Genomic DNA, 57,671 nt, shown 5'->3' on the forward strand with positions numbered 1-57,671 from the left:
CCGCCGGGACCCACCTCGACGACGACCTCGGGGTCCTCGGCGGACGGCTGCACAAGCCCCTCCGACAGGTCCCGCAGCTCGATCTCCGGCGGCGCGGAGTGCTCGTCCAGGATCCGGATCTCGGCGACCCGGTCCAGACGGAAGGTGCGGCGCGCCTCCGAGAGCCGGCACCACGCCTCCATGTACGTGTGCCCGACGGCGAACAGCCGGATCGGGTCCACCTCGCGCTCGGTCAGCTCGTCGCGGGCGGGCGAGTAGTACCGCACCCACAGCCGCCTGCGCTCCGAGATCGCGCGGTCCACCTCCGCGAAGACCCCGCCCTCGGACTCGAAGGTCACCGAGAGCCGCGCGCTCGCCCCGGCGACCTCGCCGGCCGCCGTCTCCAGCTTCGCGGTGGCCCGCAGCAGGGCCTCCCGGTCGCCCTCCCGCAGCCCGGGCAGAGTCGCCACGGCCCGCGCGGCGACCAGCAGGGCCGTCGCCTCGTCGGCGGCGAGCCGCAGCGGCTCCGCGACGTCGTCCGGGTTGTGCCACCAGATCCGGTCACCGTCGGTGTCGATGTCGAGCAGGTCGCCACCGCGGAAGCTCGTGCCGCACATCGGCAGCACGTCGAGGTCCGAGATCAGCTCGTCCTCGGTGATCCCGAAGGCGCGCGCCACGTCGGCGACGTGCGCCCCCGGACGCTCGCGGAGGTAGGTGACGAGGGAGAGCATCCGCCTCGTCTGGTCGATCGCGTTCGCAGCCATGCCGTACGTCTCCCCTTCAGCCCTTGGCCACGGCGCGCAGCCGGTCCACCACGTCGGCCCGCAGGTCCGCGGGCTCGATGACGACGACATCGGGACCGAACTCCACGAGCCAGGCGTCCAGGCCGTGCCCGTACGGAATCTCCAGCTCGTCCCAGCCGTCGGTACCCTCCCGCACGGACTGGGCGCGGGCCCGCAGCGGGTAGCCGCTGCCGGCGCGCAGCCGGATGCGGGCGGACCGGGTGGCGGTCTCCCCCGCCCAGCTCTCCACGGTCTCCCGGACGGTGACGACGTCGGGCACGGGCGCGGTGAAGGCGCCTGCCCGGGAGCGGACCTTGCCGGTGATGCGGGAGAGCCGGAAGACGCGCTCGGCGCCCCGGTCGCGGTCCCAGCCCGCGAGATACCAGTGACCGCGCCAGCACTCCAGGGTCCACGGCTCGACCTGCCGGGTCTCCGGGCGGGCCGCCGTCGCCTTGCGGTAGTCGAAGACGACCGGGCGGCGGTCGCGGCAGGCGAGCATCAGGGGCTCGAAGGCCGCCTCGTGCACGGGGATGCGCGGTTCGAGGGCGCTGTGCTGGGCGTCGTACGCGTCCTCGGCCTCGGGCATGCCGGCGGCGCGGAGCTTCTGCAGGGCACCGCTGGCGGCTCCGGCGAGCCTCGCCTGCTGCCAGACCTTGGCGGCCAGACCGAGCGCCGCGGCCTCCTCGGCGTCCAGGGTGATGGGCGGCAGACGGTTGGAGTCGCGGCGGGCCAGATAGCCGGTCTCGCCCTCCAGGTTCTCGACGGTCTCGATGACCAGGCCGAGTTCGCGCAGATCGTCCTTGTCCCGCTCGAACATCCGGTTGAAGGAGTCGTCCGTTCCGGCTTCCATGTAGGCCTCGATGGAGCCGCGCAGCTCGCGCTTGCTGAGCGGTCTGCGGGTCCCGAGCAGACAGAGGGCCAGATTCATCAGCCGCTCGGCCTTGGCAATCGCCATCGACGCCCTGCACCTCTTCTGCCGGATTGACTTCGGGGACATCCGACCGTACCGCCCCGGGGTGTCGTGGCAAAAGCCGAGGGCCCGCGCCTGGACAGGCACGGGCCCTCGTTCGAGCAGATCCGGTCAGCGCGTACGCCGAACCGATCGGATTCAGCGCTTCTTGACGCCGACCAGGTCGCAGACGAAGATCAGCGTCTCGCCGGGGGCGATCGCGCTGCCCGCGCCACGGTCGCCGTAGGCGAGGTGGGCGGGGATGACCAGCTGGCGGCGGCCGCCGACCTTCATGCCCTGCACACCCTGGTCCCAGCCCGCGATGACCTGGCCGACACCGAGCTGGAAGCCCAGCGCGCTGCCGCGGTTCCAGGAGGCGTCGAACTCCTCACCGGTGGAGAAGGCCACACCCACGTAGTGGACCTGGACGGCGTCGCCGGCCTCGGCCACCTCGCCGTCGCCCTCCCAGATGTCCTTGATCTCCAGGTCCTTCGGCGGCTCGCCGCCGGGGAAGTCGACCTCGGGCTTCTCGATGCTCACTGCAGTGTGCTCCTCAGAACTCAGCAACCGCGCAACGGTGAACTGCGCGACGGGGACAGTCTTACATCTTCGCCAGAATGTCGACGGCGAACACCAGCGTGGAGTTCTTCGGGATGCCCTGCTGTTCCTTGTCGCCGAACGCCTCGGACGGCGGAGCGACGATCAGGACGCGGCTGCCGACCTTCTTGCCGGTGAGACCGTCCTTGAGACCCTTCAGGGTCAGCTGGGCCAGCGGGAAGTTCGCCGGCTTGCCCGTCTGGTACGTCGAGTCGAAGACCTTGCCGTCCTTCCACAGCGCGGCGACGTAGTTCACCACGACCGTGTCGGTGGCGGCGACGGTCGCGCCCTTCGACTCCAGGATGTAGTTCGAGACCAGCTTGGTCGGCGGGTCGACCTTCGGCACGGTCAGCGAGGGGGCCTTGCCGTCGGTGTTCGTACCGACCTTGGGCAGGTCCTTGTTGTCCTGGGCGACCTCGGTGCCCTCGGCGGACTTCGGGATCGTCGTCGCCTTCAGGATGTCCACGACGAAGACGAGGGTGGCGTTCGGCTTGATGTCGCCCTGGCCCTGGTCGCCGTAACCGAGCTCCGGCGGAATGCCGATCTCGATGCGGCTGCCGACCTTCTGGCCCTCCAGGCCCTGGTCCCAGCCCTTGATGACCTGGCCGGCGCCGAGCGTCAGGTCGAAGGGCTGCCCGCGGTCGAAGCTGTTGTCGAACGGCGTGGTGGAGTCCCAGGCCTGGCCCAGGTAGTTCACCTGGATCGCGTCGCCCTTCTTCGTGACCGCGCCGTCGCCCTCACTGATCACATTGACCTTGAGTTCCTTCGGCGGTTCGCCCTCACCCTTGGCGAGGGTGGGCTTCTCCCCGAACTTCTCACCCGCGGTGATGGCGGGCAGTCCGTTCTTCATCGAGGCGTTATCGGAGCCCTTGTCGTCGCTGCCGCACGCCGCTGTCGACAGCAGCAGCAGTGGGACGACCAGTAGGCCGGCAAGTCGGCGCACGTGTTCCTCAGATCTCAGACGGCACAGTAGTTGCCCGACACTCTAGGGCCTTTCGTTTGGATCAGGCCGGATCAGGGAGCGGGCTCCGGTGCCGTGGATCGCAAGGCGGAGGAGGGAGTCAACGCGGAGCGTTGGGGACTGACGACAACGCGGCGAGGCGCGGCACCGGAGCCCGCGAGCCCGGCATGATCCGAACGAAAGGCCCTAGGGGACCGCCCGGGCAGGCCAAGGGCCCCGCACGTCATGCGCACGGGGCCCTGGCACTTCGTACAGCGTCGTCCTACATTCCGGCGATCAGCTTTTCGACCCGGTCGTCGACCGACCGGAACGGGTCCTTGCACAACACGGTGCGCTGCGCCTGATCGTTGAGCTTGAGGTGGACCCAGTCGACGGTGAAGTCCCGCCGCTGCTCCTGCGCGCGGCGGATGAAGTCGCCGCGCAACCGCGCCCGGGTGGTCTGCGGGGGCACCGACTTGCCCTCGAAGATCTTCAGGTCGTTGCAGATCCGGGCGGCCTGCCCCTTCCGCTCCAGGAGGTAGTACAGCCCCCGGCGGCGGTGGATGTCGTGGTACGCGAGGTCTATCTGCGCGACCCGGGGGTGCGACATGGTCATGTTGTTCTTCGCCCGGTACCGCTCGATGAGCTTGTACTTCATGACCCAGTCGATCTCGGTACCGATCCGGTCCAGGTCCTCGGCCTCGATCGCGTCGAGCGTACGGCCCCACAGCTCCAGGACCTGGGCGACCGTGCCCGTACGGATGCCGCGGCGGTCGACGAAGTCGGCGGCCTTCTCGTAGTACTCCCGCTGGACCTCTAGAGCGGAGGCCTCACGGCCGCTGGCGAGCCGGACCTTGCGCTGGCCGGTGATGTCGTGACTGACCTCGCGGATCGCCCGGATCGGGTTCTCCAGCGTCAGATCGCGCATCACCGTGCCCGCCTCGATCATGCGCAGCACGAGGTCGGTCGCCCCGACCTTCAGCAGCATCGTCGTCTCGGACATGTTCGAGTCGCCGACGATGACGTGCAGTCGGCGGTAGCGCTCGGCGTCCGCGTGCGGCTCGTCACGGGTGTTGATGATGGGTCGGGAACGGGTCGTCGCAGAGCTGACGCCCTCCCAGATGTGCTCGGCGCGCTGCGAGACGCAGTAGACGGCGCCCCGCGGCGTCTGGAGCACCTTTCCGGCGCCGCAGATCAGCTGCCGGGTGACCAGGAAGGGAATGAGGATGTCCGCGAGCCGCGAGAACTCCCCGTGCCTGGCCACCAGATAGTTCTCGTGGCAGCCGTAGGAGTTTCCGGCCGAGTCGGTGTTGTTCTTGAAGAGATAGACGTCGCCGGCGATTCCCTCCTCGTGCAGGCGGCGTTCGGCGTCGACGAGCAGACCTTCGAGAATGCGCTCGCCTGCCTTGTCGTGCGTGACCAGTTCGGTCACGTTGTCGCATTCGGGTGTTGCGTATTCCGGATGCGAACCCACGTCCAGGTACAGGCGGGCGCCGTTCCGCAGGAAGACATTGCTGCTGCGGCCCCATGACACGACACGGCGGAAGAGGTAGCGCGCCACTTCGTCAGGTGACAGTCGGCGCTGTCCCCTGAACGTGCACGTGACGCCGTACTCGTTCTCCAGCCCGAAAATGCGGCGGTCCATGTCTGAACATTACGCCTGACGGCCTGTGCTGAAACCGGGTTCGACAACCCCGTTTCGATCATTTTCCGATGAGTGCGCGTTCCTTTCGGCGTGTCCGGCGTCATCGGCGCCCGCGCCGGCGGCGTGTCGCACGGTGCGGCCCGGCACCCGCAGCACCCGGCCGGTCGCCAGGAGCACCAGGAGGGCCACCAGACCGCCGCCGCCCGCGACGGCGAAGCCCGCGGTCGTCCCGGCCAGTTCGACCGCCGGTCCCGCGACGGCGGAGCCGAGTGCGGCTCCCACGCCGAAGGTCGTGACGAGCCAGGAGAAGGCCTCGGTGACGGTACCGGTGGGCGCGTGCCGGTCGACCACGATGAAGCCGCAGGCGAGCGCCGGGGCGAGGAAGACGCCCGAGAGCGCGGTGAGGGCCGTCATCGGCAGCACACCGGGCGTGAGCATGAGGGGCAGATAGCCGAGGGCCAGCAGGCCGACGATGACCGTCAGCCGGCGCTCGGGAGCACCCGACCACTGGCGGGCGCCGTAGGCGACGCCACCGATCAGCGCGCCGAGGCCCAGCGCGGCCATCAGCCAGCCGTACGCCGCCGCATGACCGCGCTCGTCGGCGTAGGCGAGGGCCGAGACGGTGATCGAGCCGAGGGCGAGCCCGACGAAGAAGAACGAGCCCAGCAGCGCCAGCAGGCCCGGCGAGCGCAGCGCGCCCAGCCAGTGCGCCTCCCGGTGCGCCGACCGCCACGTGCGCGAGGGCTCGGACAGGACGACGGACAGGGCTCCGAGGACGCCCAGGACGTTGATGACCAGCAGCGCCGCGGCCGGCGACCACAGGGCCACGAACAGCGTCACCAGGAGCGGCCCGACGGTGAACATGACCTCCTGGGCCACCGCGTCCAGGGCGTACGCGCGGTGGACCCGGTCCTCACGGCCCAGGACGCTCGGCCACAGGGCGCGCAGCCCGCCTTCGAGGGGCGGGGTGAACAGGCCGGCGACGACGACCGCCGCGTAGGCGAGCACGAGGGGGCTGATTCCGGCCACGGCCAGGACGATCATGCCGAGGGCGGAGATCAGCGCGGCGGGCAGCTGGACCCGCGGCTGGCCCTTGAGGTCGACGGCCCGGCCGAGCAAGGGCTGGCCGATGGCGGTCGCGATGCCGTACGCGGCGGTGAGGCCGCCCGCCAGGCTGAAGCTGCCGCCCTCGGAACGGACGAAGAGCACGAGGGCGATGGGCCCGGTGCCGTTGGGGAGCCGGCCGACCAGGGTGCCGGTGAGCAGTCGCAGGGCGTGCGGTGCCCTGAGTATGTCGAGATAGCCGCCGCTCTCCTTGGCCTCCGTGGCCATGTCCGTCTCCTCTCCCCCGGTACCCACCCCCGAGGTTTTACGTATAACTGCAGGCGTCATACGTACCATGGCCGCAACCCGCGGGTCCACCCCCGCGAACGGCGACCACCTCTCACGGAGGCACCAGTGCAGACCCCAGACTCCCCCGGACCGGCCAGGCCCACCAGCCGGGACGTCGCGCGCACCGCCGGGGTGTCACAGGCCACCGTCTCCCTCGTGCTCGGCGACAAGTGGCGCGGCAGGGTCTCCGAGCGCACCGCCGACGCGGTGCGCGAGGCCGCACGCACGCTCGGGTACCGGCCGAATCTCGCCGCCCGGAACCTCCGCCTCGGGCACACGCGCACCGCGCTCCTCGTCGTGCCCGCCCTCACCAACGAGTTCTTCGCCCGCGTCTACACCGGCGCCGCCACCGTCGCCGCCCGCCACGGCTTCGGCGTCGTCCTCTACCCCTCCCCCGACGGCGTCGGCCCCGCCAGGGACCCCTTCGCCTCGGCCCGGGCCGCCCTGGACGGCATCATCGCCTCCTCCATGGCGACCGACGCCCTCAAGGCCTTCCACGGCACCGACCTGCCGCTCGTCATGCTCGACAGCGACCCGTCCGACGCCGGCGCCGCGGCCCACGTCAACCTCGACATCGCCGACGGCATGCGCCAGGTCACCGCCCACCTGCTCGGCCACGGCCACCACCGCTTCGTCCACCTCGCCTCGGCCGTGCCGTCCTGGACCTTCGACGTCCGCGCGGCGGCCCTCGCCGAAGCCCTCCGAGGCGTCGACGTGCGCACCGTCCGCGCGCCCCTCGACGTCGACGGCGCCCGCGCCGCCGCCGAGGGCGCCCTCACCGGCCCCGGCCCCCGCCCCACGGCCCTCATCTGCGACGACGACATCCTCGCCGCCGGTGCCTGCAAGGCCGCGCGCCGCCTCGGACTGCGGGTCCCCGAGGAAGTCTCCGTCACCGGGTTCGACGACCTCGCCCTCGCCACCGCCGTCGAACCGGAACTCAGCACCGTCCGGCTTCCGGCCGAGCAGATCGGCGAGCGCGGCATGGACGCGCTCCTCGCCGTCCTCGCCGGCCGCACCCCCGAACCCGGCGACCTGCCCGTCACGCTCATGCCCCGCGACTCCTCCGGCCCCGCCCCCGCCTGAGCGGGCACGACGAAGGCCCCGGTCCACCGCGATGGACCGGGGCCTTCATGAAGCGTTCGCGGCGGGACTACTCCTCCGAGTCCTCCGCGATCTCGTCCGACGGCTCGTCCGTCTTCGTGATCGCCGCGTTGTCCGCCTCGAGCAGACGCACCAGCTGACGGCCCACGATCCGCTTGAACTTGCGCTGCTGCGGACGCGTACGGTCCAGGACCGCCACCTCGAGCCGCTCCGCGGGAATCTCCCGCTCACTGCCGTTGGTGTCCCGCGACAGCGCCTGCACGGCCAGCTTCAGCGCCTCGGCGAGGGACATCCCGTCGCGGTGCCGCTGGTCCAGGAAGCCGCTGATCTGCTCGGCGTTGCCGCCGACCGCGACCGAGCCGTGCTCGTCCACGATCGACCCGTCGTGCGGCAGCCGGTAGATCTGGTCGCCCTCGGGCTCCGCGCCCACCTCGGCCACGACCAGCTCCACCTCGTACGGCTTCTCGCCCGCACTGGAGAAGATCGTGCCCAGCGTCTGCGCGTACACGTTCGCCAGGCCCCGGGCCGTCACGTCGTCCCGGTCGTAGGTGTAGCCCCGGAGGTCGGCGTAGCGCACGCCGCCGATCCGGAGGTTCTCGTACTCGTTGTACTTGCCGGCCGCCGCGAACCCGATCCGGTCATAGATCTCGCTGAACTTGTGCAGCGCCCGGGACGGGTTCTCGCCGACGAAGACGATGCCGTCGGTGTACTGCAGGACGACCAGACTGCGGCCGCGGGCGATGCCCTTGCGGGCGTACTCCGCCCGGTCGGCCATGGCCTGCTGGGGTGAGACATAGAACGGAGTCGACACCGGCTACCCGTCCCTTTCTTCTGGGGATCTACGGACGACGAGGGGTCAGAGCAGAGCCGCGCGCGGACCGTCGGGCTGCTCCAGGCGCCGATCGGTGACCGTGCGGGCCAGCGCCGAGGACTCGTCCTCGGTCAGCCTGCGGAAACCCTCGTCGGTGATGACGGTGACGATGGGATAGATGTGCCGGTACAGGTCGGGCCCGCCGGTCGCCGAGTCGTCGTCGGCGGCGTCGTAGAGAGCCTGCACGACGAGCGTCGTCGCCTGCTCCTCCGTCAGATCCGGTCGGTACAGCTTCTTCATGGAGCCCCGGGCGAAGACCGAACCGGAGCCCGTCGCGGCGAAGCCGTGCTCCTCGGAGCGGCCACCGGTCACGTCGTAGGAGAAGATCCGGCCCCTCTCCTTGCCCTCGTCCCAGCCGGCGAACAGCGGCACCACGGCCAGGCCCTGCATGGCCATGCCGAGATTCCCGCGGATCATCGTGGACAGGCGGTTCGCCTTGCCCTCCAGGGAGAGCGTCGCGCCCTCGACCTTCTCGAAGTGCTCCAGCTCCAGCTGGAACAGCTTGACCATCTCGACGGCGAGACCGGCCGTGCCCGCGATGCCCACCGCCGAGTACTCGTCGGCAGGGAACACCTTCTCGATGTCGCGCTGCGCGATCATGTTCCCCATGGTCGCTCGCCGGTCACCGGCGAGCACGACACCGTCCGGGAACGTGACCGCGACGATCGTCGTGCCGTGCGGCGCCTCCACGACACCCTCCGGCAGCTTCCGGTTCCCCGGGAGCAGCTCGGGCGAGTGGGCGGACAGGAAGTCCAGGAACGAGGACGACCCCGGCGTCAGGAAGGCCGCTGGTAGACGCCCGGTGCTACGAGTGTTGGCTTCCACGCGTGTCCCTCCAAGTATTGAGATGGCCCGACGCGGACCGCCGGGGTCGTCCCCCGGCAGCCCGATGGCCTTGGCCGCATTGCAGTTGAAGCACGGTACGTCACGGACCCTACCCGGCTCGTGACGGTGATCCACATCGGCTTCGGGGACAGCGGCCGGCCGTGCCGGCACCCGGAGTGACCCAGGAGACCGGACGGTGCGGACCACAGCGGTCCGCACCCGTCCAGTGACCTTTCAGCACCCGCCCCCACCTTCGATCTGAAGGTCAAGCGACCTTACTGGCCACCCTTTTGCACGAAGGACCGCACGAAGTCCTCGGCGTTCTCCTCAAGGACGTCGTCGATCTCGTCCAGGACGGAGTCCACGTCGTCGCTGAGCTTCTCCTGGCGTTCCTTGAGGTCAGAGCTCGCCTCCGCGGTCGTCTCCTCGACCTCCTCCGTGGAACGCGTCGCCTTCTGCTGTCCGCCGCCGGTGTCCTTGGTCGCCATATCCCTCACCCCGCTCGAATCGGCCCGCTCGGTTGGGTCTCTCAAGATCAGACCCTACAAGCCAGGTCTGACTTCGGCCCCGCAGTTTGGTACAACGTCCGGGCACTAGTCCCATGATTCCCAGTGCCCGGGCATTTCAGGCGCGCCTCAGCCGCCGGAAAGGACGCGGACCAGTTCCTCCGCGGTCCTGCAGCGGTCCAGGAGTTCCTTGACGTGGTTCCTGGTGCCGCGCAGGGGCTCCAGGGTGGGTACGCGCTGGAGGGAGTCGCGGCCCGGGAGGTCGAAGATGACCGAGTCCCAGGACGCGGCGGCCACGTCGTCGGCGTACTGCTCCAGGCAGCGCCCCCGGAAGTAGGCCCTGGTGTCCTCAGGGGGCTTCGTCTCGGCCCGCTCGACCTCGGGTTCGTCCAGGAGCCGCTTCATGCGTCCCCGGGCCACCAGGCGGTTGTACAGGCCCTTCTCGGGGCGTACGTCCGCGTACTGGAGGTCCACGAGGTGGAGGCGGGCGGCGTCCCAGTCGAGGCCGTCGCGGCGCCGGTAGCCCTCCATGAGTTCCCGCTTGGCGATCCAGTCCAGTTCGCCGGCGAGGCTCATCGGGTCGTTCTCGAGCCGGTTGAGGGTGTCCTCCCAGCGGATCAGGACGTCCTTGGTCTGCTCGTCGGCGTCCACGCCGTAGCGCTCCTCCACGTACTTCCTGGCCAGCTCGAAGTACTCCATCTGGAGCTGGACCGCGGTGAGTGTGCGGCCGCTGCGGAGCGTGACGAGGTGCTGGAGTCCGGGGTCGTGGGAGACCTGGTGGAGGGTGCGGACGGGCTGGTCGACGGCGAGGTCGACGTTGATGAAGGAGTCCTCGATCATCGACAGGACCAGGGCGGTCGTGCCCAGCTTGAGGTAGGTGGAGATCTCCGAGAGGTTGGCGTCGCCGATGATCACGTGCAGGCGGCGGTACTTCTCGGCGTCGGCGTGCGGCTCGTCGCGGGTGTTGATGATGGGCCGCTTGAGGGTGGTCTCCAGGCCGACCTCGACCTCGAAGTAGTCGGCGCGCTGGCTGATCTGGAAGCCGTGCTCACGGCCGTCCTGGCCGATGCCGACGCGCCCGGCGCCGGTGACGACCTGGCGGGAGACGAAGAACGGCGTGAGGTGGCGGACGATGTCCGAGAAGGGCGTCTCCCGCTTCATCAGGTAGTTCTCGTGCGTGCCGTAGGAGGCGCCCTTGTTGTCGGTGTTGTTCTTGTACAGGTGGATGGGCTGGGCGCCGGGGAGCTGGGCGGCCCGCTCGGCGGCCTCGGCCATGATCCGCTCGCCGGCCTTGTCCCAGAGCACGGCGTCGCGGGGGTTGGTGACCTCGGGAGCGCTGTACTCGGGGTGGGCGTGGTCGACGTAGAGCCTGGCTCCGTTGGTGAGGATCACGTTGGCCAGGCCGATGTCCTCGTCGGTGAGCTGGCTGGAGTCGGCGGCCTCACGGGCGAGGTCGAAGCCGCGGGCGTCCCGCAGCGGGTTCTCCTCCTCGAAGTCCCAGCGGGCGCGGCGCGCCCGGTGCATCGCCGCCGCGTAGGCGTTGACGATCTGGGACGAGGTGAGCATGGCATTGGCGTTGGGGTGGCCCGGAACGGAGATCCCGTACTCCGTCTCGATGCCCATTACTCGCCGTACGGTCATGCGGCCCTCCTTGCCCGGCGGCGCTCCCCATCGGGTGCGGCGCTGCGAGTACCGACGAGCCTAGAGCGACTCCGCGCCGGTGGGGAGATCGATTGCGTCATTCCCGCGGTGAGTCGCGGGGAAAAGCGGCCGGCTGCGGAGGTCCGAGGGTCCGGACCTCCGCAGCCGGTGTGCGACCTACAGGTACTGACCGGTGTTGGCCACCGTGTCGATGGAGCGTCCGGTGTCCGCGCCCTGCTTTCCGGTGACGAGGGTGCGGATGAAGACGATCCGCTCGCCCTTCTTGCCGGAGATCCGGGCCCAGTCGTCGGGGTTGGTGGTGTTGGGCAGGTCCTCGTTCTCCTTGAACTCGTCCACGCAGGCCTGGAGGAGGTGGGAGACGCGGATGCCCTTCTGGTTGTGGTCGAGGAAGGCCTTGATGGCCATCTTCTTGGCCCGGTCGACGATGTTCTGGATCATCGCTCCGGAGTTGAAGTCCTTGAAGTACAGGACTTCCTTGTCACCGTTGGCGTACGTGACCTCGAGGAAGCGGTTCTCCTCGGTTTCGGCGTACATCTGCTCGACCACGGACTGGATCATGCCGTGGGCCGCGGCCTCCTTGGAGCCCTGGTGCTCCGAGAGGTCGTCGGAGTGCAGCGGCAGGGTGGCGGTGAGGTACTTCGCGAAGATGTCCTTGGCGGCTTCCGCGTCCGGGCGCTCGATCTTGATCTTGACGTCGAGCCGGCCGGGCCGGAGGATCGCCGGGTCGATCATGTCCTCGCGGTTGGAGGCGCCGATGACGATGACGTTCTCCAGGCCTTCGACACCGTCGATCTCGGCGAGCAGCTGGGGGACGATCGTGTTCTCGACGTCCGAGCTGACTCCGGATCCGCGGGTGCGGAAGAGGGATTCCATCTCGTCGAAGAAGACGATGACGGGGGTGCCCTCGCTCGCCTTCTCCCGGGCACGCTGGAAGACGAGGCGGATGTGCCGCTCTGTCTCGCCGACGTACTTGTTGAGGAGTTCGGGGCCCTTGATGTTCAGGAAGTAGGACTTCCCTGCGGGCTGTCCGGTCACCTCGGCGACCTTCTTGGCAAGGGAGTTGGCGACGGCCTTCGCGATCAGCGTCTTGCCGCAGCCGGGCGGGCCGTAGAGCAGGATGCCCTTCGGCGGCCGCAGCTCGTGCTCCTTGAAGAGGTCGGGGTAGAGGTAGGGGAGCTCGACGGCGTCGCGGATCATCTCGATCTGGCCGCCGAGGCCACCGATCTTGTCGTAGTCGACGTCGGGGACCTCTTCGAGGACGAGCTCCTCGACCTCGCTCTTCGGCACGACCTCGTAGACGTAGCCGGAGCGGGGTTCGAGCAGGAGGGCGTCGCCGGGACGGATGGTGATGTCCAGGAGCGGCTCGGCGAGCCTGACCACCCGTTCCTCGTCGGTGTGCCCGACCACCAGGGCGCGCTCGCCGTCCTCGAGGATCTCCTTGAGGGTGACGATGTCCCCGGCACGCTCGAATTCCATGGCCTCGACCACGTTGAGCGCTTCGTTGAGCATGACTTCCTGGCCGCGCCGGAGCTCGTCGAGCTCGACGCTGGGACTGACGTTCACCCGGAGCTTGCGGCCCCCGGTGAAGATGTCGCAGGTGCCGTCCTCATTGGCCTGCAGGAAGACTCCGAAGCCGGCCGGCGGCTGGGCGAGCCGGTCGACTTCCTCCTTGAGGGCCACGATCTGGTCGCGGGCCTCACGGAGTGTGTTCGCGAGCCGCTCGTTCTGCGCGGACACGCCGGCCAGGTTTGTCTGCAGCTCGACGATCCGCTCTTCGAGAATCCTCGTGTGTCGCGGAGAGTCGGCGAGCTTGCGGCGCAGGACGGCGATTTCCTGCTCGAGATAGGCAACCTGGCCGGCAGGGTCTTCAGACCCCCGCCCCGGCCGGATGCCGCGGTTGATGTCGTCGTCGTGGGCTGCCACGGTCCTCACCTCCTCCAAGGGGAGCTGGACGCTTCCTGACCCTACCTGCGTGGGTGTCGATTGAAACCCCTAGATCACAAAGACTGTCGGGGTGTGTCCGATCTTCACCCTTGCGCTTCCCCTCACGCCAGGTGAATACCCACCCATCAACATCGGAAAGCGGGCGGTTGTATCGTCGTCAGTGGTCAACACCCGTCAGGCGTGACCGGACTTAGAAGAACGATCTTTTTTCGACGCTCAGGAACGGCAGGAGACATGACGGTGCAGAACGAGTCCCCGACGGACGGCGCCGGCGAGGCGCTGGAGGTCTGGATCGACCAGGATCTCTGCACCGGGGACGGGATCTGCGCGCAGTACGCTCCCGAGGTCTTCGAGCTGGACATCGACGGTCTCGCGTACGTGAAGAGCGCGGACGACGAGCTGCTGCAGGAGGAGGGGGCGACGACTCCGGTGCCGTTGCCGCTGCTGCAGGACGTGGTGGACTCCGCCAAGGAGTGTCCGGGCGACTGCATCCACGTGCGCCGGGTTTCGGACAGGGTCGAGGTCTACGGCCCTGACGCGGAGTGAGTGATCACACACTCCGCGCGTCGGCCTGGGCGGTGCGTACGAAGCTTCCGCTCTGCCAGCGCCAGCTCACGTCGTCCCGCTGGTCGGGACAGCAACTGGGTACGTCGGGGGACGAGTAGCCGAGCAGCGTGGCGGTGACCGCGCGGTCGCGCACGGCGAGACCGGTGACGTTCTTCTGCTGGGTGGCTTCGACGAGTGTGGCGACCACGCGCGCGTGGTCGCCCTTCTTGTCGTGGGTGAGGACATAGACGGCGTGCGGGGGTGTGCCGGAGCCGGCTTCGCAGTGTACGACTGCGACGGTTTCGGGGTTCCCGTCGCCGTCGAGGTCGCCCGAGGCGCGCTGGGCGACCTTGGTGGGGGCCCCTCCGCAGTCCAGGGGGTAGTCGGCCGTGGCGGCGTCGGGCGCGGGGCGCGTGGCGGCCGGTTCGCCGCCGGGGGCGGCGGAGGTGGCGGTGGCCGCGCCGGGTTGCAGCAGGCCTGCGGCGGCGATGACGGCGGCCATGGCGGTCGCGGTGGCCAGCCAGTGCACCGGCCGGGCGTGGGTGTGCGCGAGGTCCGGGACGGCGGGGTGCTGCACGCGGGATGTCTCCTGTGAGGGTGGCGCGGAAGGAGTTGCGGGCATCGTGCCACACGTCACAGGCGGGTGGAACAGGTGGGGGTGGGGGCACGGCGCAAAGATGCCGAACGTGAAGGTGCCGCCGTCGAGTTCCCTGCCCTGAGGGCGGAACTCGACGGCGGCACACGTTCGTTGTCGGGGCGTCAGCCCGGGGTGGCGTCAGCCCTTGTTGGGGCCTTCGTAGTCCTCGCCGTAGGCGCCCTTGGCGGGGCGGCGGCGGCGCATCGGGGGCTCGACGCCGTCGGCGAGGCGCCGGGCGGTGACGAGGAAGCCGGTGTGCCCGATCATGCGGTGGTCGGGGCGGACCGCGAGGCCTTCGACGTGCCAGTTGCGGATCATGGATTCCCAGGGCTGCGGCTCGGCGTAGCAGCCGAACTCGCGGATGGATTCCACGGTGCGCGCGAGCTGGGTGGTGGTGGCCACGTAGCAGCAGAGGATGCCGCCGGGGACGAGGGCCTTGGAGACGGCCTCCAGGCACTCCCAGGGCGCGAGCATGTCGAGGATGACGCGGTCGACGTCGGTGTCGGACAGGTTGTCCTGGAGGTCGCCGACGGTCAGCTGCCAGGCGGGGTGCGGACCGCCGAAGTAGCGCTCGACGTTGCCCTTGGCGATCTCGGCGAAGTCCTCACGGCGCTCGTAGGAGTGCAGCATGCCGCTGTCTCCGATGGCGCGCAGGAGGAAGCTGCTGAGAGAGCCCGATCCGACGCCGGCTTCCACGACGCGGGCGCCGGGGAAGATGTCGGCGAAGGCCAGGATCTGCCCCGCGTCCTTGGGGTAGACCACGGCGGCGCCGCGGGGCATGGACAGGACGTAGTCGGGGAGCAGGGGGCGCAGCGCGAGGTAGGCGACGTTTCCCGTGGTACGGACAACACTGCCCTCGGGAGCACCGATCAGCTCGTCGTGGGGGAAGGAACCCTTGTGGGTGTGGAAGTTCTTCCCGGCCTCGAGCGTGAACGTGTAGTGGCGTCCCTTGGGGTCGGTGAGCTGGACCTGGTCCCCGACCTTGAAGGGCCCGCGACGGCGGGCGGCACCGGTCGGTTCGGACATGTGACCAGAGTACCGGGGTTATGCGGAGGGTCTTGCCATGGCCTTGACGAAGGCGCGTTCCACGTCGGCGGTGGAGAGCACTCCGTAGATCTCGCCGGTGTCCTCGACGACGAGGTACTCGGTGGCGGGGCTGGCGCGGAGGTGGTCGAGGAGGGGCTGGCCCGCGAGGTCGGCGGGGACCCTCATGCCGTCGGTGAGGTCCTGGGCGAGGGTGCTGATGGCGACCCAGGGGCGGCGGTGCTGGGGTACGCCGGCGATGGCGGTCTCCCGGACGAGGCCGGTGGGGTTGCCCTGGCCGTCGACGACGACGAGGGCGCGGGCCCCGGCCTCGTTGGCGCGGCGCAGGGCCTCGGAGAGGGGCGTGGCGGGCTCGACCGGGATGGCACGCCGAGTGAGCGCGCGGGCGCGCAGTTCGGGGAGGTGCTCGCGGAGGCGGGCCATGCGGAGGCTGTTGCCGGCGCCGGTCCAGATGATGGCGGCCAGGATCGCGGCGAGCAGGGCGTCGGTGACGGTGTCCATGCCGCTGATCTCGTCGGTCGAGTTGCCGAGGAGGCCCGTACGGGTCAGCAGCGGGAGCCCGATGAGGACGGCGACGGCGAGGGCGCGGCCGACCCAGGCGGCGGCCACGGTGCCGGCCATGGGCTTGCCGGTGATCTTCCACACCACGGCGCGCAGCATCCGGCCGCCGTCGAGCGGGAGACCGGGCAGCAGGTTGAAGATCGCGACGATGAGGTTGGAGATCATCAGGCCGGCGAGGAGGACACCGGGGACCGTGCCGGGTTCGACGGCGAACATCGTGAGGTAGAAGACGCCGGCGAGGACGAGCGAGAGCAGGGGGCCGACGAAGGCGAGGACGAACTCGCGGCCTGGGGTCTCGGTCTCCTTCTCGATCTCGGAGACGCCGCCGAAGAACTGGAGCTGGATGCGGCGCACCGGGAGTTTGAAGCGGAGCGCGGCGATCGTGTGGGCCAGTTCGTGGACCAGGACGGAGGCGTAGAAGGCGATGGCGAAGAAGAGGGAGACGAGATAGCGGGCGGCGCCGAGGTCGGGCAGGACGCGCTGGATCTGGTCGCCGAAGACCCAGGTGATGAGGGCGGCGACGAGGAACCAGCTGGGGGCGACGTAGACGGGCACGCCGAAGGGGCGGCCCATGAGGATGCCTCCGCCGGGTTCCTCGCCGCGCCGGGCGCGCGGGTCGGCGCCGGTCGGCGCTTCCGGGTCGCCGGACCGCGGCCGCTGGTTCTCGCCGCGCTCGTCGTCCTGGTTCACGGGTTCCTCTCGTCGCCTTCCGCTCGACCCCTGTCGTGCGTCACTCTTCGATCATGCAGCGTGACGGGGTCCGGCGTCGATGGTATTCGGCTCGCTGTCGGTGGCGGGTCGTAGGGTCTGTGTCATGAGTACGAGCGAGCAGCCGCCGGTGGGGCCCAGGGCGCCCATGTCGTTGTCGCCCTCGCGGGCTAGCGACTTCATGCAGTGTCCCCTGCTGTACCGGTTCCGGGTGATCGACAGGCTGCCCGAGAAGCCGAGCGAGGCCGCGACCCGGGGCACGCTGGTGCACGCGGTGCTCGAGCGGCTCTTCGACGCTCCGGCGGTGGAGCGGACGGCCCCGCGGGCGAAGTCGTTGATCCCGGGGCAGTGGGACCGACTCCTCGAGTCGAAGCCGGAGCTGGCCGAACTGTTCGCGGAGGACGCGGACGGGGAGCGGCTGGCGGGCTGGCTGGTCCAGGCCGAGCAGCTGGTGGAGCGCTGGTTCACGCTGGAGGATCCGACGCGTCTGGAGCCGGCCGAGCGCGAGCTGTTCGTGGAGACGGAGCTGGAGTCGGGGCTGCGGCTGCGCGGGGTGATCGACCGGGTGGACGTGGCGCCGACGGGCGAGGTGCGGATCGTCGACTACAAGACGGGCAAGGCGCCGCGGCCGGAGTACAGCGAGGGCGCGCTGTTCCAGATGAAGTTCTACGCCCTGGTGGTGTGGCGGCTGAAGCAGGTCGTGCCGCGGCGGCTGCAGCTGGTCTATCTGGGCAGTGGCGACGTGCTGACGTACGACCCGGTGGAGGCGGACCTGCTGCGGGTGGAGCGGAAGCTGCTCGCGCTGTGGGAGGCGATCCGGCAGGCGACGGAGACGGGCGACTGGCGCCCGCGTCCGACGAAGCTGTGCGGCTGGTGCGATCACCAGGCGGTGTGCCCGGAGTTCGGTGGGACTCCCCCGGTGTATCCGCTGGAGATCCGGCCGGAGCTCCGTGCGGAGATCGTTTCCGCGCGCCCGCCGGAGTCGGGCGATTCGGGGCAGGGCAGAATGGGGCCGGTCCAGCCCGCGCCGTGAAGGAGTTCTCCGTGGCTATCCGCGTCCTACTGGTCGACGACCAGCCGCTGCTGCGCACCGGTTTCCGGATGATCCTGGAGGCGGAGCAGGACATCGCGGTCGTCGGCGAGGCCGGGGACGGCCTGCAGGCTCTGGACCAGGTGCGGGCGCTGCAGCCCGACGTGGTGCTGATGGACATCCGGATGCCCCGGATGGACGGGGTCGAGGCGACGCGGCAGATCACGGGTCCGGGACGGGACGGTCCGGCGAAGGTCCTGGTGCTGACGACGTTCGATCTGGACGAGTACGTGGTGGAGGCGCTGCGGGCGGGGGCCAGCGGCTTCCTCCTGAAGGACGCGCCGGCGAACGAGCTGGTGCAGGCGATCCGCGTGGTGGCGGCAGGTGAGGCGATGCTGGCGCCGTCGATCACGCGCCGTCTGCTGGACAAGTACTCGGCGCATCTGCCGTCGGGCGACGAGCAGGTGCCGGACACCCTGAACACCTTGACCGAGCGTGAGGTCGAGGTGCTGAAGCTGGTGGCGCGCGGTCTGTCGAACGCGGAGATCGCGGCGGATCTGTTCGTCAGCGAGACGACGGTGAAGACGCATGTGGGGCATGTGCTGACGAAGCTGGGGCTGCGGGACCGTGTGCAGGCGGCGGTGTACGCCTACGAGAGCGGCCTGGTGCGCCCCGGCGCGCAGTGAGCCGCGGGTACCCGGCGGCCTGTTGCGCCCCGGCGCGCAGTGGCCCGCGGGTACCGGCCTCCGAGCAGCCCGAAGGGGCCCGGCGCGCGTGTCGCGTGCCGGGCCCCTTCGTCGTGTGCCGGTCCCCGTGGGGGGCGGCCCGTCAGCTCTTCTTGAGCTCCCAGAAGCGGAAGACGGTCGAGGCGTCGAGGGTCCATTCGAGGCCGGTGACACCGTCGTGGGCGACGGCGTACTGCTTGCCCTGCCAGAGCGGCAGGAGCGGCAGTTCCTCGGCGACCAGGTCCTGGAGCTTGCCGAAGTCCTGGTCGGTGCCGGTGCGGTCGGCGGCGGCCGAGGTCTTGGGCAGGAGGGTGCCGGTGATGGTGGCGTTGGTGTAGTTGTTGCCGAGGACGTTGCCCTCGCCGAAGAAGGGGGCGGTGAAGTTGTCGGCGTCCGGGTAGTCGGGCACCCAGCCCTTAACGTACACGCCGTACTTGCCGGCCGCGATGTCCTTCTCGTACTGCTCGAACTCGACGGACTTCACGTCGGCGTCGAACAGGCCGCTGGTGTTGAGCTGCTCGGCTATCGCCTTGAGCTCCTGGTCCGTGGAGGGGCCGTAACGGCTGGGGGTGGACCAGAGGGTGAGCTTCACCTTGTCGGTGATGCCGGCCTTGCGGAGCGCCTTCTTGGCCTTGGCGGCGTCCGGGCGGTCGCCGTAAGTGTCGACGAAGGCCGTGTTGTGGCCGGCGATGCCCGCGGGGACGATCGAGTACAGCGGCGTGGCGGTCGACTTGTAGATGTCCTGGACGAGCGCCTCGCGGTCCACGAGATGGGCGATGGCCTGGCGGACACCGAGCTTGCCGACGACGGGGTCCTTGACGTTGAAGACGAGGTGCTGGACCTCGGCGCTGGTGCCCTGGATGACGTCGACGCCCTTGTCGTCGGTGGTCGCGGCGGCTTCGAGGGCGGCTATGTCGTCGGCGGCGAGGCCTCGGTAGGCGATGTCGACGTCACCGGCGGCGAAGGCCTTGGAGAGGGCGGCGCGGTCGCCGCCGTACAGCTTGAGGGTGACGCCGCCGTTCTGCGGCTTGGCGCCGCCGGTGTAGCCGCCGTTGACGGAGAAGACGGCCTCGGTCTCACTGAGGGACTCGAGCTTGTACGGGCCGGAGCCGACGGCCTTGCCGTCGGTGCGCAGCGCGTCCTCGGAGTACTCGCGGTGGTCGACGATGGAGCCGGCACCGGAGGCGATCTTGCTGGGGAAGGTGGCGTCGGGGGTCTTCAGCCGGAAGACGACGGTCTTGTCGTCGGGGGTCTCGATGGACTGGATCGAGGACAGCAGCGGCGCCGGGCCGGCCGGGTCGGCGATCTTCAGCGCGCGGTCGAAGGAGAACTTGACGTCCTTGGAGGTCAGCGGGTTCCCGTTGGAGAACTTCAGACCGTCGCGCAGGGTGCACCGGTAGACCCTGCTGCCGCCTTCGAAGTCGCACTTCTCGGCGGCTTCGGGCTGGGGTTCGGTGCCCCCCTTGGGGAAGGCGAGCAGGGACTGGAAGACGTTGTTGAACAGCAGCCAGGAGCCGGGGTCGTAGCCGGCGGCCGGGTCGGTCGCCAGGACCTCGTCGGACATGCCGACGACGACGTTGTCGCCGGAGCCGGCGTCGCCACCCTGCTGGGTGCCGCAGCCGCTGAGCAGGGCGGCGGACAGGCCCGCGGCGAGGGGTGCCGTCAGCCACTTGTTGTGCTTCACAGAACGTGCCTCTTGATCTCTTGCCGGACCGTCGCGCGCGGTGCGCGGCCGGTGGAGCCGAACTGGTGGAGGGGTCAGGCGTTCCTGCGGGCCAGCTCCCACAGGAGCAGGTCGGAGGAGGTGTTCAGCGCCCATTCGACGCCGGTCACGTCGTCGCGGGCGGCGACGTACTGCTTGCCCTGCCAGAGCGGCAGGACGGGAACGTCCTGGGCGACGATCTTCTGGATCTGCCCGAAGACGGGGCCGGCGGCGGTGCGGTCGGCCGACTGGCGCGAGCGCGGGATCAACTGGTCCCGTACGGAGGTGTTGACGTAGGGGGTGTTGAGGAAGTTGTCGGCGTCGAGGAAGGGGGCGACGTAGTTGTCCGGGTCGGGGAAGTCGGGGAACCAGCCGAGGCCGTAGACGGGGAAGTCGCCGCGCTTCTGCGCGGGCCGGAAGGAGGACCACTCGCTGCCCTCGACGGTGACCTTGAAGAGTCCGGTGGCGTTGAGCTGGTCGCGCAGCGCCTCGAACTCCTGCTTGGTGCCGGAGCCGTAGTGGTCGGTGGTGTAGTGCAGGGTGAGCGCGACGGGCGCGGTGATGTCGGCCTTGCGCAGGATGTCGGCGGCCCGGGTCTTGCTGGGCTCGCCGTAGGCGTCGAAGAAGGCCGTGGAGTGGCCGGTGACGCTGGAGGGGATCAGCGAGTAGAGCGGCTGCGCGGTGGGGCCGTACACGGCGTTGACGATCGCGCCGCGGTCGACGACGGCGGCGATGGCCTGCCGGACGGCCTTGTCCTTGACGGACGGGGCGTCGGTGTCGAAGGCGAGGTAGCGGATCTCCAGGCCGGGGACCTCGGTGAGGTCGATGCCGTCCTTGGGCTTCTCGGTGAGCGTCTTGACCTGCTCGAGCGACATGGCGCGGGTCATCATGTCGATGTCGCTCTTCTCCAGGGCCTGGCCCATGGAGTCGGCGTCGGCGAAGGAGCGCAGCTCGACCTTGTCGTTGCGGAGCTTGATGTCGCCCTTGTACGCGGGGTTCTTGGTGAAGACGGCCTTGACGAAGCGGTCGCCGTCGCGCTCGGTCTTCATCGTGTAGGGGCCGGAGCCGTCGACGTCGAAGCCGTCACGGAGCTTCTTGCCGTCGTACTTGTCCTTGCTGAGGATGCCGGCGACGGGGGTGGAGAGCTTGTACGGGAAGGTCGCGTCGGGCGTCCTGAGGTGGAAGACGATGTCGCGCTCGCCGGTGGTCTCGACGGTGTCGATGTTGGCGAGGAGCGCGGAGGTTCCGTTGTCGGACTTGATCGCGAGGACCCGCTCGACGGAGAACTTGACGTCGGCGGCGGTCAGCGGCGTGCCGTCGGCGAAGGTGAGTCCCTCGCGGAGGGTGCAGCGGTAGCTCTCGCTGACCCGGTCGCTGAAGGAGCAGCTCTCGGCGGCCTCGGGGACGGGCTCGCCGCCGCCGCGCGGTACGTGCATCAGGGTCTGCACGGTCTGCCGGAGGATGTTCCAGCTGCCGGTGTCGTAGGCGAAGGCCGGGTCGAGGGGCGCGGGGGCGTCGCTGGTGGCGACGAACTGGTCCGTGGTGCCGACGACGATGGCTCTCGACTCGTCCGCGCCGCCGCAGGCGGTCAGCAGGGGGGCGAGCAGGCCGGCTATGGCCGGCAGGGCCAGGGTCTTGCGGCGCATCAGGGACTTTCTCCTCATCCGGCACGGGGATACGGCGGTGTGCGGACACTCCGCCGCTGCCGCCCGTTCGGGGCGGGCGATCGGGCCGGGATGGTGGGCGATCGGTCCTGCGTTCGCGGCGTCGTGGATGGGCGCCGTTGCACGCGGAAAGCGCGGCGAAGTCCTCGCGAAAGATTAGTGCGAGACGCCGTGGCGGCTGACCGCCGAGCAGCCGCCCCGGATGCGGATAGTGATCATGAATACGGGGGGCTCGATAGTCATGCGCGGGTATGAATGAGCAAGGAAGGCGCGAAACGGGACAGACGTCGATCCGCATTCCCGGCCTTACGGACATCGGGTGCGAGGCGGCCGCCCGAGGTCCGGCACGCTGCGTGACGAAGCTCACGCGCGTGGACCGTTCCAGGGGCGGCCGTCTGTCTGGTCGGGGCCCGGTGATCAGCGGGTCAGGGGCCGATGATCAGCGTGCGCAGGAAGGGCACGTCCACGTCCTCGAGGGAGCGGACCACGACCCGGCCCGGGGAGGGGGCGATCGGGGCCACCGAGGGCACGGCGACGACCCGGCAGCCGGCTGCCTCGGCCGACGCGACGCCCGTCGCGGTGTCCTCGATGACTGCGCACAGGGCCGGGTCGGCGCCGACGCCGCTCGCCGCGGTCAGGTACGGCTCGGGGTGCGGCTTGGTGCGTTGCACCTCGTCGCCGGCCACCGTGAGCGCGAAGCGGTCGCGGCCCAGGGAGGCGAGGATCCGGTCGATGATGCGGCGGTGCGAGGCGGAGACCAGGGCGGTCGGGATGTTGTGCCGGGCCAGCTCGGCCAGCAGCCGCTCGGCGCCGGGCATCAGCGGGACGCCACGGCCGATGCGGTGCTCGAACTTCTCGTTGAGCAGGACGGTCAGCTCGGCGAGGGTGACGTCGGCGCCGGTGGCCTCGATCAGATAGCCCGCGCTGCGGGTCATGGGGCCGCCGACGACGATGTCGCGCCAGGACTCGTCCAGCCGGTGCCCGAGGTCGGCGAAGACCTCCACCTCCGCGTCCCACCAGAAGCCCTCGGTGTCGACCAGGGTGCCGTCCATGTCGAGGAAGACCGCTTGCAGCGCGGAGCTTCCGTTGGCGCGGACAAAGGACGCGGGGACCGTACTGGTCATCCGGCACACCTCCATGGAGGGACGAGAAGGCCGGTCGCCCACCCCGGTACGGGGGTGAGCGACCGGCCTGCACTGGACCGACCAGTGTACGTCCGGATGACGCGAGATGCGCGGATTTACTCCCGTGGCGGGTGCCGACGGGGGTGACTACCGTGCGTTGAAGTACTTCGCCTCGGGGTGGTGGATGACGATGGCGTCCGTGGACTGCTCGGGGTGGAGCTGGTACTCCTCCGAGAGGTGGACGCCGATCCGCTCCGGCTGGAGCAGGTCGGCGATCTTCGCCCGGTCCTCCAGGTCGGGGCAGGCGCCGTAGCCGAGGGAGAAACGCGCGCCGCGGTACTTGAGGGCGAACATGTCCTCGACGTCGGACGGGTCCTCGCCCGCGAAGCCGAGTTCGGCGCGGACGCGGGCGTGCCAGTACTCGGCCATGGCCTCGGCCAGCTGCACGGAGAGACCGTGGAGCTCCAGGTACTCGCGGTACGAGTCGGAGGCGAACAGCTTGGCGGTCGCCTCGCCGATCTTCGAGCCGACGGTGACGACCTGGAGGCCGACGACATCGGTCTCGCCGGACTCCTCGGGGCGGAAGAAGTCCGCGAGGCAGAGGCGGCGGCCGCGCCGCTGGCGCGGGAAGGTGAAGCGGGTCCGCTCGTTGCCGGCGTCGTCGAGGATGATCAGGTCGTCGCCCTTGGACACGCACGGGAAGTAGCCGTAGACCACGGCGGCTTCCAGCAGGTTCTCGGTGTGCAGCTTGTCCAGGAGGCCGCGCAGCCGGGGCCGGCCCTCGGTCTCGACGAGCTCCTCGTACGTCGGGCCGCCCGCGCGGGCCTGCTTCAGCCCCCACTGGCCCTTGAACAGGGCGCCCTCGTCGAGCCAGGAGGCGTAGTCCTTGAGCGGGATGCCCTTGACGACGCGGGTGCCCCAGAACGGCGGGGTGGGGACCGGGTTGTCGACGGCGACGTCGGAGCGGCCGCCCGGCTCCGGCTCCTCCACCTGGAGGACCGGTGTGTCCCGCTTGGCGACCCGGCGCTGCTTGAGCTCGGGCAGTTCGGCACCGGGGACGCCGCGCTTGACGGCGATGAGCGCGTCCATCAGCCGCAGGCCCTCGAAGGCGTCGCGGGCGTAGCGGACCTCGCCCTGGTAGATCTCGTGCAGGTCCTGCTCGACGTAGGCGCGGGTGAGCGCGGCGCCGCCGAGGATCACGGGGTACTTGGCGGCCAGCTCGCGCTGGTTGAGCTCCTCCAGGTTCTCCTTCATGATCACCGTGGACTTCACCAGGAGACCGGACATGCCGATGACGTCGGCGGAGTGCTCCTCGGCGGCCTCCAGGATCGCGGAGACCGGCTGCTTGATGCCGAGGTTGACGACGTTGTAGCCGTTGTTGGACAGGATGATGTCGACGAGGTTCTTGCCGATGTCGTGGACGTCGCCGCGCACGGTGGCGAGGACGATGGTGCCCTTGCCCTCGGCGTCGGACTTCTCCATGTGCGGCTCGAGGTAGGCGACGGCCGTCTTCATGACCTCGGCGGACTGGAGGACGAACGGCAGCTGCATCTGGCCGGAGCCGAAAAGCTCGCCGACGACCTTCATGCCGTCGAGGAGGGTCTCGTTGACGATGTCCAGGGCGGGGCGCTCCTGGAGGGCCTCGGCGAGGTCGGCCTCCAGACCGTTCTTCTCGCCGTCGATGATCCGGCGCTTGAGGCGCTCGTCCAGCGGCAGCGCGAGGAGCTCCTCGGCCTTGCCGGCCTTCAGCGACTTGGCGGTGGCGCCCTCGAAGAGCGCCATCAGCTTCTGGAGGGGGTCGTAGCCCTCGGAGCGCCGGTCGTAGATCAGGTCGAGGGCGGTGGTGACCTGCTCCTCGTCGAACCGGGCGATCGGCAGGATCTTCGAGGCGTGCACGATCGCCGAGTCGAGGCCCGCCTTGACGCACTCGTCCAGGAAGACGGAGTTCAGCAGGATGCGGGCGGCCGGGTTGAGGCCGAAGGAGATGTTGGACAGGCCGAGCGTGGTCTGGACGTCCGGGCGGCGGCGCTTGAGCTCGCGGATCGCCTCGATCGTGGCGATGCCGTCCTTGCGGGACTCCTCCTGCCCGGTGCAGATGGTGAAGGTGAGGGTGTCGATGAGGATGTCCGACTCGTGGATGCCCCAGTTGCCGGTCAGGTCCTCGATGATCCGCTCGGCGATGGCGACCTTGTTCTCGACGGTGCGGGCCTGGCCCTCCTCGTCGATGGTGAGCGCGATGAGCGCGGCGCCGTGCTCCTGGGCCAGCCGGGTGACCTTCGCGAAGCGCGACTCGGGCCCGTCGCCGTCCTCGTAGTTGACGGAGTTGATGACGGCGCGGCCGCCGAGCTTCTCCAGGCCCGCCCGGATGACGTCGACCTCGGTCGAGTCGAGCACGATCGGCAGGGTGGAGGCGGTGGCGAACCGGCCGGCGAGCTCCTCCATGTCGGCGACACCGTCGCGGCCGACGTAGTCGACGCAGAGGTCGAGCATGTGCGCGCCCTCGCGGATCTGGTCGCGGGCCATCTCGACGCAGTCGTCCCAGCGGGCGTCCAGCATGGCCTCGCGGAACTTCTTGGAGCCGTTGGCGTTGGTGCGCTCGCCGATCGCCATGTAGGAGGTGTCCTGGCGGAACGGGACGGTCTGGTAGAGCGAGGCGGCGCCGGGCTCGGGGCGCGGGTCGCGGACGGTGGGCGTGAGGTCGCGGACCCGTTCGACGACCTGGCGCAGGTGCTCCGGGGTCGTGCCGCAGCAGCCGCCGATGAGGGAGAGTCCGTACTCGCGGACGAAGGTCTCCTGGGCGTCGGCGAGCTCGGTGGCGGTGAGCGGGTAGTGCGCGCCGTTCTTGCCGAGGACGGGCAGGCCGGCGTTGGGCATGCAGGACAGCGGGATGCGGGAGTGGCGGGCGAGGTAGCGCAGGTGCTCGCTCATCTCGGCCGGTCCGGTGGCGCAGTTCAGGCCGATCATGTCGATGCCGAGCGGCTCCAGCGCGGTGAGCGCGGCGCCGATCTCGGAGCCGAGGAGCATGGTGCCGGTGGTCTCGACGGTGACGGAGACGATGAGGGGCACGTCGACGCCGAGGGAGTCCAGGGCGCGGCGGGCGCCGATGACGGACGCCTTGGTCTGCAGGAGGTCCTGGGTGGTCTCCACGAGCAGCGCGTCGGCGCCGCCGGCGAGCATGCCCTCGGCGTTCTGCTGGTAGGCGTCGCGCAGCAGGGTGTACGGGGCGTGGCCGAGGGTCGGCAGCTTGGTGCCGGGGCCGATGGAGCCGAGGACCCAGCGCTGCTGTCCGGTGGAGGCGGTGAACTCGTCGGCGACCTCGCGGGCGATCCGGGCGCCGGCCTCGGAGAGCTCGTACACCCGCTCGGGGATGTCGTACTCCCCCAGGGCCGCGTGGTTCGCGCCGAAGGTGTTGGTCTCGACGCAGTCGACGCCGGCGGCGAAGTACTCCTGGTGCACCGACCGGACGATGTCGGGCCGCGTGATGTTGAGGATCTCGTTGCAGCCTTCGAGGTTCTGGAAGTCCTCGAGGCTGGGGTCCTGTGCCTGGAGCATGGTGCCCATGGCTCCGTCGGCCACGACGACCCGGGTCGCGAGTGCCTCGCGGAGGGCTGCGGCGCGGGTCCGGCTGTCAACGGAAGGGGTCGGCGACGAGGCCATGGATGAGCTCCCTGGGATGCGACGGCTGTCGGCTTTGCACGCTCGGTGGAGGGTGCACGGGGCCAGCGTAACCGCGTGGACGCCGGGGTGGACATCGCGTTCCACAGGGCGGACGGCATCCTGTCTCCCGGGGACTCCCGGTCGGACCCGTTCATGACCGACACTGTGTAGGTAACGCGCGGTCGACATCGACCGATAGTGTTCAGCATTGTCGAACACCATGATCCACGCGATCCTGTCCTTCAGGATCCACGGGGAGACCCCCGGGGTCATGGACACATGGACAGGGAGAAAGGCCGGGCGATGGCGAAGAACATCCAGTCGCTTGAACGGGCGGCGGCGATGCTGCGACTGCTCGCGGGCGGCGAGCGCCGGCTCGGCCTCTCCGACATCGCCTCCTCCCTGGGCCTGGCCAAGGGCACGGCCCACGGCATCCTGCGCACCCTGCAGGCCGAGGGTTTCGTGGAGCAGGAGGCCGCCTCGGGCCGCTACCAGCTGGGCGCGGAGCTGCTACGCCTGGGCAACAGCTATCTGGACGTGCACGAACTGCGCGCGCGGGCGCTGGTGTGGACGGACGACCTGGCGCGCTCCAGCGGCGAGAGCGTCCATCTGGGCGTCCTGCACCAGCAGGGCGTCCTGATCGTGCACCACGTCTTCCGCCCGGACGACAGCCGGCAGGTCCTGGAGGTGGGGGCCATGCAGCCGCTGCACTCCACGGCCCTCGGCAAGATCCTTTCGGCGTACGACCCGGTGGCGCACAGCGAGGTTCTGGAGGTGCCGCGCGAGGGCTTCACGCCGCGTACGGTCACGGACCTGACGGAGTTCGAGGCGCTGCTCGACCTGACGCGGGCCAAGGGCTGGGCGTCGGACGTGGAGGAGACCTGGGAGGGCGTGGCCTCGGTGGCGGCCCCGATCCACGACCGGCGCCGGATGCCGGTGGGCGCGGTGGCGATCACGGGAGCGGTGGAGCGTGTCTGCGGCGACAGCGGCGAGCTGCGCTCCGAACTCGTCGCGGCCGTACGGGACTGCGCCCGCGCCGTCTCCCGCGATCTGGGCGCGGGGCGCTTCTGAGCCGCTGAGCCGGGACATCCGCCCAGGCGGGAGTGCCTGATCAACCCGTCGGTAACGATCCCGTTATCGGCGGGTTTTTCGTTCCCCGAGCCCTTGACGCGCTGTTAACCAGGGGGCAAAACTTCCGTGCATCGGTCGGCATTGCCGAACACCTACCGGCAATACGCGCTAGAGTGTGGCAGTGCCAAGGGCCGGCAACGCCCTCATAGGAGGGCGCGGACCACCGGAGGGACCCGGGGTTCGCCTTCCCCTGGACGAAGGACAAAGGAGTCGCGGGTGTCCAGCTCCGACATCTTCATCGGCGAGATCATTGGTACCGCCGTACTCATTCTGCTCGGCGGCGGCGTCGTCGCCGCCGTGGTGCTCAAGCGCTCGAAGGCTCAGAACGCCGGATGGCTCGCCATCACGTTCGGCTGGGGCTTCGCGGTCATGACCGCCGTGTACATGACGGGTACCCTCTCGGGCGCCCACCTGAACCCGGCCGTCACCGTCGGCATCGCCCTCAAGGACGGGGACTGGAGCAACGTTCCGGTCTACTTCGCGGGCCAGATGCTCGGCGCCATGCTCGGCGCGGTCCTGGTCTGGATCGCCTACTACGGACAGTTCCAGGCCCACCTCACGGACCAGGAGATCATCTCCTCGCCTCCGCACGAGGAGGGCATGGTCGACCAGAAGGCCGCGCCGAACGCCGGTCCGGTGCTCGGTGTCTTCTCCACCGGGCCCGAGGTCCGAGTGGTCTGGCAGAACCTGGCCACCGAGATCATCGGCACGGTCGTGCTGGTCCTCGCGGTGCTCACCCAGGGCCTCAACGACAGCGGCAAGGGCCTCGGCGTCATCGGCGCCCTGATCACCGCGTTCGTCGTGGTCGGCATCGGCCTCTCGCTCGGTGGCCCGACCGGTTACGCCATCAACCCGGCCCGTGACCTGGGCCCGCGCATCGTGCACGCCCTGCTGCCGCTGCCGAACAAGGGCGGCTCCGACTGGGGCTACGCATGGATCCCGGTCGTCGGCCCCCTGGTGGGTGGCGCGATCGCCGCGGGTATCTACAACATCGCGTTCGCCTGAGTCGTCCTTCCACCCAGACCTCCTTGGAGCACACCGTGACCGACGCACACACCGCCGGCCCGTTCATCGCCGCCATCGACCAGGGCACCACCTCCAGCCGCTGCATCGTCTTCGACACCGACGGCCGGATCGTCGCCGTCGACCAGAAGGAGCACGAGCAGATCTTCCCGAAGCCGGGCTGGGTCGAGCACGACGCCGCCGAGATCTGGGCCAACGTCCAGGAAGTGGTGGCCGGGGCCATCAGCAAGGCCGGCATCACCGCCGCCGACGTCAAGGCCGTCGGCATCACCAACCAGCGTGAGACCACGCTGCTCTGGGACAAGAACACCGGCGAGCCCGTCCACAACGCCCTCGTCTGGCAGGACACCCGCACCGACGCGCTCTGCAAGGAGCTCGGCCGCAACGTCGGCCAGGACCGCTTCCGCCGCGAGACCGGTCTCCCCCTCGCCTCGTACTTCTCCGGCCCGAAGGTCCGCTGGCTGCTCGACAACGTCGAAGGCCTGCGCGAGCGCGCCGAGCGCGGCGACATCCTCTTCGGCACGATGGACTCCTGGGTCATCTGGAACCTCACCGGCGGCGTCGACGGCGGCCACCACGTCACCGACGTCACCAACGCCTCGCGCACCATGCTGATGAACCTGCACACCATGGCCTGGGACGACAAGATCCTGCAGTCCATGGAGATCCCGGACGCCGTGCTGCCGGAGATCCGCTCCTCCGCCGAGGTGTACGGCACCGTCAAGGGCGGCGTCCTCGACGGCATCCCGGTCGCCTCCGCGCTCGGCGACCAGCAGGCCGCCCTCTTCGGCCAGACGTGTTTCGCCGAGGGCGAGGCCAAGTCCACGTACGGCACCGGCACGTTCATGCTGATGAACACCGGCGACAAGATCATCAACTCCTACAGCGGCCTGCTGACCACCGTCGGCTACCAGATCGGCGACGCGAAGCCGGTCTACGCCCTGGAGGGCTCGATCGCCGTCACCGGTTCGCTGGTGCAGTGGATGCGCGACCAGATGGGCCTGATCAAGTCCGCCGCCGAGATCGAGACCCTCGCGTCCTCGGTCGAGGACAACGGCGGCGCCTACTTCGTGCCCGCCTTCTCCGGCCTGTTCGCCCCGTACTGGCGCTCCGACGCCCGCGGTGTGATCGCCGGCCTCACCCGGTACGTCACCAAGGCGCACATCGCGCGCGCCGTCCTGGAGGCCACCGCCTGGCAGACCCGCGAGATCACCGACGCCATGACGAAGGACTCCGGCGTCGAGCTGACCGCGCTCAAGGTCGACGGCGGCATGACCTCCAACAACCTGCTGATGCAGACCCTCTCGGACTTCCTCGACGCGCCGGTCGTGCGCCCGATGGTCGCCGAGACCACCTGCCTCGGTGCCGCCTACGCCGCCGGCCTGGCCGTCGGCTTCTGGCCGGACACCGACGCCCTGCGCGCCAACTGGCGCCGCGCGGCGGAATGGACCCCTCGCATGGACGCCGACAAGCGTGAGAGCGAGTACAAGAGCTGGCTCAAGGCCGTCGAGCGGACCATGGGCTGGATCGAGGACGAGGAGTAGATCGACATGACCACCCTGCAGAGCGTCCCCGCCCTGGGGACGCGACCGGCTGCCGGTTCCCTGCCGAGCCGCGCCGAGACTCGGGAGCAGCTCTCCAAGGCGACGTACGACCTCCTGGTGATCGGCGGCGGCATCCTGGGCATCTCCACCGCCTGGCACGCCGCGCAGTCGGGCCTGCGGGTGGCCCTGGTGGACGCCGGCGACTTCGCCGGCGCCACCTCCTCCGCCTCCTCCAAGCTGCTCCACGGCGGTCTGCGCTACCTGCAGACCGGCGCGGTCAAGCTGGTCGCGGAGAACCACTTCGAGCGTCGTGCGGTCTCCCGCCAGGTCGCGCCTCACCTCGCCAACCCGCTCACCTTCTACCTGCCCGTCTACAAGGGCGGCCCGCACGGCGCCGCCAAGCTGGGTGCCGGTGTCTTCGCGTACTCCGCGCTCTCCGCCTTCGGTGACGGGGTCGGGCACCTGCTCAGCCCCGCCAAGGCCGCGCAGGACGTGCCGGAGCTGCGGACGGACAACCTGAAGGCCGTGGCCGTCTACGGTGACGACCAGATGAACGACGCCCGCATGGCGCTGATGACGGTCCGCGCCGCGGTCGACGCCGGCGCCGTCGTCCTCAACCACGCCGAGGTCACCGGGCTTCGCTTCACCCGCGGCCGGGTCACGGGCGCCGAGCTGAAGGACCGCACGAGCGGTGAGGAGTTCGGCGTCACCGCCCGCCTGGTCCTGAACGCGACCGGCCCGTGGGTCGATCACCTGCGGAAGATGGAGGACCCGAACGCGGCGCCCTCCATCCGGCTCTCCAAGGGCGCGCACCTGGTCCTGAAGCGGACCTCGCCGTGGAAGGCCGCGCTCGCGACCCCGATCGACAAGTACCGCATCACCTTCGCCCTCCCCTGGGAGGACATGCTGCTGCTCGGCACGACCGACGAGGCGTACGAGGGTGACCCGGGCCAGGTCGAGGTGACCGAGAAGGACACCGCGCAGATCCTCGACGAGGCCGCGTTCTCCATCCGCGACCAGCAGCTCTCCCGCGATCTGATCACCTACGCCTTCGCGGGTCTGCGGGTGCTGCCGGGCGGTCCGGGCGACACCTCCAAGGCCAAGCGCGAGACGGTCGTCACCGAGGGCCGCGGCGGCATGCTGTCGGTGGCGGGCGGCAAGTGGACGACCTTCCGCCACATCGGCCGTACGGTGATGAGGAAGCTGGAGTCCCTGCCGGGGCACCCGCTGGGCGAGGACTACGAGTCGGTGACGACCCTGCCGAAGCGGCTCCCGCTGCCCGGCATAGCCAACCCGAACGCGGTCGCGCACCGGCTGCTCGTCGACGGACCCGCGCCCGGTCCGCGGATGGCCGCCGACACCGCCAAGCACCTGGCGACCCACTACGGTTCGCTCGCCTTCGACATCGCGCGGATGGCGAACGAGAACCCCGAGCTCGCCCGGCGCGTCCACCCGGACGCGCCGGAGATCTGGGCGCAGGTCGCCTACGCCCGGGACCACGAGTGGGCGGAGACCGCCGACGACGTGCTGCGCCGCCGTACGACGCTCACGATCCGGGGCCTGGCCACGGACGAGATCCGCGGCGAGGTCGACGCGATGCTGCGCAAGTGACCTGCTGATCTGTTGAGGTAAGGGGCGGTCTCCCTGGAGACCGCCCCTTACCCGTTCGTGTGCCGAGGGGAGTTCCTGGGTAGTCGATCAAGGCCGCGCGTGGCCTTCGGTGGTGCGCGAGGGCTGCGGACGGGCCCCCGGAAAGCCGTAAGGTTGGTCCGTACGACGAGGAACGACAGGTACGGCAGGAACGTCGAAAAGGAGGCGCTGGGTGATCGAGCTCGAGGGGGTTCCCGAGCTGATCGACCCGGTCATGGTGGCCGCGTTCGAGGGCTGGAACGACGCCGGCGACGCCGCCTCCACCGCGGTCGCCCATCTGGACCGGGAATGGAAGGGCGAGGTGTTCGCGGCGCTCGACGCCGAGGACTACTACGACTTCCAGGTCAACCGGCCGACGGTCTGGCTGGACAACGGCACCCGGAAGATCACCTGGCCGACGACCAGGCTCTCCGTGGTCCGGGTCGGCGGCGACAAGCCGCGCGACCTGGTGCTGGTGCGCGGGATCGAGCCGTCGATGCGCTGGCGCTCGTTCTGCAACGAGATCCTGGGCTTCGCCCATGAGCTGGGCGTGGAGATGGTGGTGATCCTGGGCGCGCTGCTCGGCGACACCCCGCACACCCGGCCCGTGCCCGTCAGCGGGGTCACCTCCGACCCGGACCTGGCGCGGACGATGGACCTGGAGGAGACCCGGTACGAAGGGCCGACGGGCATCGTCGGGATCCTCCAGGAGGCCTGCACGCACGCGGGCGTGCCCGCGGTCAGCCTCTGGGCGGCCGTGCCACACTACGTCTCGCAGCCGCCGAACCCGAAGGCGACCCTGGCGCTCCTGAACCGCCTGGAGGACCTGATCGACCTGCGCATTCCGCTGGGCGAGCTGCCCGAGGACGCGCGGGCCTGGCAGCTGGGCGTGGACCAACTCGCCTCCGAGGACAGCGAGGTGGCGGAGTACGTCCAGACGCTGGAGGAGGCGCGGGACACGGCGGAGCTGCCGGAGGCCTCGGGCGAGGCCATCGCCCGCGAGTTCGAGCGCTATCTGCGGCGGCGTGACGGCGGCCCCGGGCACGGCCCGGGCCAGGGCGGCCCGGGGGTCGCCACGGAGGGCGGGGACACCTCGTACCTGCGGGACACCGGCGGGGGCAGGACCCGTCCGCCGAAGCCGGAGCAGCCGGGACCGGAGGCGCCGCCCGAGGCCGGCGAGGCCCCGGAGGCGCAGGACGCTCCGGACTCCCCGCCCGACGCCCGGGACGAGGGCGACGCCGACAGCTCCGGCGAGGACTGAGCCGTACGGGAACGGGGGCCGCACCGGTGACGGTGCGACCCCCTTCTCGTACCCGGTGGGCTGTCAGGCGCAGGCGAAGCGGGCGGCCGCCCAGTCCCCGTGGTCACCGCTCTTGGAGCCGTTGGTGTCGGTGATCCGCAGCCGGACGTGCCGGGCGCCGGTCACGTCCACCTGGACGGGGAGCGTCGCGGAGGCGCCGGTCAGCTTCGGGGAGGTCCACAGGACCTTGCCGTCGGCCTCGACCGAGAAGGCCACCTCTCCGTAGCCGTTGATCTCGTCGTCGATGCCGACGTCGGCGGTGAACGAGGCGCAGCGGCCGCCGAGGTAGACCTCGATGTCGGAGTCGGCGTGGGCGCCGATGCCCTTCTCGTAGGTGGTCCCCGCGAGGGTCAGGGTCCTGCCGTCGCTCGCGCCCGACTCGCCGTTGGAACGGTCGCGTTCGGGCGGCCCCCAGCCGTTGGCGGACTTCAGCCAGGTCAGGTCGCTCGCCCAGACGTCGGTCGACGGCGGCTCGGGCATCACCCCGACGGCGAAGCGCTGGACCGCGGTCCGGTCCTGGTTCGCGGCGCGGTGGCGGACGGTCGCGGTGAGCGTGGCCTCGCCCGGCTTCGCGTCCTTCGCCGGGGTGACCGAGACCTCGACCCGCCGGGTGGTGCCCGCCGGGATGCGCGCGACCGGGGCGGCCGGGTTGACCTGCCAGCCGGCCGGGGCGGTGAGCGACACCTCGACGCCGGTGGCGTCCCTGGTGCCCGCCGTCACGTCGACGGCGACCGTGCCGGGCGCGCCCGCGCCCAGTTCCTGGCCGGCCGGGACGGCGGCGGTGGCCGCGGCGCCCGGGACGGCTCCGCCGACGGCGCTGGTGTCCTCCAGTTCGAGGGTGAAGGCGCGGTCGGTGCGCTGGGCGGCGGTCTTGACCTTCACCACTCCCCCGCGGTCGTCCCGGTCGTACCACCAGCCCTGGCCCGCGGCCTCGTAGGCGGCCTTGGAGGTGAGGCGCGGCAGTTCGCGCCCGCCCAGCGAGACCTCGCTCGGGGCGTCACCCGTGTGGACGGTGAACTGGTAGGGCCTGGCGGTGGACTTGCCCGCGAAGGAGCCCTTGCTCGCGCCGATCCGTACCGTCACGTCGCCCGCGCCGCGCTGCGGCGCGTGGACCTCGGCGGTCTGGGTGGCGTACTGGCCGGTGCGGTGGGCGCGGGTGACGCCGTCGTCCTCGTACAGCTCGAAGGACGAGGTGCCCTGCGGGTAGATGTCCCAGGCGAGCGCGGAACCGGGGGCGCGCTCGGTGTACGAGCGGATCCCGCCGGGCCACATCGGGACGGCGGCGCCGGCCCGGACGAAGAGCGGCAGGGTGTCGAGCGGGGCGCTGTAGTCGTCGACGGTGACCGGACCCTGGTAGGTGCGGCCGCTCCAGTAGTCGATCCAGGTGCCCTCGGGGAGGTAGATGCCGTCCCGCTCGACGGCGTCCTGGTAGACGGGGGCGACGAGGAAGTCCTCGCCGCTGAGGAACTCGTACTTGGCCGTGTCGGAGGCGGCCTTGGGGTCGTTCGGGTACTCCAGGACGAGCGGCCGGGCGAGGCCGACACCGGTCTTGGTGGCGCGGTGCGCGTGCGAGTAGATGTACGGCAGCAGCGACTCGTGGAGCTTCAGGTAGTCGCGGTTGATGGAGGTGTACGGCTCGCCGTAGCGGAAGGGCTGCTTGTCGTTGGCGGCCCAGCCGTCCATCGTCATGGTGACCGGCAGGAACATCTTCCACTGGAGGTCACGGGTGTACGTCTTGGCGCTGCCGCCGAAGATGCCGTCGACGTCGCCGGTGGTGTACGCGAGTCCGGACATCGAGGCGCCCGCGTAGGTGGGGATCTGCCAGCGGATGTACTCCCAGGTGCCGGACTGGTCGCCGGACCACTGGACGCCGCAGCGCTGCGCGCCGGACCAGCTCTCGGGGGCCCAGGTGAAGCCGCGGGCATCGGAGTGGGCCTCGATGCCGGCGTAGGCGTCCTTGCAGCCGTCGAGGGCGAACTTGTAGCCGGGGCCGACCCAGGCGACGTCGAGCTTGGCGACCCGCTGCCCGGCCTTGACCTGCTCGCCGAGCTTGTCGAGGCCGTCCTCGGTCCACAGGCCGAGCTGCATGCCGCGGTCCTTGAGGCCGTTCGCGGTCTCGGCGAGGTTCTCGTAGCCGCAGCCGTAGCCGTCGTTGACGAGCATCCAGCCGTTGGGCATGTCGTTCTGGACGTAGCCGTCGGCGACCTTCAGCGCGTCGAGGGTGTGGCGCTCGCCCCGGTTGGCGTTGTGGAGGTAGCAGTCGGCGTCGCCGATCTCCAGGCCGTAGACGGGCGGCAGGAACGGTTTGCCGGTCAGGTTCGTGTACTGGCCGATGACGTCCTTGAGCGCGTCGGAGCCGGAGCCGGTGAAGTAGTAGGCGTCGAAGCGCTGTTCCTTCGCGCTCGTGGTGACGGGCTCGCCGAAGACGTAGGTGTTGGGGGCGTAGGTGTTGCGGTAGACGCCGTAGCCGGCCGAGGAGAGGTAGAACGGCACTGAGTTGGGGTGGCCGCCGTCGTTCCAGTTGTAGTCGACGCCGACCTCGACGGTCTTGCCGCGGTGCGAGGTGTTGCCGCGGCCGTTCTGCATGCCGGCGCCGTAGAACTGCTCGTCGGCGCCCCGGGCCAGGGACTGGGTGGTGCGCTCCGGGGTCCAGCTGAGGCCGGTGGTCTCGGACCAGAGCGGGGTGCCGTCGGCGCGGTACGCGGCGAAGCGCAGCGGCGCCTTGTAGGCCCGCAGGGTGACCCGGCCGGTGGTGAGTTCGTAGCGGTCGCCGCGGTCGCTCCAGCGGGTGCGGGGCGGGGCGCCCTGCGGCTGGACGATGTCCTGCCCGGTGGGGTCGGTGAACGTGCCGTCGGGGGCCAGTTCGATGCGGAAGGTCTCGTCGGTGACGAAGCTGACGCGGGCCTGGGCGGTGCCGGCGGTCAGCCGGTAGACGGCGCCGTCGGCCTGGAAGCCGGTGACGTCCCCGACGGTGGTCGGCGCGGGCTCGTCGGCGGGGGGCTCTGCGGACTGGGCGCTGCCGGGGCCCGCGAACACCGCGAGGAGCCCGAGCACAGCGCCGGCCAATGCAGCCTTCATGCGCAATGTTGATTGCATGGTGGGTATTTAGCGCAGAAACGAGCACCAGGGCCAGGACAAAACGGAACCGCCCTCGGACTTCGTGAGAAGTCCAAGGGCGGTTCCTTTGAAGGGAGTTGTACGGGAGTGGGCTACAGGGCCACCCCGAGCAGGGCGTCCACGGCGCGGGAGACGAGGCCGGGCGCGGACTCGTCCGTACCGCCCTCGGCGTGCTGCCGCTCGGCCCACCGGTCGACCGCGGCGAGCGCGGCCGGCGCGTCCAGGTCGTCGGCGAGCGCCTCGCGGATCTCCTCCACCAGGGCGTCGGCGGAGGGGCCGTCGGGGCGGGAGACGGCGGCGCGCCAGCGGTCCAGGCGCGCCACAGCGTCCTGGAGGACCTGGTCGGTCCACTCCCAGTCGGCGCGGTAGTGGTGCGAGAGGAGCGAGAGCCGGACGGCGGCCGGGTCGACGCCCTGGCGGCGGAGCGCCGAGACGAAGACCAGGTTGCCCTTGGACTTGGACATCTTCTCGCCGTCCAGGGCGACCATGCCGGCGTGCACGTACGCCTTGGCCATGGGGAACTCGCCGGTGAGCGCCTGGGCGTGGGAGGCGCCCATCTCGTGGTGCGGGAAGATCAGGTCGGAGCCGCCGCCCTGGACGTCGAAGCCCATGCCGAGGTGGTCGAGGGCGATGGCGACGCACTCGATGTGCCAGCCGGGGCGGCCGGGGCCGAGGCTGCCGCCGTCCCAGCTCGGCTCGCCCTCGCGGGCGGCCATCCAGAGCATCGGGTCGAGCGGGTTCTTCTTGCCCGGGCGGTCCGGGTCGCCGCCGCGCTCTGCGGAGAGGTGGCGCATCAGCTCGGTGTCGTAGTTCGACACCTGGCCGAAGTGCGGGTCGGCCTCGACGGAGAAGTAGATGTCGCCGTCGAGCTCGTAGGCAGCGCCGGAGTCCCGCAGCCGCTCGACGAGCGGCACGATGCCGGGTATGGCCTCGACCGCGCCGATGTAGTGCTGCGGGGGCAGCATCCGCAGGGCGGTCATGTCCTCGCGGAAGAGGGCGGTCTCGCGCTCGGCGAGGCCGACCCAGTCGACGCCGTCCCGGATCGCGCGCTCCAGGAGCGGATCGTCGACGTCGGTGACGTTCTGGACGTAGTGGACCTGCCGCTTGGTGTCGAGCCACACGCGCTGAACGAGGTCGAACGCGTTGTAGGTCGCCGCGTGACCCATGTGGGTCGCGTCGTACGGCGTGATGCCGCAGACGTAGATACGGGCGACGGGGCCGGGGGCGAGGGTCACTCGTCCGCCGGTCGCGGTGTCGTGGATCCGGAGGTCGCGGCCCTTGCCGGGCAGGGCGGGGACCTCAGAAGCGGGCCAGGCATGCATGACCTGAGCGTAACCGGACACGCGTTCCGGATACGAACCGGATGCGGGATCTTGGCCGAGGAGGCGCTCTTGCAGCTCGGGGCGGTTCGTGCATACCCCCAGGGGGGTGGGGCGACCGCGGGGCGTTGGCCGAATCCCGACGGTCCGGTCAGACCAGGGGCCAGGGGATCGCCGGCCACTGCCCGGAGGGCTCGGGGTGGCGTCCGGTGGTGCGCAGGGCGGTGACGCGGCGGCGCAGGGCGTCCACCTCGGCCGCGGTGAGCAACTCGGCCAGTCGGGTGGCGAGCGGGGTCCCCGGGGCGAGGGAGCCGTCGAGCCGCTCCAGGACGGCGGCGGCCTCGGCGGGCAGCTCCTCGCCCGCCCAGCCCCACAGCAGCGTGCGCAGCTTGTCATCCACGTGGAAGGTCACGCCGTGGTCGATGCCGTAGAGACGCCCGTCCGGCGCGGGCAGCAGATGCCCGCCCTTGCGGTCGCCGTTGTTGATGACCGCGTCAAGGACGGCGAGCCGGCGCAGTTCGGGGCGGTCGGCGTGGACGAGCAGGGCCGTGCGGTCCTCGCCGACCTGGGCGGGCCCGACGGCCTTCCAGCCTCCCCCTAGCTCCGCTGGGGGGACCCCCACCCCCGCCTCCCAGCCCTCTACGAGGGCGAGCAGGCTCGCCCCGGGGTCGGCGTCGATCCACAACTGGACCATGCCCTCGCCGTACGGGCCGTCCCGCAGCACGGTGGGCGGTACGAGGCCCCAGCCGGTGGCCTCGGAGAGCTCGTAGGCCGCGACCTCGCGCTGGGCGAGGGTGCCGTCGGGGAAGTCCCAGAGGGGCCGCTCGCCGGCAACGGGCTTGTAGACGCAGTCGGCCTCGGCGCCGTCCAGGGAGACGGCGCAGACGAGCACCGCGTTGGAGGCCTCGCGGACCTGGCCGCGCACGGTCAGCTCGCCCTTGGTGAGCAGGTCGACGACCGCCCGGTTGTCGAGGCCGCTCATGCTCCGCGCCGGTATCCGTTCTGGCGGGGGCACACATGGCCCTCGGGGTCGAGCGGCAGGCTGCACAGCGGGCACGGCGGGCGGCCGGCGTTCACCACGTCGAGGGCGCGCTTGGCGAAGGCCCTGGCCTGCGCTCCGGTGAGCCGCACGCGCAGCATCGGCGGCCCGTTCTCCTCGTCCTGGAGCAGCCGTTCCTCGGCGGCGGCGAGGTCCTCCTCGGACTCGGCGTCGAGTTCGACGAGCGCCTGCGCCTCGACGATCATGCGCTGCTCCTCGCCGTCCCAGGCGAGCGCCATCGTGCCGACCCGGAACTCCTCCTCGACGGGCACGTCGAGGGGCGCGGTGTCCGCGATGTCGGCCGGGGCGACGGCCGGGACCGGAGCGTTGCCGCCGGTGCGCCGGACGACCTCGTCGAGGAGTTCGTCGATGCGTTCGGCGAGCGCGGCGACCTGGGTCTTCTCCAGGGCCACGCTGGTGACCCGGCCGGCCGCGGACGCCTGAAGGAAGAACGTACGGCGGCCAGGCAGCCCGACCGTGCCGGCCACGAAACGCTCCGGTGGGTCGTAGAGGAACACCTGACGGGACACGTCCCTGACTCCCTTGGGTCTCGGCAGTGGTGGAGGCTCGCGCTACAGCGGCCCGTCCACCCTACTGCGCGGATGGATCACGGTGCGCCCGCGCCGCCCCCGACCTCGGCGGACCCACTGGGATCGGGGCTCGCCTTGGGGGCGAGCGCGGCGAAGTCGCCGGTGTCGCCGAGGCGTACGAGGAAGGGGCGCAGCCGGGTGTAGCGGATGACGGTGACCGAGCAGGGGTCGACGTGGATGCGCTGGAAGAGGTCGAGGTGCATGCCGAGGGCGTCGGCGACGATCGACTTGATGATGTCGCCGTGGGAGCACATGGCGTAGACGGCGTCCTCGCCATGTTCGGCCTCCACGCGCGCGTTCCAGTCCCGGACGGCGTCGACGGCCCGCGCCTGCATGGCGCGCATCGACTCGCCGCCGGGGAAGGCGGCGGCGGAGGCGTGGGCCTGGACGACCTCCATGAGGGGCTCGTCGGCCAGTTCGGCGAGCTTGCGGCCCGACCAGTCGCCGTAGTCGCACTCGCTGATCCGCTCCTCGGTGTGCAGCGGCAGACCGGGCCGATCGTCGAGAAGCGGCCGTACGGTCTCCTGGCAGCGCTGGAGCGGGCTGGTCACGACGGCGGCGAGCGGCACCCCGGCCAGCCGCCCGGGCAGCGCGGCGGCCTGGGCGAGCCCCCGCTCGTCGAGGGCGACCCCGGGCAGCCGCCCGGCGAGGACACCGGAGGTGTTGGCGGTGGAACGTCCGTGCCGGACGAGAATCAGCGTGGCCATGGCGGCAAGGGTAGGGCCCCCACGCGCGCGTGGGGGTGTCGCAGGGGTGCGGGCGGGCGGTGGAGGCGGGAGAATGCGGCGCGTGATCGTGGACTCCGCCATCTACCGGAACGGGCACCGCACCGAGGGGCCCGCCGATCTGTCCGACGCGCTGGCTCAGGCGCGGGCGAGCGGGAACGCCTTCCTCTGGGTCGGGCTCTACGAGCCGACGGAGGCCGAGTTCGGTCATGTCTCCGACGAGTTCGCACTGCACCCGCTGGCCGTCGAGGACGCCCTGAAGGCCCATCAGCGCCCCAAGCTGGAGATCTACGACGACTCGCTCTTCGTCGTCCTCAAGCCGGTCGTGTACGAGCCGGAGAGCGACCGGGTCTCCTCGGACGAGCTGATGCTCTTCGTGGGCGACTCCTTCGTGGTCACCGTCCGGCACGGGGAGGGGGCGCCGCTGGCGGCCGTGCGGCGCCGTCTGGAGGCCGAGCCGGAGGTCCTGAGGCACGGCCCGACGGCCGTGCTGTACGCGGTGAGCGACGCGGTCGTGGACCACTACATCGACGTGGCAGGTGAGCTCCAGGTCGACCTGGAGGAGCTGGAGACGGACGTGTTCGCCCCGGTGGGCGTCGGCGCGTCGAACACGGCCGAGCGGATCTACACGGCCAAGCGGCAGGTGCTCGAGTTCCGCCGGGCGGCCGGGCCGCTCGCCGGACCGGTGGCCCGGCTGGCCGCGGGTGACGTGCCGTTCGTGCACGAGGGCTCGCAGCCCTTCTTCCGGGACGTCGGCGACCACTTGATCCGTGCCAACGAGCAGGTGGAGGGGCTCGACCGGCTCCTGTCGGACGTGCTGTCGGCGCATCTGGCGCAGATGGGGGTGCGGCAGAACGACGACGTGCGGAAGATCTCGGCGTGGGCGGCGATGGCCGCGGTGCCCACGATGGTCGCGGGGATCTACGGAATGAACTTCGAGCACATGCCGGAGCTGACCTGGACCTGGTCGTACCCGGTCCTGATCCTGCTGCTCGTCGCCGTCGAGCTGGGCCTGTACCGGCTGTTCAAGCGCCGGGGCTGGCTGTAGCCCCGGCGCGCGTCGGCTCCGGTGGCGGGCCCCGTCGGGTCAGAACGCGGGCGCCGGGGTCGCGGGTCCGCCCAGCGCGTCGCGGCGCTCGGGCATCCTGAGGTCGACCATCTTGTGCCAGCCGGCGAGGCGTTCGTACCCGTACATGCCGTGGATCCCGGCGGCGAGCGCGCCCGCCTTGGCCTTCGGCCACTTCAGGATGCGGCCCATGTGGACCATCACGGCGAGGCTGACGTCGCGGTAGACCTTGATCTCGGCGAGCGCCGACTCGCGCAGGGTGCGCTGGATGAGCCGGCCGTGCCCGGCGTACGCGAGGCGCAGCAGCTCTTCGTGGCAGTACGCGAGGTGGTTCGCCTCGTCGTTGTCGATCATGTGGATGGCCTTGCCCAGCTCGGGGTGGTCCCCGAAGTAGGTGACCAGCATGTCCATCTGGTCGGCGGCCCGCTGCTCGGTGACCCGGCTGTGCGCGAGGTAGACGATGATGTCCTCCTCGCTGAGCGGCTCGTCGCGGCGGAGCTTGTCGTGGGCGAGGCCGATCCCGCCCTGCTCCAGGAGCATCGTGTAGTCGGTGTCGGGTGGCACCGGCACGGGTTCGAGGCCGCGCTTCTTCAGCAGGGCGTTGAAGATCCGGCCGTGTTTGTCCTCGTCGGCGCCGTGCCGGGTGATCTTGGGGGCCAGGTCCCGCATGCCGGGGGCGACCAGGGCCGCGATCCGCGCGTTCTCCCAGCCGCCCTGGGACTCGCCGCTGGCGGCGATGGAGCAGAAGAGCTGGAAGGACTCGTCGTTGTCGATGATTTCCTGGAACAGGCTCTTGGCCGTGAGCATTGCTGCCACCTCCATGCGGGCGTCCGCACGCCGCACGTCCGCAGAGAACGAGTCAAATGCGGTACGGCCGGGTGGGCAACAGGAGGGGCGGGCCGTTCGGCTGAAAGAAGGAGCGTTCCGCCAGTAACCGCGCCCCCGTCGAGCGTTGTGCTGCGTGACGGCCGTGGCGGGGAAGACCCCCCGAGCCCCCACCACGGCCGCAGACTTCTCTAGGCGAGGCCCGCGTGCTCCAGGGCCTCCGTGCCCGCCCGCAGCGCCGCCAGCCGCTCGTCGAGCGTGAAGCCGGCCGGGGCGAGAGTCAGGGTGGTGACGCCGGCCTCGGCGTAGGCCTTCATCCGGTCGGCGATCCGCTCGACGGAGCCGAGCAGTGTGGTCTGGTCGATCAGCTGGCGCGGGACGGCGGCCGCGGCCCCCGCCTTGTCGCCGGACAGGTACTTGTCCTGGATCTCGACGGCCTGCTTCTCGTAGCCCATGCGCTGGGCGAGCTGGTTGTAGAAGTTCTGCTTCCGGCTGCCCATGCCGCCGACGTACAGGGCGGTGTACGGGCGGAAGATGTCGGCGAGGGCGTCGATGTCGTCGCCGAGGGCGATCGGCAGCGTGGGGTGGACGTCGAAGCCGTCCATCGTGAGACCGGCCTTCTCTCGGCCCGCGCGCAGCGGGCGCAGCGCGGTCTCCTCCAGGTGCTCGGCGGAGGGGAAGATCAGCAGCGCGCCGTCGGCGATCTCGCCGGTCTGCTCCAGGTTCTTCGGGCCGATCGCCGCGATGTAGAGCGGGATGTGCTCGCGCTCCGGGTGGACGGTGAGCTTGATCGGCTTGCCGGGGCCCTCCGGCAGCGGGAGCGTCCAGTGCTCGCCCTCGTACGTGAGGCGCTCGCGGGACATGGCCTTGCGGACGATCTCGACGTACTCGCGGGTGCGCGCCAGCGGCTTGTCGAACTTGACGCCGTACCAACCCTCGGAGACCTGCGGTCCCGAGACGCCGAGGCCGAGGCGGAACCGGCCGCCGGAGAGCGAGTCGAGGGTGGCGGCGGTCATCGCCGTCATCGCGGGCTGGCGCGCCGGGATCTGCATGATCGCCGAGCCGATGTCGATCCGCTCGGTCTTGGCGGCCACCCAGGAGAGCACCGTGGGCGCGTCGGAGCCGTAGGCCTCGGCGGCCCAGCAGACGTCGTAGCCGAGGCGGTCCGCCTCCTGGGCGACGGCGAGATTTTCGCCGTCCATGCCCGCGCCCCAGTAGCCGAGGTTGATGCCGAGCCTCATGACCACACCCTCTTTACCGATCAGTAACGTCCCTTGGGCCGGACTCTAGCGCGCGGGTCACGGATCCGTCAGGGGGAGGTTGTCCACAGGCTCTCTCCGCGTGGGGTCTTGGCCAGTAATCTCGCGCCCATGGAGCAGAGGCATCTCGGACGTACCGGCCTGCGCGTGTCCCGGCTCGGGCTCGGCACCCTCACCTGGGGCAGGGACACCGACGAGCACGACGCCGCCGACCAGTTGAAGGCGTTCTGGGACGCGGGCGGCACGCTCGTGGACACGGCGGACGTGTACGGCGGTGGTGAGGCCGAGTACGTGCTCGGGCAGCTCATGGAGCGGCTCGTGCCCCGCCGGGATCTGGTCATCTCCACCAAGGCCGGCAGCGTGCCCGACCCGTACCGCCGGACGGACGCCTCGCGCGGCCATCTGCTGGCCGCGCTCGACGCGTCCCTGGCCCGGCTCGGCACGGACCACGTGGACCTGTGGCAGCTGCACGCCTTCGACCCGGACACCCCGCTGGAGGAGTCCCTCCAGGCCCTGGACATCGCCGTGAGCAGCGGTCGCGCGCGGTACGTGGGAGTGTCCAACTTCTGCGGGTGGCAGCTGGCGAAGGCCGGCACCTGGCAGCTCGGCGCGGCAGGCGCGGGACGGACCCGGCTCGCGGCGACCCAGATGGAGTACTCGCTGCTCCAGCGGGGCGTCGAGCGGGAGGTGCTGCCCGCGGCCCTGGACCTGGGCATAGGTCTCCTGCCGTCCTCGCCGCTCGGGCGCGGGGTGCTGACGGGCAAGTACCGCACCGGGACGCCGGCGGACTCGCGGGGCGGCTCGGAGGCCATGGCCCCCTTCGTGGAGCCGTATCTGGACGAGGCCGCGACCCGAATCGTGGACGCGGTCGCCACGGCGGCGGACGGCCTGGCGACGACGCCGCTCCAGGTGGCGCTCGCCTGGGTCCGCGACCGGCCCGGCGTGACCGCCCCGGTGATCGGCGCGCGCAACGCGCAGCAGCTCACGGCCGCTCTGTCAGTGGAGAGCCTTAGTCTTCCTGACGAGATCTGCCGGGCCCTCGACGATGTGTCGGCGCCCGTGCACCGCTATCCGGACCAGGACTGGAGCACCTTGTGACCGAGCCTTCGCGGGAGACCCCGCCCGAGGCCACCGAGCCCGAGCCGGGCGAGACCGACGAGGCCGCGGCCGAACGCGACGCCCGGGAGGCCGATGAAGGCGTCGAGGGCACCGAGGCCGCGACGGCGGGTGCCGAAGGGGAGGCGAAGGCCGCCGAGGGCACCGAGGTCTCGGAGGCGCAGGCGGAGCTGACCGCGCAGCGGGAGCTGCGGGCGCGGATCGAGCAGCGCAAGGCCGAGCGGGCGGCGCCCGTGGACGCGGGCGGGAAGCTCAGCGGCACGGCGGCCGATCTGCTCGCGGCGGTCCGCGCGGTGGAGAGCGGTACGAAGGCGGGCAGCGCGTTCTACGACGCACCGCAGCCGGCCCCCGCGCCCGCTCCCTCGTCCGCTGCCGATCCGCGCCGCGCCGCGCCCGTCCCGGCGCCCGCCGCGCCCGTCCCGGCCGGCTCCGCGGTCCCGGTGGGCCAGGCGCGGCCGGCCGCCCCGGAGACGCTGGCGGCCGTCCGGGAGGTCCTCGCGCGCGGCGGGGCACCGGAGTCGCTGACCGGCCAGGTCGCCTCCACCCTGGGCGAGGGCGCCGCGGAGGCGCTGCGGGAGGATCCCTGGCAGCTGCTCGCCGTGCCCGGTGTGCGACCCGAGCAGGCCGACGGCTTCGCCCGTGCCCTGCTCGGCGCGGAGTGCGGACCGGACGACCCCCGCCGGGCCGTCGCCCTGGTGACCTGGCTGCTCGAACGCGCCGCGCTCAAGGGCCACACGGCCCTGGAGGACGGCGCCCTGCGGTCCGGCCTCACGGGCCTGTCGGTGCCCGACCCCGACGAGGCCATGCGCGCGGCGGCCGCCGAGGGCGCGGTGCTGCTGTTCCAGGAGGAGGAGCAGGCCCCCGAGGAGACCGAGGACGAGGAGGGCGCGGAGGGCGAGGAGGGCGCGGAGGTCTCCGGGGACGAGGCGCCCGACGTGCCGGCCCTGCTGGGGCTCGACCGGTACGCCCTGGCCGAGGAGAGCCTCGCCGACGGCCTCGCCCGGCTGGTCAAGACCGTCTCGGCGGAGGAGTGGGAGGGCCCCGAGCTGGTCCGCGCGGCCGGTGCCCACGGCCTGGTCCTGCACACCGGGGGCGAGGCCGCCCGCCGCGAGCCCGTCGCGCTCGCCGAGGACGCCCGGAAGCGGGGCCTGCGGGTCGCGGTGGCCGTGCACAGCGAGAACGGGGTGGACCGCCTCGGCGCGGAGGCGGTGACGGTCGACGCCCTGGTGTCCGGCGCCGCCGGTCCCGGCCGGGACGAGGAGGGTTCCCTGGCACTGGACCTGCTGGTCGTCCTGGACGCGCCGCAGGTGGACGTCGAGAGCGCGACGACGCTCGTCGAGTCCCTGCCCGACGGCTGCCGTCTCGTGCTGAGCGGGGACCCCGGCGTCCTCGGCTCGGCGGGCGCGGGCCGGGTCTTCGGCGATGTCCTCGCCGCCCGGGTGTGCCCGACGGTCGCCTCCCGTCTCCCCGACCCCGGCCCGATCGGTGAGCTGGTCTCGGGGATCGGCATCGGCGAGCTGAACCAGGTGGAGGCGCCCGGCAAGGAGGTCGTGATCGTCCCGGTCCGGGACGCGGGCGAGGCGGTCCACCGCACGGTGCAGCTAGTCGCCGACTCGATTCCCCGGGCGTTCGACGTGCCCGCCGGACAGACCCAGGTGATCACGGTCGGCCACGGCGGCTCCGCCGGCACCCGCGCGCTCAACGCGGCGCTCAAGGAGCGGCTCAACCCCGGCCCCGGCCGCTTCGGCGGCTTCGACCCGGGCGACCGGGTGGCCTTCGGGCCGGCCCCGGGGCGCACGGTGACCGGGACGGTCGTGGGCGCCGACGCGGAGGGCCTGCGCCTGGAGTGCGCGGGCGAGCCGCTCGTCGTACCGAAGGAGCGGGTGGAGTCCGCGCTCCGGCACGGCTGGGCGCTCACCGCCCACCAGGCCGCCGGGATGCGCTGGCCCGCCGCGGTCGTGGTGTTGCCGGGCGACGCGGCCCAGGGCCTGAGCCGGCCCTGGGTGTACACGGCCTTCGGCCGGGGCGAGCGTCATCTCTCGGTCGTCCACGGCGTGGACCAGGCGCTGCCCCGTGCGGTGGCGGAGGGCGTGCCCCCGGAGCGCACGACCCGGCTGAGGCCGCTTCTGGAGGCCCTGTTGGCGCCCTCGGAGGGCTGACGCCTTCGCGGAGGACCGACCGGCGCCCTCGGAGGGCCGACAGCGCCTGCGGACCGTACGACGCGAGAGGGCGGGGCACCCCACGGGTGCCCCGCCCTCCTCCGTACGGACGCTCAGGCGTCCTGCTCCTCCAGGTCCTCGTCGAGCTCGTCGTCGAAGACCGCGCTGACGTCGAAGCGGCAGACGATCCGCTCCGGATCGGCCTGCTCGAAGGGGGCGTTCAGCCACTCCCCCGCTTCCGGCAGCTCCTCCGCGGCAGAGACCCAGAGGGTGGAGTCCCCCTCCTCCAGACCGAACTCCTTGTGCCGCGAGGCGATTTCGTCCGGTTCGTACTCGCCGAAGAGCACGCCGAGGGCGGCGTGTGTGCTGCCACCGACGGTGGGGACCGCGTCCGGCCCCTCCTCGTCGCCCTCCAGGTCGGCGATGCGCTGTGCCTGGGCGAGCAGCCGCTGCGGTTCGACGACGGCGTAGTCGCGGCGGATCAGGACGCTGAGGGCGTGCGGCTCCTCCGGCCCGGCGTAGGGCGGGAGCGAGTCGTCGGCGCCCGGGATCTCGAAGGGCGTGACCTCGTCGTAACGGTCGTAGAGCCGCTCGTCGTAGGCTTCGGCCGCCGCGGCGAGGGCGTTGAAGGCTTCGTAGACGGCCGGGTCGTCGTCCCCCGAACGACGTTCGACCGCCTCGAGGTGACGGTCCAGTGCGGCTTTGACCGCCTCGGCGGCGGCACGTACCTCGGCAGCGGTGGGCTGCGCAGCATCAGACATGGGACGCACGCTATCCGTACCGGGCGTGTGCCCGCACAATAGATGCGATGCCGGAATACGAATTTGTCGACGTGTATGTGCCGCGCGGTGTCTCCCGCAAGGAGGCGACGCGGCTTCTGACCGACCATGCCGAGTACGGTCACTGGGAGTTGGACCGCCTGAGTCTGCACCGGGACGGCAGCCGCAGGGTGCGGCTGCGACGGCGCATCATCCGTCAGGTCCGCGCCACCTGGTGACATGAGAAGGGGCCCCGCCGTGCGGGGCCCCTCTGCGTGCTGCCGTCCCCCTAGGCGGACTGGCGGGCGCGGCGGTAGAGCACGGATCCGGCGAGCAGCAGGGCGGCGCCGGCCGGGACGGCCACGCCGAGCGGACCGGAACCGGTCTGCGCCAGCTCCTCGGTCGCCTCGGGCTGCGTGATCGTGTGCGTACCAGGCGTGTTCGGGCCGTTCGGCGTCCCGTTCTCGCCGGAGTCACCCGGGTTGCCGGGCGTGCCAGGCGTACCGGGGTTCCCGGGCGTGCCCGGGTTGCCGGGCTCACCCGGGTTGCCGGGGTTCCCAGGGTTGCCCGGGTTGCCGGGGTTCCCCGGGTTGCCGGGCTCACCGGGGTTGCCCGGGTTACCGGGGTTGCCCGGATTCCCCGGGTTACCGGGGTTCCCCGGCTCGCCCGGGTGGCCCGGGTGTGTGGGCTCGATGCCGTTGCCGCACTCGTTGCCGAACGCGGGGTTGATGGCGCCGATGACCGAGACGCTGTTCCCGCAGACGTTCACGGGGGCGTCGACCGGCACCTGGACGGTGTTGCCCGAGCCGACGCCCGGGGAGCCCTTGCTGCCGCCCTCGGCCGAGGAGCCGCGGTGCTTGCCCGTGCCCGGCTTGGAGACATTGGCGCACTTGTTGCCGAACGACGGGTTGAGCAACCCGACGCCGTTGACGGTGTTTCCGCAGACATTGACCGGCGCGTGCACCGGAACCTGCACGGTGTTCCCGGACGCGACGCCCGGGGAATTCGCGGCCGCGCCGTTCGCACTCGAATCGGCATTCGCATAACCACCGCCGAGGGCGATGACTCCGCCCGCCGCCGCGACGGTGATCAGGCCCTTGCGTGTGACCTGTCGCATAGCTTGTTCCCTGCCTTCTCGGCTTCTGCCTTCTGGCTTCAGAAGAGGGGCCACCGGGATCGAAACGCCCGGGGCGGAATGCCCGCCGGCCCCGGAGTGCATGGCACGCACTCCGGGGCCGGCCTGGCTCAGACCCTCACGGGTCGAGGCACAACGTCAGGCGTTGACGCAGGTGTTGCCGAAGGTGGGGTTCAGCAGCCCGATCACGGAGACCGTGTTGCCGCACACGTTCACCGGGACGTGGACCGGCACCTGGACGACGTTGCCCGAGAGCACGCCGGGGGAACCGATGGCGGCACCCTGGGCACCCGAGTCGGCAACGGCCATGCCCGCACCCGCGAGAACGAGACCGCCGGTGGCAGCCGCAGCAGCGACGACCTTCTTGATCATTATTCCTCCTTGTTGGCAATGCGATCCCAGCCGCGGACCGCACCACCTGTAACGAGGGGGAAGTAATGGGGCTACGAGCCTATGAGTGCATTCACTCTTTCCGGTCAAAGGCGCACGGGCGGTCGATTATCGGAGACAGGTGAACGCGATCCGCTCAGGACGCGTCGATGAACCGGTCGAGCACGCGGACGCCGAACTTCAGCCCGTCCACCGGCACGCGCTCGTCCACGCCGTGGAACATCCCGGCGAAGTCCAGCTCGGGCGGCAGCTGGAGCGGCGCGAAGCCGAAGCAGCGGATGCCGAGGTCGTCGAAGGACTTGGCGTCGGTGCCGCCGGAGAGCATGTACGGCACCGCCCGGGCGATCGGGTCCTCGGCGCGGAGGGCCAGCTGCATCGCGTCCACGAGGGCGCCGTCGAAGCTGGTCTCCAGGGCCTTGTCGCCGTGCACGTCCTCGCGCTTGACCCGCGGGCCGAGGATCCGGTCGAGGTCGGCCAGGAACTCCTGCTCGTAACCCGGCAGGAACCTGCCGTCGACATGGGCGGTGGCCTGGCCGGGGATGACGTTGACCTTGTACCCGGCGCCGAGCATGGTCGGGGCGGCGGAGTTGCGCAGGGTCGCGCCGACCATCTTGGCGATGCCGCCGAGCTTGGCGAGCGTCGCCTCCATGTCCTCGGGGTCCAGCGGGGTGCCCAGCGCGTCCGAGAGCTCGTCCAGGAAGGACCGTACGGTCTTGGTGACCCTCACCGGCCACTGGTGGCGCCCGAGGCGGCCCACGGCCTCGCAGAGCTCCGTGATGGCGTTGTCGTTGTTGGTCATCGAGCCGTGCCCGGCCGTGCCCTCGACGGTCAGCCGCATCCAGTGCATGCCCTTCTGGGCCGTCTCGACCAGGTAGAGCCGCAGGTTCTCGTTGACGGTGAAGGAGAAGCCGCCGACCTCGCCGATCGCCTCCGTCACGCCGTCGAAGAGGTCCCGGTGGTGATCGACGAGGTGCCGGGCTCCGTACGTGCCGCCCGCCTCCTCGTCGGCGAGGAAGGCCAGCACGATGTCGCGCGGGGGCTTGCGGCCGCTGCGCATCCGGTCGCGGACGACCGCGAGGGTCATCGCGTCCATGTCCTTCATGTCGACCGCGCCCCGGCCCCAGACACAGCCGTCGGCGACCTCGCCGGAGAAGGGGTGGTGGGTCCAGTCCTCGGCGTTGGCCGGCACGACGTCGGTGTGGCCGTGGATGAGGAGGGCGGGCCGCGACGGGTCCTCGCCCTCGATCCGGGCGACGGTGGACGCCCGCCCCTTGTGCGACTCGATGATCTTCGGCTCGAGACCGACCTCGGCGAGCTTCTCGGCGACGTACTCCGCCGCCGCCCGCTCGCCCGGGCCCGAGTGGTCGCCGTAGTTGCTGGTGTCGATGCGGATGAGGTCACGACAGAGGTCGACGACCTCGTCCTCGCCGGTGATGTTCCTCGCCGTGTTCGACTCGCTCACGCTGCTTCCTCCCACTACGTGCCCCACGTGCTTGCTGGTGGACTCCCCCATCCTCGCGCGCCCGGCCCCCGGGACCCAAGGGCGGCCGTCGGCCGACATCCGCCCGTCACACGGGTCGGGCCGGAAAGGGGGTGGTGATCGACCACCTCCAATGTTTGCTATGGTTTTCCACGTCGGAACGGCCGAGCGGCCGGAAAGACAGACACCTTGTCCGGGTGGCGGAATGGCAGACGCGCTAGCTTGAGGTGCTAGTGCCCTTTATCGGGCGTGGGGGTTCAAGTCCCCCCTCGGACACCAGCGAAGGACCCCACGTCATGTGGGGTCCTTCTTGCGTTGGTGGACGGGACGTACGGATCGGTGGGAGCTGTGAGACGCAGGACGAAGCGGCCGGTGGCGCCGCTCCCCCAGCGGGACGGGATCGATCCCGTGCGGCTGCGGCTGCCCGAGGAGGCCGCCGGTGACGGGTGGGCCACCGTCGGGGAGTACCTGCGGGCGCGGTTCGGCGGGGCCGTCGGAGATGCCCGCGTCCGCGAGATGGTGCGGGACGGGCGGTTCGTGGGCGCGGACGGGCGGCCGTTCCGGGAGGACGAGCCGTACGCGGCGGGGACGTACCTCTGGTACCACCGGGACTTCCCCGCCGAGGAGCGGGTGCCCTTCGAGATCGGGGTCGTATACCGGGACGAGCGGATCGTCGTCGTCGACAAGCCGCACTTCCTGGCCACGATGCCGCGCGGGCGGCATGTGACCGAGACGGCGCTCGCACGGCTGCGGCGTGACCTTGGGCTGCCGGAGCTGCAGCCCGCGCACCGGCTCGACCGGCTGACGGCCGGGCTCGTGCTCTTCGTGGTGCGGCCGGGGGACCGGGGCGCGTACCAGACGCTGTTCCGGGACCGGCTGGTCGGCAAGGAGTACGAGGCGGTGGCTCCGTACGAGCCCGGGGTCGCCCTGCCGGTGACCGTGCGGAGCCGGATCGTGAAGGAGCGCGGGGTGATCGCCGCGCGCGAGGAGCCGGGCGAGCCGAACAGCGAGAGCCGGATCGAGCTGGTGGAGCGGCGGGGCGGTCTCGGGCGGTACCGGCTGCTGCCGAGGACCGGGCGTACCCACCAGCTGCGGGTGCACATGAACCGCCTGGGGCTGCCGATCCTGCACGATCCGGTCTATCCGGTGGTCCTGGAGGACGGTCCCGAGGACTACGCGCGGCCGCTGCAACTGCTCGCACGCGTGCTGGAGTTCACCGACCCGGTCACGGGAGCGCCGCTGCGCTTCGAGAGCGGTCTGCGGCTCGACGGGATGGACTGAGCGGGCCCCGGAAACAGCGGGAGACCCCCGCAGGCCGCCGCCTGCGGGGGTCTCGTCGCCCCGTGGGGGGTCTCAGTCCTGGTGCTCCGCCGCGGTCGCGCGGACCCGCTTGCGGACCAGGAACCAGCCGCCGACGAGGGCGGCGGCGATCAGCGGAAGGCAGTTCACGGTGGTGCGGCTGATGCCGCCGTCCATCCACATCAGGACCAGCACCGAGGCGAGGAAGACCAGGGTGACGATCTGGGTGTACGGGGCCCAGGGCAGCTGGTAGGAGGGGCGGGTGACCCGGCCGTCCTGGGAACGCCGCACGAAGAGCAGCGAGCAGACCATGATCATGCCCCAGGTGCCGATGATGCCGATGGAGGCGAAGTTCAGCACGAGCTCGAAGGCCTCGCCGGGCATGACGTAGTTCAGGCCGACACCGAGGACACCGAAGGCGGCGGTCAGCAGGATGCCGCCGTAGGGGACGCCGCCCTTGTTCATGACGCCGGTGAACTTGGGCGCGGAGCCCGCGAGCGACATGGAGCGCAGGATCCGGCCGGTGGAGTACAGACCCGAGTTGAGGCTGGAGAGCGCGGCGGTCAGGACGACCAGGTTCATGACGCCCGCGGCGCCCGGGATGCCCAGCTTGTCGAAGACGGTGACGAAGGGGCTCTGGTCGCCGGAGTAGGCGGTGTACGGCAGGAGCAGCGCGAGCAGGATCACGGAGCCGACGTAGAAGAGGCCCACGCGCCACATGATCGAGTTGATCGCGCGCGGCATGATCTTCTCGGGGTTCTCGGTCTCGCCGGCCGCGACGCCGCAGAGCTCGACGGAGGCGTACGCGAAGACGACGCCCTGGATCAGCAGCAGCATCGGCATGACACCGCTGGGGAAGATGCCGCCGTTGTCGGTGATGGTGGAGAAGCCCGGGGTGTGGCCGCCGACGTCGTGCGAGGTCACGACGAGGAAGATGCCGATGAGCATGAAGGCGACGAGGGCGCCGACCTTGATGATCGCGAACCAGAACTCCATCTCGCCGAAGTACTTCACGGAGATGAGGTTGGCTGCGAGGACGACCGCGAGGGCGATCAGGGCGAGGATCCACTGCGGGACGTCGCTGAACATGGCCCAGAAGTGGGCGTAGGTCGCGGCCGCGGTGATGTCGGCGACAGCGGTGGTCGACCAGTTGAGGAAGTAGAGCCAGCCGGCCGTGTAGGCGCCCTTCTCGCCCATGAACTCACGGGCGTAGGAGACGAAGGCGCCGGAGGAGGGGCGGTAGAGGACCAGCTCACCGAGGGCCCGCACCACGAAGAAGGCGAAGACGCCGCAGACGGCGTAGGCGATGAAGAGGGACGGTCCCGCGTTGGCCATGCGGCCGCCGGCGCCGAGGAAGAGGCCGGTGCCGATCGCTCCGCCGATGGCGATCATGTTGATGTGCCGGGACTTGAGGTCCTTGCGGTATCCGGCGTCACCGGCGTCGACGTGGGGGGACGCCCCGGCGGCCGGCGCCGGTGGCGGCGTGGCGGACAGCGTGTCGGCCGCAGAGGGGGTGCGGTCACTCATGGAGTTGTTCGCCTTCGTGAGGGGGAGGGTCTGTGCGGTACCCGGCCGCGCGCGTGGAGGTCGTCCACGGCACGCGCGGCCAGCGCACATCGTCACGGCACGACGGCGTTTCAGCAGTGGCCAATGTCACTGAACGCCCTTATTTGAGCTACTTCTGAGGTTGCTCGCGGGCGAAGTGCGGGGGTCCGCCGGGTTTACGGCGCGAGGACGTCCAGTTCCTTGAGGGCGCCGACGGCGATCTGGCGGGTCAGCTCCTCGGCGCGGACCGCGTCCCGCTCGCGGACCGCCTCGGCGACCTGGACGTGCAGGGTGACGGCGGCCGGGTCCGGGTCCTCGAACATCACCTGGTGGTGCGTGCGGCCGGTGAGGACCTCGGCGACCACGTCGCCGAGCCGGGCGAACATCTCGTTGCCGGAGGCGTTCAGGACGACCCGGTGGAAGGCGATGTCGTGGACGAGGTACGCCTCCAGCTGCCGGCCGCGCGAGGTGGCGACCATGCCGAGCGCGTGCTCGGTCAGTTCGCGGCACTGCTCGGGCGTGGCGTGGGTGGCCGCGAGTCCTGCGGCGACGGGTTCGACCGCGGAGCGGAGCACGGTGAGCGAGCGCAGCTGGCGGGGGCGGTCGGCGCCGGCCAGGCGCCAGCGGATGACCTGGGGGTCGTACACGTTCCACTGCGCCGTCGGCAGGACGATCACGCCGACGCGGCGGCGGGACTCGACGAGGTGCATGGACTCCAGGACGCGGACGACCTCGCGGACCACGGTGCGCGAGACGTCGAAGCGCTGGGCGAGTTCGTCGGTGCGCAGCACGCTGCCGGGCGGGTACTCCCCGGCGGTGATCGCGAGACCCAGGGTGGCGAGGACGTGCGGATGAAGCCCCTGGGCCGGTGTCGTCATGGGGGTCAGCCTACGCGGCGACCAAGATCGGGAACAAAAAGTATGACTTTAATGTCACAGGCCCTTGAATACGTCGTACCCAATGGGTTTCATGAGCGCGACGGATCGATGTCGAAGAAGACAGCGAGGCACCACTCCATGAGCACCACCTCCCCGACGGTCCCCCGGGTCGTCGTCGTGATGGGCGTCGCCGGCACCGGCAAGACGACCATCGGCCCCCTCGTCGCGGACGCGCTCGGCGTGCCCTACGCCGAGGGCGACGACTTCCACCCGGCGGCGAACGTCGCCAAGATGTCCGCCGGCGTCCCCCTGGACGACACCGACCGCGGCCCCTGGCTCGACGCGATCGGGCAGTGGGCGCACGGCCGGGAAGGGCTCGGCGGGGTGGTGAGCAGCTCCGCCCTCAAGCGGATCTACCGGGACCGGCTGCGGGCGGCCGCCCCGGGCGTGGTCTTCCTGCATCTGACCGGCGACCGCGCGCTGATCGAGCGGCGGATGACCGAGCGCAAGGGGCACTTCATGCCGACGGCCCTGCTCGACTCGCAGTTCGCCACGCTCCAGCCGCTGCGGGACGACGAGGCGGGCGTCGCCGTCGACGTCTCCGGCTCGCCGCAGGAGATCGCCGCGCGCGCGGTCGACGCGCTGGGCCGACTCGCCGGCTGACGGCGCGCTCCCCGGACGTCGTCCCCGTCGGCTACGCCGCCCTCCCGTGGGCGTACGCCGGTCCCCCGTCGCCCCCGCTTCGTGGGCCCGCCCCCTGGGCCCGCGGCCACGTCGGTCCCTCGGCGTTACCTCCTCGTTCCCCCGCCCCTCACCCCCGTCCCCTAAGGAACCACCGTGACCAGTCTCAGCGTCGAGATGCTGGCAGCGGACGCCGTCGAGCCGATCACCTCGGCCGGCAACGCCCAGCTCGGCTTCGCCGTGCTCGCGGGCATCGCCGTCATCGTCCTGCTGATCACCAAGTTCAAGCTGCACGCCTTCCTGGCCCTGACCATCGGCTCGCTGGCGCTGGGCGCCTTCGCCGGTGCGCCGCTCGCGGCGACCATCGACTCGTTCACCGTCGGTCTCGGCAAGACCGTCGCCGGTGTCGGCGTGCTGATCGCGCTCGGCGCGATCCTCGGCAAGCTGCTCGCCGACTCCGGCGGCGCCGACCAGATCGTCGACACGATCCTGGCCAAGGCGAGCGGGCGGGCCATGCCCTGGGCGATGGTCCTCATCGCCTCCGTCATCGGGCTGCCGCTCTTCTTCGAGGTCGGCATAGTCCTGCTGATCCCGGTGGTGCTGCTCGTCGCCAAGCGGGGCAACTACTCGCTGATGCGGATCGGTATCCCCGCCCTCGCCGGTCTCTCGGTGATGCACGGACTGATCCCGCCGCACCCCGGCCCGCTGGTCGCCATCGACGCGCTCGGCGCCAACCTCGGTGTCACGCTCGCGCTCGGTGTCCTGGTCTCCATCCCGACCGTGATCATCGCCGGTCCGCTGTTCTCCCGGTACGCGGCCCGCTGGGTCGACATCCCGGCCCCCGAGAACATGATCCCCACGCGTCCCTCCGAGGACCTGGAGAAGCGGCCCGGCTTCGGCGCCACCGTCGCGACCGTGCTGCTGCCCGTCGTCCTGATGCTCGTCAAGGCGCTCGTCGACATCGTCGTGGACAACCCCGACAACGCGCTGCAGAAGGTCACCGATGTCATCGGCTCGCCGCTGATCGCGCTGCTCGCGGCCGTGCTCGTGGGCCTGTTCACGCTGGGTCGCGCGGCCGGGTTCACCAAGCAGCGGCTCTCCACCACCGTCGAGAAGTCCCTGGCACCGATCGCGGGCGTGCTGCTGATCGTCGGCGCGGGCGGCGGCTTCAAGCAGACCCTGATCGACGTCGGCGTGGGTCAGATGATCCTGGACTTCTCCAAGAACTGGTCGATCCCGGCCCTGCTGCTCGCCTGGCTGATCGCGGTGGCGATCCGTCTCGCGACCGGCTCGGCGACGGTCGCGACGATCTCGGCGGCGGGGCTCGTGGCCCCGCTCGCCGAGGGCATGGGGACGACCGAGACGGCGCTGCTCGTCCTCGCGATCGGAGCCGGCTCGCTCTTCTTCAGCCATGTGAACGACGCCGGTTTCTGGCTGGTGAAGGAGTACTTCGGCATGAACGTCGGCCAGACGATCAAGACCTGGTCGGTGATGGAGACGATCATCTCGGTCGTCGGCATCGTCTTCGTCCTGCTGCTGTCGCTGGTGTTGTAGCTGCCGCGCCTCGCTCCGCCCGGGACCGGGTCGGGACCGCCGCTCAGGCGTTCCGGACCCGGTCCCGTGCGTTCCGGCCCAGTTCCAGTGCCTCCGCGGGCTCGCGGGTCGCCCGCTGGAGGTCGAGGAAGCAGGAGTCGGCTCCGGTCTCCCGGACGCCCGCGAGGACCGTGGCGATCTGGTCGGCCGTCATGCCCGGCGTGGCGTTGAACCGGATGTGGCGGCGCAGCGTGTCGGGGTCCCGGCCTGCCTCGTCGGCGGCGCGCCGGGCCGTCGCCCAGAGGCCCGCCGCGGCCTCCGGCGGCAGGACGGCGCCGACCCAGCCGGCCGCGCGCCGGCCGACCCGGCGCAGCGCGGCCGGGCTGAAGCCGCCGAGGTAGACCGGCGGTCCTGCGGGCTGGGCGGGGCGGAGCCCGACGTGCGCGCGGGGGATCGTCCAGTGCGGGCCCTTGTGACTGAACTCCTCCTCGGTCCAGATGCCCGCCAGGATGTCGAGGATCTCGTCGAGGTGGGCGCCGCGCCGCCCGAAGTCGGCGTTGACCGCGGTGTACTCGTCGCGGAGCCAGCCGATCCCCAGGCCGACGTCGAGCCGGCCGGCGCTCAGTCCGTCGAGGGAGGTGAGGCTGCGGGCGAGCAACAGGGGCGGGTACCAGGGGGCGTTGAGGGTGGACATGCCGAGCCTGGCCCGTGTGGTGGCCGTCGCGGCGACCGTCAGCACGGTGAGCGGGTCGAGGAACGTCCGGTACTCGCGGGGGTAGGGGTCCTCGGGGGTGTGGCCCGGGTAGAGGTCGCTGGGCGCGACCGGCGCGAGTGAACGGTCCCCCACCCAGAAGGAGTCGAAGCCCGCCGCCTCGGCCTCGCGGGCGAAGTCCGCGATCGTCTCGGGGCGGGCGTGCGTGCCGTACTGGGGCAGTGCGATGCCGATGTCCATGCCCTCATGGTGAGTTGGAGGACCTCGGCGCCACGAAGGGGTCGGCCGGTGAGCCGTGACACACTGCGGGCATGACAGAGCATCTCGCGCCGGAGACCGAGAAGACGGTCGACGACCCCTCCTCCCTCAAGCCGTTCGAGCTGGCTTTCCCGGGACCGCTGCGCGACACGCTGGTGGCGGCGGTGCTGTCCGGCGCCAAGACCTCGACGACCGGCCTGGTGGTGGAGTACGAGGCGGCGGACGAGGAGTTGCCGCGCGTGGGCGAGCGCTGGGCGCTGGTCGACTCGGACGAGCGGCCCGTCGCGGTCGTGGAGACCACGGAGGTACGGGTCCTGCCGGTCGCGGAGATCGACCTGCGGTTCGCGATCGAGGAGGGCGAGGGGTACACGACCGTCGCCGAGTGGCGGGCCGCGCACGAAGGGTTCTGGCACAGCGCGGAGATGCGGGAGTTCCTCGGCGACCCGGAGTTCACCGTCACCGACACGACGGCGGCGGTCGCGGAGCGGTTCCGGGTCGTACGCCGCCTGGGCTGAGGGCGTACGGCCGAGGTCGTGCACGGCCGGGAGTCGCGTACGGCGGGGAGGCGC

Annotated in this window: 49 protein-coding genes, 1 tRNA gene and 1 pseudogene (1 of these 51 cut by a window edge); 18 read left to right on the forward strand and 33 right to left on the reverse strand. The window is 70.9% G+C overall.

The annotated features are described in order from the left end of the window. From ACF09C_RS21650 to ACF09C_RS21675, 6 genes are all read right to left on the reverse strand, one after another. On the reverse strand, positions 1-743 hold the 5' portion of the coding sequence (locus ACF09C_RS21650; RefSeq protein ID WP_392093388.1) for a helix-turn-helix transcriptional regulator. Its footprint begins 214 nt before the window's first position; only the first 743 of its 957 coding nucleotides appear in the window; its start codon is at positions 741-743; its stop codon lies off the left edge, out of view. Positions 744-759: 16 nt separating this feature from the next. Further along, positions 760-1,716, reverse strand: coding sequence for a helix-turn-helix transcriptional regulator (locus tag ACF09C_RS21655; protein ID WP_392093390.1), 957 nt, complete (start codon positions 1,714-1,716; stop codon positions 760-762). A gap of 153 nt (positions 1,717-1,869) precedes the next feature. Beyond that, entirely contained in the window at positions 1,870-2,250 is a 381-nt protein-coding gene (locus ACF09C_RS21660) for an FKBP-type peptidyl-prolyl cis-trans isomerase (RefSeq protein WP_362421103.1), read from the reverse strand. Between the two features lie 61 nt (positions 2,251-2,311). After that, complete coding sequence (locus tag ACF09C_RS21665; protein ID WP_392093392.1) at positions 2,312-3,250, reverse strand: FKBP-type peptidyl-prolyl cis-trans isomerase; 939 nt, start codon at positions 3,248-3,250, stop codon at positions 2,312-2,314. Positions 3,251-3,530: 280 nt separating this feature from the next. Next, the gene (pafA, locus tag ACF09C_RS21670) at positions 3,531-4,892 is read right to left on the reverse strand and encodes a Pup--protein ligase (RefSeq protein WP_137990376.1); all 1,362 of its coding nucleotides are present in this window, start codon (positions 4,890-4,892) and stop codon (positions 3,531-3,533) included. A gap of 9 nt (positions 4,893-4,901) precedes the next feature. Beyond that, positions 4,902-6,224, reverse strand: coding sequence for an MFS transporter (locus ACF09C_RS21675; RefSeq protein WP_392093394.1), 1,323 nt, complete (start codon positions 6,222-6,224; stop codon positions 4,902-4,904). 126 nt (positions 6,225-6,350) lie between these two features. On the opposite strand from ACF09C_RS21675, the gene ACF09C_RS21680 reads away from it, so the two are divergent. Further along, the gene (locus ACF09C_RS21680) at positions 6,351-7,367 is read left to right on the forward strand and encodes a LacI family DNA-binding transcriptional regulator (protein WP_392093396.1); all 1,017 of its coding nucleotides are present in this window, start codon (positions 6,351-6,353) and stop codon (positions 7,365-7,367) included. Positions 7,368-7,434: 67 nt separating this feature from the next. Here the strand turns inward: ACF09C_RS21680 and prcA are convergent, their stop codons facing one another. The 6 genes and pseudogenes from prcA to arc all read right to left on the reverse strand — a co-directional run bounded on the left by prcA (position 7,435) and on the right by arc (position 13,172). Then, entirely contained in the window at positions 7,435-8,196 is a 762-nt protein-coding gene (gene prcA, locus ACF09C_RS21685) for a proteasome subunit alpha (RefSeq protein WP_392093398.1), read from the reverse strand. A gap of 45 nt (positions 8,197-8,241) precedes the next feature. Then, a complete protein-coding gene (prcB, locus tag ACF09C_RS21690) occupies positions 8,242-9,081 on the reverse strand; it encodes a proteasome subunit beta (RefSeq protein WP_392093679.1) in 840 nt (279 codons plus the stop codon). 78 nt (positions 9,082-9,159) lie between these two features. Then, positions 9,160-9,300: pseudogene (locus ACF09C_RS21695) on the reverse strand (endonuclease domain-containing protein); the annotation flags it as partial. 56 nt (positions 9,301-9,356) lie between these two features. Continuing rightward, positions 9,357-9,569, reverse strand: a complete 213-nt coding sequence (locus ACF09C_RS21700; RefSeq protein ID WP_175439096.1) for a ubiquitin-like protein Pup — start codon at positions 9,567-9,569, stop codon at positions 9,357-9,359. Between the two features lie 147 nt (positions 9,570-9,716). Next, entirely contained in the window at positions 9,717-11,228 is a 1,512-nt protein-coding gene (gene dop, locus ACF09C_RS21705; RefSeq protein ID WP_392093400.1) for a depupylase/deamidase Dop, read from the reverse strand. A gap of 177 nt (positions 11,229-11,405) precedes the next feature. Next, positions 11,406-13,172, reverse strand: a complete 1,767-nt coding sequence (arc, locus tag ACF09C_RS21710) for a proteasome ATPase (protein ID WP_362421124.1) — start codon at positions 13,170-13,172, stop codon at positions 11,406-11,408. A 255-nt stretch (positions 13,173-13,427) separates the two neighbouring features. Here arc and ACF09C_RS21715 point away from each other — a divergent pair, with 255 nt between their 5' ends. Next, entirely contained in the window at positions 13,428-13,739 is a 312-nt protein-coding gene (locus ACF09C_RS21715) for a ferredoxin (RefSeq protein WP_392093402.1), read from the forward strand. A 4-nt stretch (positions 13,740-13,743) separates the two neighbouring features. On the opposite strand, the gene ACF09C_RS21720 is transcribed toward ACF09C_RS21715, so the two are convergent. The 3 genes from ACF09C_RS21720 to ACF09C_RS21730 all read right to left on the reverse strand — a co-directional run bounded on the left by ACF09C_RS21720 (position 13,744) and on the right by ACF09C_RS21730 (position 16,671). Continuing rightward, positions 13,744-14,316 (reverse strand): hypothetical protein, encoded by a 573-nt coding sequence (locus ACF09C_RS21720; protein WP_392093404.1) that lies wholly within the window; start codon positions 14,314-14,316, stop codon positions 13,744-13,746. Between the two features lie 198 nt (positions 14,317-14,514). Then, positions 14,515-15,402, reverse strand: coding sequence for a tRNA (adenine-N1)-methyltransferase (locus ACF09C_RS21725; protein ID WP_019884997.1), 888 nt, complete (start codon positions 15,400-15,402; stop codon positions 14,515-14,517). Positions 15,403-15,420: 18 nt separating this feature from the next. Then, complete coding sequence (locus ACF09C_RS21730) at positions 15,421-16,671, reverse strand: site-2 protease family protein (protein ID WP_392093406.1); 1,251 nt, start codon at positions 16,669-16,671, stop codon at positions 15,421-15,423. Positions 16,672-16,795: 124 nt separating this feature from the next. On the opposite strand from ACF09C_RS21730, the gene ACF09C_RS21735 reads away from it, so the two are divergent. Further along, a complete protein-coding gene (locus ACF09C_RS21735; protein WP_392093408.1) occupies positions 16,796-17,722 on the forward strand; it encodes a RecB family exonuclease in 927 nt (308 codons plus the stop codon). Between the two features lie 11 nt (positions 17,723-17,733). Continuing rightward, the gene (locus tag ACF09C_RS21740) at positions 17,734-18,405 is read left to right on the forward strand and encodes a response regulator transcription factor (RefSeq protein ID WP_137990365.1); all 672 of its coding nucleotides are present in this window, start codon (positions 17,734-17,736) and stop codon (positions 18,403-18,405) included. A gap of 142 nt (positions 18,406-18,547) precedes the next feature. Here the strand turns inward: ACF09C_RS21740 and ACF09C_RS21745 are convergent, their stop codons facing one another. From ACF09C_RS21745 to metH, 4 genes are all read right to left on the reverse strand, one after another. Continuing rightward, entirely contained in the window at positions 18,548-20,128 is a 1,581-nt protein-coding gene (locus ACF09C_RS21745) for an ABC transporter substrate-binding protein (protein WP_392093411.1), read from the reverse strand. Between the two features lie 74 nt (positions 20,129-20,202). Beyond that, entirely contained in the window at positions 20,203-21,792 is a 1,590-nt protein-coding gene (locus ACF09C_RS21750; protein ID WP_392093413.1) for an ABC transporter substrate-binding protein, read from the reverse strand. A 443-nt stretch (positions 21,793-22,235) separates the two neighbouring features. Then, on the reverse strand, positions 22,236-22,934 hold the full coding sequence (locus ACF09C_RS21755; RefSeq protein ID WP_392093414.1) for an HAD family hydrolase: 699 nt from the start codon (positions 22,932-22,934) through the stop codon (positions 22,236-22,238). 147 nt (positions 22,935-23,081) lie between these two features. Further along, entirely contained in the window at positions 23,082-26,591 is a 3,510-nt protein-coding gene (gene metH, locus ACF09C_RS21760; protein WP_392093415.1) for a methionine synthase, read from the reverse strand. A gap of 303 nt (positions 26,592-26,894) precedes the next feature. On the opposite strand from metH, the gene ACF09C_RS21765 reads away from it, so the two are divergent. The 5 genes from ACF09C_RS21765 (at position 26,895) to ACF09C_RS21785 (ending at position 33,179) form a co-directional block, all read left to right on the forward strand. Continuing rightward, positions 26,895-27,662, forward strand: coding sequence for an IclR family transcriptional regulator (locus ACF09C_RS21765; RefSeq protein WP_392093681.1), 768 nt, complete (start codon positions 26,895-26,897; stop codon positions 27,660-27,662). A gap of 276 nt (positions 27,663-27,938) precedes the next feature. After that, positions 27,939-28,727 carry an MIP/aquaporin family protein gene (locus ACF09C_RS21770; RefSeq protein WP_392093416.1) on the forward strand — a complete coding sequence of 263 codons (789 nt, stop codon included), beginning with the start codon at positions 27,939-27,941 and terminating at the stop codon, positions 28,725-28,727. 35 nt (positions 28,728-28,762) lie between these two features. Continuing rightward, positions 28,763-30,289, forward strand: coding sequence for a glycerol kinase GlpK (gene glpK, locus ACF09C_RS21775; protein WP_392093417.1), 1,527 nt, complete (start codon positions 28,763-28,765; stop codon positions 30,287-30,289). Positions 30,290-30,295: 6 nt separating this feature from the next. Then, the gene (locus ACF09C_RS21780; protein ID WP_392093418.1) at positions 30,296-31,900 is read left to right on the forward strand and encodes an FAD-dependent oxidoreductase; all 1,605 of its coding nucleotides are present in this window, start codon (positions 30,296-30,298) and stop codon (positions 31,898-31,900) included. A gap of 211 nt (positions 31,901-32,111) precedes the next feature. After that, complete coding sequence (locus tag ACF09C_RS21785; RefSeq protein WP_392093419.1) at positions 32,112-33,179, forward strand: PAC2 family protein; 1,068 nt, start codon at positions 32,112-32,114, stop codon at positions 33,177-33,179. Positions 33,180-33,242: 63 nt separating this feature from the next. On the opposite strand, the gene ACF09C_RS21790 is transcribed toward ACF09C_RS21785, so the two are convergent. The 5 genes from ACF09C_RS21790 to ACF09C_RS21810 form a co-directional block, all read right to left on the reverse strand. Then, positions 33,243-36,296, reverse strand: a complete 3,054-nt coding sequence (locus ACF09C_RS21790) for an NPCBM/NEW2 domain-containing protein (protein ID WP_392093420.1) — start codon at positions 36,294-36,296, stop codon at positions 33,243-33,245. Between the two features lie 131 nt (positions 36,297-36,427). Then, complete coding sequence (gene mshC / locus ACF09C_RS21795) at positions 36,428-37,657, reverse strand: cysteine--1-D-myo-inosityl 2-amino-2-deoxy-alpha-D-glucopyranoside ligase (protein WP_392093422.1); 1,230 nt, start codon at positions 37,655-37,657, stop codon at positions 36,428-36,430. 148 nt (positions 37,658-37,805) lie between these two features. Beyond that, complete coding sequence (locus ACF09C_RS21800; RefSeq protein ID WP_392093423.1) at positions 37,806-38,669, reverse strand: SCO1664 family protein; 864 nt, start codon at positions 38,667-38,669, stop codon at positions 37,806-37,808. Beyond that, positions 38,633-39,223 carry a DUF3090 domain-containing protein gene (locus ACF09C_RS21805; protein WP_362421159.1) on the reverse strand — a complete coding sequence of 197 codons (591 nt, stop codon included), beginning with the start codon at positions 39,221-39,223 and terminating at the stop codon, positions 38,633-38,635. The genes ACF09C_RS21800 and ACF09C_RS21805 overlap by 37 nt, the downstream gene beginning before the upstream one ends. Positions 39,224-39,300: 77 nt before the next feature. Beyond that, complete coding sequence (locus ACF09C_RS21810; RefSeq protein ID WP_392093425.1) at positions 39,301-39,990, reverse strand: histidine phosphatase family protein; 690 nt, start codon at positions 39,988-39,990, stop codon at positions 39,301-39,303. Between the two features lie 73 nt (positions 39,991-40,063). Here ACF09C_RS21810 and ACF09C_RS21815 point away from each other — a divergent pair, with 73 nt between their 5' ends. Further along, positions 40,064-41,056 (forward strand): magnesium and cobalt transport protein CorA, encoded by a 993-nt coding sequence (locus tag ACF09C_RS21815; protein ID WP_392093426.1) that lies wholly within the window; start codon positions 40,064-40,066, stop codon positions 41,054-41,056. 39 nt (positions 41,057-41,095) lie between these two features. Here the strand turns inward: ACF09C_RS21815 and ACF09C_RS21820 are convergent, their stop codons facing one another. Next, complete coding sequence (locus ACF09C_RS21820) at positions 41,096-41,881, reverse strand: ferritin-like domain-containing protein (RefSeq protein ID WP_392093682.1); 786 nt, start codon at positions 41,879-41,881, stop codon at positions 41,096-41,098. Between the two features lie 209 nt (positions 41,882-42,090). Beyond that, positions 42,091-43,140, reverse strand: a complete 1,050-nt coding sequence (locus tag ACF09C_RS21825) for an LLM class F420-dependent oxidoreductase (RefSeq protein WP_392093428.1) — start codon at positions 43,138-43,140, stop codon at positions 42,091-42,093. 129 nt (positions 43,141-43,269) lie between these two features. Here ACF09C_RS21825 and ACF09C_RS21830 point away from each other — a divergent pair, with 129 nt between their 5' ends. Then, positions 43,270-44,256, forward strand: coding sequence for an aldo/keto reductase (locus tag ACF09C_RS21830; RefSeq protein ID WP_392093430.1), 987 nt, complete (start codon positions 43,270-43,272; stop codon positions 44,254-44,256). Next, positions 44,253-46,433 carry a helix-hairpin-helix domain-containing protein gene (locus ACF09C_RS21835; RefSeq protein WP_392093432.1) on the forward strand — a complete coding sequence of 727 codons (2,181 nt, stop codon included), beginning with the start codon at positions 44,253-44,255 and terminating at the stop codon, positions 46,431-46,433. The genes ACF09C_RS21830 and ACF09C_RS21835 overlap by 4 nt, the downstream gene beginning before the upstream one ends. Positions 46,434-46,546: 113 nt before the next feature. Here the strand turns inward: ACF09C_RS21835 and ACF09C_RS21840 are convergent, their stop codons facing one another. Then, entirely contained in the window at positions 46,547-47,194 is a 648-nt protein-coding gene (locus ACF09C_RS21840) for a hypothetical protein (RefSeq protein ID WP_392093434.1), read from the reverse strand. A 47-nt stretch (positions 47,195-47,241) separates the two neighbouring features. Between ACF09C_RS21840 and ACF09C_RS21845 the strand changes: the two genes are divergently transcribed. Further along, entirely contained in the window at positions 47,242-47,430 is a 189-nt protein-coding gene (locus tag ACF09C_RS21845; protein WP_005319466.1) for a DUF5703 family protein, read from the forward strand. Between the two features lie 50 nt (positions 47,431-47,480). Here ACF09C_RS21845 and ACF09C_RS21850 read toward each other — a convergent pair whose 3' ends face one another. The 3 genes from ACF09C_RS21850 to ACF09C_RS21860 form a co-directional block, all read right to left on the reverse strand. Beyond that, entirely contained in the window at positions 47,481-48,308 is an 828-nt protein-coding gene (locus ACF09C_RS21850) for a chaplin (protein ID WP_392093436.1), read from the reverse strand. A 156-nt stretch (positions 48,309-48,464) separates the two neighbouring features. Next, the gene (gene chpH / locus ACF09C_RS21855; RefSeq protein WP_362004389.1) at positions 48,465-48,698 is read right to left on the reverse strand and encodes a chaplin ChpH; all 234 of its coding nucleotides are present in this window, start codon (positions 48,696-48,698) and stop codon (positions 48,465-48,467) included. Positions 48,699-48,852: 154 nt separating this feature from the next. Beyond that, complete coding sequence (locus tag ACF09C_RS21860) at positions 48,853-50,178, reverse strand: M20/M25/M40 family metallo-hydrolase (RefSeq protein WP_392093438.1); 1,326 nt, start codon at positions 50,176-50,178, stop codon at positions 48,853-48,855. Between the two features lie 209 nt (positions 50,179-50,387). Here ACF09C_RS21860 and ACF09C_RS21865 point away from each other — a divergent pair. Beyond that, positions 50,388-50,475: transfer RNA gene (locus tag ACF09C_RS21865), tRNA-Leu, on the forward strand. Positions 50,476-50,544: 69 nt separating this feature from the next. Next, positions 50,545-51,477 carry an RluA family pseudouridine synthase gene (locus ACF09C_RS21870; protein WP_392093440.1) on the forward strand — a complete coding sequence of 311 codons (933 nt, stop codon included), beginning with the start codon at positions 50,545-50,547 and terminating at the stop codon, positions 51,475-51,477. Between the two features lie 72 nt (positions 51,478-51,549). Here the strand turns inward: ACF09C_RS21870 and ACF09C_RS21875 are convergent, their stop codons facing one another. Both ACF09C_RS21875 and ACF09C_RS21880 read right to left on the reverse strand, forming a co-directional pair. After that, a complete protein-coding gene (locus ACF09C_RS21875; RefSeq protein WP_392093441.1) occupies positions 51,550-53,022 on the reverse strand; it encodes an amino acid permease in 1,473 nt (490 codons plus the stop codon). 194 nt (positions 53,023-53,216) lie between these two features. Continuing rightward, entirely contained in the window at positions 53,217-53,918 is a 702-nt protein-coding gene (locus tag ACF09C_RS21880) for a FadR/GntR family transcriptional regulator (protein ID WP_392093443.1), read from the reverse strand. Positions 53,919-54,056: 138 nt separating this feature from the next. Between ACF09C_RS21880 and ACF09C_RS21885 the strand changes: the two genes are divergently transcribed. After that, entirely contained in the window at positions 54,057-54,581 is a 525-nt protein-coding gene (locus ACF09C_RS21885; protein WP_392093444.1) for a gluconokinase, read from the forward strand. Between the two features lie 174 nt (positions 54,582-54,755). Then, positions 54,756-56,153 (forward strand): gluconate:H+ symporter, encoded by a 1,398-nt coding sequence (locus ACF09C_RS21890; RefSeq protein ID WP_392093445.1) that lies wholly within the window; start codon positions 54,756-54,758, stop codon positions 56,151-56,153. A 43-nt stretch (positions 56,154-56,196) separates the two neighbouring features. Here the strand turns inward: ACF09C_RS21890 and ACF09C_RS21895 are convergent, their stop codons facing one another. Then, positions 56,197-57,084: a TIGR03619 family F420-dependent LLM class oxidoreductase gene (locus ACF09C_RS21895; RefSeq protein ID WP_392093447.1), complete on the reverse strand. Its 888-nt coding sequence runs from the start codon at positions 57,082-57,084 to the stop codon at positions 56,197-56,199. Between the two features lie 71 nt (positions 57,085-57,155). Between ACF09C_RS21895 and ACF09C_RS21900 the strand changes: the two genes are divergently transcribed. Continuing rightward, a complete protein-coding gene (locus ACF09C_RS21900) occupies positions 57,156-57,617 on the forward strand; it encodes an ASCH domain-containing protein (RefSeq protein ID WP_392093449.1) in 462 nt (153 codons plus the stop codon). The last annotated feature ends 54 nt before the right edge of the window (positions 57,618-57,671 follow it).

The sequence above is a fragment of the Streptomyces sp. NPDC014870 genome (assembly GCF_043081505.1).
GTDB lineage: Bacteria > Actinomycetota > Actinomycetes > Streptomycetales > Streptomycetaceae > Streptomyces.

Excerpts from the sequence above, each read along its gene's own strand:
- ACF09C_RS21655 (WP_392093390.1), bottom strand. The coding sequence starts at position 1,716 with ATGGCGATTGCCAAGGCCGAGCGGCTGATGAATCTGGCCCTCTGTCTG.
- pafA (WP_137990376.1), bottom strand. The coding sequence starts at position 4,892 with ATGGACCGCCGCATTTTCGGGCTGGAGAACGAGTACGGCGTCACGTGC.
- ACF09C_RS21675 (WP_392093394.1), bottom strand. The coding sequence starts at position 6,224 with ATGGCCACGGAGGCCAAGGAGAGCGGCGGCTATCTCGACATACTCAGG.
- ACF09C_RS21700 (WP_175439096.1), bottom strand. The coding sequence starts at position 9,569 with ATGGCGACCAAGGACACCGGCGGCGGACAGCAGAAGGCGACGCGTTCC.
- dop (WP_392093400.1), bottom strand. The coding sequence starts at position 11,228 with ATGACCGTACGGCGAGTAATGGGCATCGAGACGGAGTACGGGATCTCC.
- ACF09C_RS21715 (WP_392093402.1), top strand. The coding sequence starts at position 13,428 with ATGACGGTGCAGAACGAGTCCCCGACGGACGGCGCCGGCGAGGCGCTG.
- ACF09C_RS21725 (WP_019884997.1), bottom strand. The coding sequence starts at position 15,402 with ATGTCCGAACCGACCGGTGCCGCCCGCCGTCGCGGGCCCTTCAAGGTC.
- ACF09C_RS21735 (WP_392093408.1), top strand. The coding sequence starts at position 16,796 with ATGAGTACGAGCGAGCAGCCGCCGGTGGGGCCCAGGGCGCCCATGTCG.
- ACF09C_RS21750 (WP_392093413.1), bottom strand. The coding sequence starts at position 21,792 with ATGCGCCGCAAGACCCTGGCCCTGCCGGCCATAGCCGGCCTGCTCGCC.
- ACF09C_RS21755 (WP_392093414.1), bottom strand. The coding sequence starts at position 22,934 with ATGACCAGTACGGTCCCCGCGTCCTTTGTCCGCGCCAACGGAAGCTCC.
- metH (WP_392093415.1), bottom strand. The coding sequence starts at position 26,591 with ATGGCCTCGTCGCCGACCCCTTCCGTTGACAGCCGGACCCGCGCCGCA.
- ACF09C_RS21765 (WP_392093681.1), top strand. The coding sequence starts at position 26,895 with ATGGCGAAGAACATCCAGTCGCTTGAACGGGCGGCGGCGATGCTGCGA.
- ACF09C_RS21780 (WP_392093418.1), top strand. The coding sequence starts at position 30,296 with ATGACCACCCTGCAGAGCGTCCCCGCCCTGGGGACGCGACCGGCTGCC.
- ACF09C_RS21790 (WP_392093420.1), bottom strand. The coding sequence starts at position 36,296 with ATGAAGGCTGCATTGGCCGGCGCTGTGCTCGGGCTCCTCGCGGTGTTC.
- mshC (WP_392093422.1), bottom strand. The coding sequence starts at position 37,657 with ATGCATGCCTGGCCCGCTTCTGAGGTCCCCGCCCTGCCCGGCAAGGGC.
- ACF09C_RS21810 (WP_392093425.1), bottom strand. The coding sequence starts at position 39,990 with ATGGCCACGCTGATTCTCGTCCGGCACGGACGTTCCACCGCCAACACC.
- ACF09C_RS21815 (WP_392093426.1), top strand. The coding sequence starts at position 40,064 with ATGCGGCGCGTGATCGTGGACTCCGCCATCTACCGGAACGGGCACCGC.
- ACF09C_RS21820 (WP_392093682.1), bottom strand. The coding sequence starts at position 41,881 with ATGCTCACGGCCAAGAGCCTGTTCCAGGAAATCATCGACAACGACGAG.
- ACF09C_RS21825 (WP_392093428.1), bottom strand. The coding sequence starts at position 43,140 with ATGAGGCTCGGCATCAACCTCGGCTACTGGGGCGCGGGCATGGACGGC.
- ACF09C_RS21830 (WP_392093430.1), top strand. The coding sequence starts at position 43,270 with ATGGAGCAGAGGCATCTCGGACGTACCGGCCTGCGCGTGTCCCGGCTC.
- ACF09C_RS21840 (WP_392093434.1), bottom strand. The coding sequence starts at position 47,194 with ATGTCTGATGCTGCGCAGCCCACCGCTGCCGAGGTACGTGCCGCCGCC.
- ACF09C_RS21845 (WP_005319466.1), top strand. The coding sequence starts at position 47,242 with ATGCCGGAATACGAATTTGTCGACGTGTATGTGCCGCGCGGTGTCTCC.
- ACF09C_RS21850 (WP_392093436.1), bottom strand. The coding sequence starts at position 48,308 with ATGCGACAGGTCACACGCAAGGGCCTGATCACCGTCGCGGCGGCGGGC.
- chpH (WP_362004389.1), bottom strand. The coding sequence starts at position 48,698 with ATGATCAAGAAGGTCGTCGCTGCTGCGGCTGCCACCGGCGGTCTCGTT.
- ACF09C_RS21875 (WP_392093441.1), bottom strand. The coding sequence starts at position 53,022 with ATGAGTGACCGCACCCCCTCTGCGGCCGACACGCTGTCCGCCACGCCG.
- ACF09C_RS21880 (WP_392093443.1), bottom strand. The coding sequence starts at position 53,918 with ATGACGACACCGGCCCAGGGGCTTCATCCGCACGTCCTCGCCACCCTG.
- ACF09C_RS21885 (WP_392093444.1), top strand. The coding sequence starts at position 54,057 with ATGAGCACCACCTCCCCGACGGTCCCCCGGGTCGTCGTCGTGATGGGC.
- ACF09C_RS21895 (WP_392093447.1), bottom strand. The coding sequence starts at position 57,084 with ATGGACATCGGCATCGCACTGCCCCAGTACGGCACGCACGCCCGCCCC.
- ACF09C_RS21900 (WP_392093449.1), top strand. The coding sequence starts at position 57,156 with ATGACAGAGCATCTCGCGCCGGAGACCGAGAAGACGGTCGACGACCCC.